The sequence below is a fragment of the Myxacorys chilensis genome, from assembly GCF_059505265.1.
The window spans coordinates 1-41019 of the sequence record NZ_JCACKG010000268.1; the positions used below are offsets into that span (position 1 = coordinate 1).

The 41019-nt window shown below is 48.9% G+C and carries 39 protein-coding genes; 22 read left to right on the forward strand and 17 right to left on the reverse strand.

Translation table 11 applies throughout. The features are described 5' to 3' along the window. Positions 1 to 86: 86 nt before the first annotated feature. Positions 87 to 878, reverse strand: coding sequence for an IS5 family transposase (locus AC5JLB_RS27380; RefSeq protein WP_495876998.1), 792 nt, complete (start codon positions 876 to 878; stop codon positions 87 to 89). Positions 879 to 1015: 137 nt separating this feature from the next. Here AC5JLB_RS27380 and AC5JLB_RS27385 point away from each other — a divergent pair, with 137 nt between their 5' ends. The 7 genes from AC5JLB_RS27385 (at position 1016) to rpsN (ending at position 7042) form a co-directional block, all read left to right on the forward strand. Then, positions 1016 to 1276 carry a DUF1830 domain-containing protein gene (locus AC5JLB_RS27385; RefSeq protein WP_495876999.1) on the forward strand — a complete coding sequence of 87 codons (261 nt, stop codon included), beginning with the start codon at positions 1016 to 1018 and terminating at the stop codon, positions 1274 to 1276. A 223-nt stretch (positions 1277 to 1499) separates the two neighbouring features. Continuing rightward, positions 1500 to 2567 carry a 3-deoxy-7-phosphoheptulonate synthase gene (locus AC5JLB_RS27390; RefSeq protein WP_495877000.1) on the forward strand — a complete coding sequence of 356 codons (1068 nt, stop codon included), beginning with the start codon at positions 1500 to 1502 and terminating at the stop codon, positions 2565 to 2567. A 234-nt stretch (positions 2568 to 2801) separates the two neighbouring features. Continuing rightward, a complete protein-coding gene (locus AC5JLB_RS27395) occupies positions 2802 to 3413 on the forward strand; it encodes a glutathione binding-like protein (protein WP_495877001.1) in 612 nt (203 codons plus the stop codon). Positions 3414 to 3459: 46 nt separating this feature from the next. Next, positions 3460 to 4782, forward strand: coding sequence for a serine--tRNA ligase (serS, locus tag AC5JLB_RS27400; RefSeq protein ID WP_495877002.1), 1323 nt, complete (start codon positions 3460 to 3462; stop codon positions 4780 to 4782). 90 nt (positions 4783 to 4872) lie between these two features. Beyond that, positions 4873 to 5991, forward strand: a complete 1119-nt coding sequence (gene rseP / locus AC5JLB_RS27405) for an RIP metalloprotease RseP (protein ID WP_495877003.1) — start codon at positions 4873 to 4875, stop codon at positions 5989 to 5991. Continuing rightward, positions 5988 to 6677 carry an endonuclease III gene (gene nth, locus AC5JLB_RS27410; RefSeq protein WP_495877004.1) on the forward strand — a complete coding sequence of 230 codons (690 nt, stop codon included), beginning with the start codon at positions 5988 to 5990 and terminating at the stop codon, positions 6675 to 6677. Before rseP ends, nth begins: the two co-directional genes overlap by 4 nt. 62 nt (positions 6678 to 6739) lie before the next feature. Next, positions 6740 to 7042 (forward strand): 30S ribosomal protein S14, encoded by a 303-nt coding sequence (rpsN, locus tag AC5JLB_RS27415; protein WP_495877005.1) that lies wholly within the window; start codon positions 6740 to 6742, stop codon positions 7040 to 7042. Positions 7043 to 7107: 65 nt separating this feature from the next. On the opposite strand, the gene AC5JLB_RS27420 is transcribed toward rpsN, so the two are convergent. Continuing rightward, positions 7108 to 7437 carry a DUF8822 family protein gene (locus tag AC5JLB_RS27420; RefSeq protein WP_495692430.1) on the reverse strand — a complete coding sequence of 110 codons (330 nt, stop codon included), beginning with the start codon at positions 7435 to 7437 and terminating at the stop codon, positions 7108 to 7110. Between AC5JLB_RS27420 and aat the strand changes: the two genes are divergently transcribed. Beyond that, on the forward strand, positions 7419 to 8102 hold the full coding sequence (gene aat, locus AC5JLB_RS27425; RefSeq protein WP_495877006.1) for a leucyl/phenylalanyl-tRNA--protein transferase: 684 nt from the start codon (positions 7419 to 7421) through the stop codon (positions 8100 to 8102). The genes AC5JLB_RS27420 and aat overlap by 19 nt on opposite strands. A gap of 13 nt (positions 8103 to 8115) precedes the next feature. Here aat and AC5JLB_RS27430 read toward each other — a convergent pair whose 3' ends face one another. Together AC5JLB_RS27430 and AC5JLB_RS27435 are read right to left on the reverse strand one after the other, a co-directional pair. Next, the gene (locus AC5JLB_RS27430; RefSeq protein ID WP_495877007.1) at positions 8116 to 8973 is read right to left on the reverse strand and encodes a DUF3598 family protein; all 858 of its coding nucleotides are present in this window, start codon (positions 8971 to 8973) and stop codon (positions 8116 to 8118) included. A gap of 6 nt (positions 8974 to 8979) precedes the next feature. Then, positions 8980 to 9882: a cell division protein FtsX gene (locus tag AC5JLB_RS27435; RefSeq protein ID WP_495877008.1), complete on the reverse strand. Its 903-nt coding sequence runs from the start codon at positions 9880 to 9882 to the stop codon at positions 8980 to 8982. Between the two features lie 165 nt (positions 9883 to 10047). On the opposite strand from AC5JLB_RS27435, the gene def reads away from it, so the two are divergent. Next, positions 10048 to 10611, forward strand: a complete 564-nt coding sequence (def, locus tag AC5JLB_RS27440; RefSeq protein WP_495877009.1) for a peptide deformylase — start codon at positions 10048 to 10050, stop codon at positions 10609 to 10611. Positions 10612 to 10613: 2 nt separating this feature from the next. Next, the gene (locus tag AC5JLB_RS27445) at positions 10614 to 10817 is read left to right on the forward strand and encodes a hypothetical protein (protein WP_495692435.1); all 204 of its coding nucleotides are present in this window, start codon (positions 10614 to 10616) and stop codon (positions 10815 to 10817) included. 171 nt (positions 10818 to 10988) lie between these two features. Here AC5JLB_RS27445 and AC5JLB_RS27450 read toward each other — a convergent pair whose 3' ends face one another. Beyond that, complete coding sequence (locus AC5JLB_RS27450; RefSeq protein WP_495877010.1) at positions 10989 to 13106, reverse strand: sensor histidine kinase; 2118 nt, start codon at positions 13104 to 13106, stop codon at positions 10989 to 10991. Between the two features lie 133 nt (positions 13107 to 13239). Here AC5JLB_RS27450 and AC5JLB_RS27455 point away from each other — a divergent pair, with 133 nt between their 5' ends. The 3 genes from AC5JLB_RS27455 (at position 13240) to AC5JLB_RS27465 (ending at position 17285) form a co-directional block, all read left to right on the forward strand. After that, on the forward strand, positions 13240 to 13836 hold the full coding sequence (locus AC5JLB_RS27455; RefSeq protein WP_495877011.1) for a Uma2 family endonuclease: 597 nt from the start codon (positions 13240 to 13242) through the stop codon (positions 13834 to 13836). Positions 13837 to 13967: 131 nt separating this feature from the next. Next, entirely contained in the window at positions 13968 to 16823 is a 2856-nt protein-coding gene (locus AC5JLB_RS27460) for a glycerol-3-phosphate acyltransferase (RefSeq protein WP_495877012.1), read from the forward strand. Between the two features lie 183 nt (positions 16824 to 17006). Beyond that, positions 17007 to 17285: a hypothetical protein gene (locus AC5JLB_RS27465; protein ID WP_495877033.1), complete on the forward strand. Its 279-nt coding sequence runs from the start codon at positions 17007 to 17009 to the stop codon at positions 17283 to 17285. Positions 17286 to 17808: 523 nt separating this feature from the next. On the opposite strand, the gene AC5JLB_RS27470 is transcribed toward AC5JLB_RS27465, so the two are convergent. Beyond that, positions 17809 to 18660: a M15 family metallopeptidase gene (locus AC5JLB_RS27470; RefSeq protein WP_495877013.1), complete on the reverse strand. Its 852-nt coding sequence runs from the start codon at positions 18658 to 18660 to the stop codon at positions 17809 to 17811. Positions 18661 to 18701: 41 nt separating this feature from the next. Here AC5JLB_RS27470 and AC5JLB_RS27475 point away from each other — a divergent pair, with 41 nt between their 5' ends. Together AC5JLB_RS27475 and AC5JLB_RS27480 are read left to right on the forward strand one after the other, a co-directional pair. Then, positions 18702 to 18905, forward strand: coding sequence for a type II toxin-antitoxin system HicB family antitoxin (locus AC5JLB_RS27475; RefSeq protein ID WP_495877014.1), 204 nt, complete (start codon positions 18702 to 18704; stop codon positions 18903 to 18905). Beyond that, a complete protein-coding gene (locus AC5JLB_RS27480; RefSeq protein WP_495877015.1) occupies positions 18902 to 19114 on the forward strand; it encodes a type II toxin-antitoxin system HicA family toxin in 213 nt (70 codons plus the stop codon). Before AC5JLB_RS27475 ends, AC5JLB_RS27480 begins: the two co-directional genes overlap by 4 nt. Positions 19115 to 19122: 8 nt before the next feature. On the opposite strand, the gene pcrA is transcribed toward AC5JLB_RS27480, so the two are convergent. Continuing rightward, positions 19123 to 21474, reverse strand: coding sequence for a DNA helicase PcrA (pcrA, locus tag AC5JLB_RS27485; protein ID WP_495877016.1), 2352 nt, complete (start codon positions 21472 to 21474; stop codon positions 19123 to 19125). 164 nt (positions 21475 to 21638) lie between these two features. Beyond that, the gene (locus AC5JLB_RS27490) at positions 21639 to 21791 is read right to left on the reverse strand and encodes a hypothetical protein (protein ID WP_495877017.1); all 153 of its coding nucleotides are present in this window, start codon (positions 21789 to 21791) and stop codon (positions 21639 to 21641) included. Positions 21792 to 22118: 327 nt separating this feature from the next. On the opposite strand from AC5JLB_RS27490, the gene AC5JLB_RS27495 reads away from it, so the two are divergent. Further along, entirely contained in the window at positions 22119 to 23591 is a 1473-nt protein-coding gene (locus AC5JLB_RS27495) for a TldD/PmbA family protein (protein WP_495877018.1), read from the forward strand. 86 nt (positions 23592 to 23677) lie between these two features. Beyond that, positions 23678 to 25021, forward strand: coding sequence for a TldD/PmbA family protein (locus AC5JLB_RS27500; RefSeq protein ID WP_495877019.1), 1344 nt, complete (start codon positions 23678 to 23680; stop codon positions 25019 to 25021). A 112-nt stretch (positions 25022 to 25133) separates the two neighbouring features. On the opposite strand, the gene rimM is transcribed toward AC5JLB_RS27500, so the two are convergent. The 4 genes from rimM to AC5JLB_RS27520 form a co-directional block, all read right to left on the reverse strand. Further along, positions 25134 to 25658 carry a ribosome maturation factor RimM gene (gene rimM, locus AC5JLB_RS27505; protein ID WP_495877020.1) on the reverse strand — a complete coding sequence of 175 codons (525 nt, stop codon included), beginning with the start codon at positions 25656 to 25658 and terminating at the stop codon, positions 25134 to 25136. A gap of 86 nt (positions 25659 to 25744) precedes the next feature. Further along, entirely contained in the window at positions 25745 to 26170 is a 426-nt protein-coding gene (locus tag AC5JLB_RS27510; protein ID WP_495877021.1) for a hypothetical protein, read from the reverse strand. Between the two features lie 301 nt (positions 26171 to 26471). Then, positions 26472 to 27071, reverse strand: coding sequence for a hypothetical protein (locus tag AC5JLB_RS27515; protein ID WP_495877022.1), 600 nt, complete (start codon positions 27069 to 27071; stop codon positions 26472 to 26474). 100 nt (positions 27072 to 27171) lie between these two features. Continuing rightward, positions 27172 to 27807 (reverse strand): hypothetical protein, encoded by a 636-nt coding sequence (locus tag AC5JLB_RS27520; RefSeq protein WP_495877023.1) that lies wholly within the window; start codon positions 27805 to 27807, stop codon positions 27172 to 27174. Positions 27808 to 27930: 123 nt separating this feature from the next. Here AC5JLB_RS27520 and AC5JLB_RS27525 point away from each other — a divergent pair, with 123 nt between their 5' ends. Continuing rightward, positions 27931 to 29172: a serine hydrolase gene (locus AC5JLB_RS27525; protein WP_495877024.1), complete on the forward strand. Its 1242-nt coding sequence runs from the start codon at positions 27931 to 27933 to the stop codon at positions 29170 to 29172. Positions 29173 to 29257: 85 nt separating this feature from the next. Continuing rightward, on the forward strand, positions 29258 to 29746 hold the full coding sequence (locus AC5JLB_RS27530) for a crossover junction endodeoxyribonuclease RuvC (protein WP_495877025.1): 489 nt from the start codon (positions 29258 to 29260) through the stop codon (positions 29744 to 29746). Between the two features lie 3 nt (positions 29747 to 29749). Here the strand turns inward: AC5JLB_RS27530 and AC5JLB_RS27535 are convergent, their stop codons facing one another. Next, a complete protein-coding gene (locus tag AC5JLB_RS27535; RefSeq protein WP_495877026.1) occupies positions 29750 to 30499 on the reverse strand; it encodes a Uma2 family endonuclease in 750 nt (249 codons plus the stop codon). A 153-nt stretch (positions 30500 to 30652) separates the two neighbouring features. Between AC5JLB_RS27535 and AC5JLB_RS27540 the strand changes: the two genes are divergently transcribed. The 3 genes from AC5JLB_RS27540 (at position 30653) to AC5JLB_RS27550 (ending at position 34632) form a co-directional block, all read left to right on the forward strand. Then, complete coding sequence (locus tag AC5JLB_RS27540; protein WP_495877027.1) at positions 30653 to 31537, forward strand: alpha/beta fold hydrolase; 885 nt, start codon at positions 30653 to 30655, stop codon at positions 31535 to 31537. Positions 31538 to 31719: 182 nt separating this feature from the next. Further along, entirely contained in the window at positions 31720 to 32874 is a 1155-nt protein-coding gene (locus AC5JLB_RS27545; protein WP_495877028.1) for a transposase, read from the forward strand. 42 nt (positions 32875 to 32916) lie between these two features. Then, on the forward strand, positions 32917 to 34632 hold the full coding sequence (locus AC5JLB_RS27550) for an asparagine synthetase B family protein (RefSeq protein WP_495877029.1): 1716 nt from the start codon (positions 32917 to 32919) through the stop codon (positions 34630 to 34632). Here the strand turns inward: AC5JLB_RS27550 and AC5JLB_RS27555 are convergent. The 4 genes from AC5JLB_RS27555 to AC5JLB_RS27570 all read right to left on the reverse strand — a co-directional run bounded on the left by AC5JLB_RS27555 (position 34629) and on the right by AC5JLB_RS27570 (position 40752). After that, positions 34629 to 35924: a toprim domain-containing protein gene (locus AC5JLB_RS27555; protein WP_495877030.1), complete on the reverse strand. Its 1296-nt coding sequence runs from the start codon at positions 35922 to 35924 to the stop codon at positions 34629 to 34631. The genes AC5JLB_RS27550 and AC5JLB_RS27555 overlap by 4 nt on opposite strands. Positions 35925 to 35933: 9 nt before the next feature. Then, the gene (locus AC5JLB_RS27560) at positions 35934 to 37265 is read right to left on the reverse strand and encodes a diaminopimelate decarboxylase family protein (protein WP_495877034.1); all 1332 of its coding nucleotides are present in this window, start codon (positions 37263 to 37265) and stop codon (positions 35934 to 35936) included. Further along, the gene (locus tag AC5JLB_RS27565) at positions 37175 to 38902 is read right to left on the reverse strand and encodes an asparagine synthetase B family protein (RefSeq protein WP_495877031.1); all 1728 of its coding nucleotides are present in this window, start codon (positions 38900 to 38902) and stop codon (positions 37175 to 37177) included. Before AC5JLB_RS27565 ends, AC5JLB_RS27560 begins: the two co-directional genes overlap by 91 nt. Positions 38903 to 39216: 314 nt before the next feature. Further along, positions 39217 to 40752 (reverse strand): hypothetical protein, encoded by a 1536-nt coding sequence (locus tag AC5JLB_RS27570; RefSeq protein WP_495877032.1) that lies wholly within the window; start codon positions 40750 to 40752, stop codon positions 39217 to 39219. Positions 40753 to 41019: the final 267 nt, after the last annotated feature.

Sequence of the window (41019 nt, forward strand, 5' to 3'; positions counted from 1 at the left end):
GCTGTTGGTTAGAGGCACTTTGCTATGCTGCCTAATGGATAAAGTCGAGCTTAGAGGCTGTTTGAAAAGATAGAAGAAGTAGCAAATTAAGCCAAGCGCCTAACCATGAGGCGAATCATGGCAATGTAGAGCATGACCTCGGAACTTGCTGGGAGATATTCATAATCTTTGCTCAACCTGCGATACCAGTTGAGCCAGCCAAACGTGCGTTCCACCACCCACCGCTTGTTGAGCAACACGAAGCCTTGAGTCTGCTCTGGTCGCAACACGACTTGCACAACCCAACGAAAGGCATCCATCACCGAGACCAAAAAGGGACGGCCACTATATCCACCATCGACCCAAATCAAGTAGAGGCGAGACACCGCTTCTCCCATCTGATGCACCGTTTGCAACACTCGTTTCCCGCCTTCTCGTTCGGGTGTACTGGCGGCAGTGACGACCACTCGCAAAACTAGTCCCAAGGGATCAACGGCAGTATGGCGTTTGCGACCCTTGATGTGTTTTGCTTTGTCAAACCCAACGCACTCATGCACCATCGTTGCCGTTGCCACACTTTGACTATCGACAATCGCTTCAGACGGGCTGCTAGGCCGACCCTGGTCAGTTCTTACCCAATCTCGTAACCGGTCGTGAATCGCCACCCATGTGCCGTCTCTACGCCAGTTGCGAAAATAGGTGTACACCGTTTGCCAGGCTGGAAAATCCCCGGGCAAGTCGCGCCACTTGCAGCCTTGAACCACAACGTAAAAGATGGCGTTGAGCACGGCCCACATCTGGACCGCTCGCGGACGACCGCCTGGTTTGGCTGCTGGAATCAGAGTCTCAATCAACTCAAACTGGGAGAGGGTTAGGTTACTGGAGTATGCTTTACTCATGGCTCTCCAGGTGCTGTATCTACAGTATTTACAGCGTATACCTCGAGAGCTTTTTTACCGACTATCTGACTTCTCAAACAGCCTCTAAGATTAATAAGGTTTATGAGATTTTTCGATTTAGTATCAAAACTTTAAAAATGGTTAATTCATTATCGGCAGAGTTTAGCTTAATTTTGTGCTGCTACGTCAATACAAGTCCGCAAGTGCAAATCATTCGGATTGCAGATGTTTCAGATTTTTATTTAGAACGAGTCATTTTTCCGGGTCAGCGTCTTCTGTTTGAAGTGCCTTTTAACGCTTCTTTAGAGGTGCATACGGGACGGTTTATCGGTGCGATCGCAGCAGATACGATCGCATGTGAAACTTTAAAGGTGAAGCAATCTGAGCCTTCTGAATGAGCTTTCTGAAGTGGTTCCTCCAGAGTTGCGCTCTGTGTAATCACTTATCTGTAAAATCACTTAGGCGCGTTAGGCGTATCAAATTTATCACGATGCAGGTAACAGCATTCTAGAGTTTCTAGAAACAAAGAAAAGACAGAATCACACACTGTTAGAATAATTCAGGCAGGTTCATCCTCCGCTCGGCTTGCGTGAGCGACTTCTGTATTGAGTAATTCTACCCATGCGTAAAACGTCCGACCTACATGTTGTGGAAACCAAGCGGCTGATGGCTCCCACAGCATTAAAAGCAGAAATTCCAATGACAGAGACTGCCGCTTCACTGGTGGCTCAGACGCGCGATCGCATTCGTCGCATTCTCCGACAAGAGGACGATCGCTTACTCGTTGTGGTTGGACCTTGCTCAATTCACGATGTTAAAGCGGCTTACGAATACGCTGAAAAATTAGCACCCGTTCGTCAGGCACTTTCTGACAAATTAGAAATCGTGATGCGCGTGTATTTTGAGAAGCCGCGCACAACTATGGGTTGGAAAGGGCTAATTAACGATCCCCATTTAGATGAAAGCTACGACATCAACACAGGGCTGCGTTTAGCTCGTAGATTACTGCTTGACTTAGCGCAATTAGGGATTCCGAGCGCCACCGAGCTACTTGATCCAATTATTCCTCAATATCTAGCAGATTTGATTTCATGGAGTGCGATCGGCGCTCGAACAACTGAGAGTCAGACTCATCGCGAAATGGCCTCCGGTCTTTCAATGCCAGTGGGCTTCAAAAACAGCACTGACGGCAATCTTCTGACTGCTGTTCACGCAGTTATGGCAGCCAGTTGTCCTCACCGTTTTCTGGGCATTAATACAGAAGGAATGGCGAGTATTGTCGCCACGACGGGCAATCCTGACTGCCATGTTATTCTACGCGGTGGCAAGAATGGGCCTAATTACAATGCCGCTGCGCTTGAGAAGGCCGTCGCTGAGTTAGTTCAGCAAAATGTTGTGTCGCGGGTGATGGTTGATTGTAGTCACGGCAACAGCAGCAAGGACTATCGGCGTCAGTCCACTGTGCTGAAGGATTTAGTAGAACAGCTAAAAGCCGGGTCGCGGCACTGCATGGGAGTCATGATCGAAAGTCATCTCGTCGCCGGTAGCCAAGCTGTCCCCGATGATTTGGATCAATTGACCTATGGACAAAGCATCACCGATGCGTGTGTTGATTTCTCGACAACGCTTGACATGCTCCATATGCTTGCTGATGCGGTTGAGTGTAGAGGGGCAGAAGTCTTGTGCTAATCGGGCTTGTATTAGCTAGTTTGAAATGATCCGCTCAGTCCTAATCTTCTTTGTAGTTTACTGAGAATGGTCCAAAGGGCGGATCATTTGGGGTACAGCTTGTGAAGCTGTTAGTTTGACTTGTGACGCTATTCTCAAAAGCAACCGCTCTGAAAGAGGATAGTCTCTGGGAATGCAGCCTCACTTGAAAAACAACGCTATGCTACTAGCAACAGTGGATTCAAGAGGGAATGCATGATTGATCTCTATACTTTCACTACTCCAAATGGTCGTAAAGCATCGATCATGCTGGAAGAAGTTGGTGTTCCTTACCAAGTCCATGTAATTGATATTACTAAAGGCGATCAGCTTAGCGCAGAGTTTGTTGCAATTAATCCTAATAGTAAGATTCCAGCGATCGTCGATCACGATACCAACATCACCGTGTTTGAATCTGGAGCAATCCTGCTGTACTTAGCAGAGAAAACCGGAGCGTTGATGCCGACCGATCAGGTAGGACGCTATCAGGTTCTGGAGTGGCTGATGCTTCAGATGGGAAGTGTAGGACCGATGTTTGGACAACTCAATCATTTCAAAAAATTTGCGCCAGAAAAGATCCCTTACGCCATCGAGCGTTACGAGAAAGAAACGCTAAGACTATATGGTGTCTTAGATGGACAACTAGCAAAGCATGAGTATCTTGCTGGAGAGTACACGATCGCAGACATCGCCACGTTTCCATGGGTTGCTACCTATGAGTTTCAAGGATTGACGCTGGACAATCATCCCAATCTGAAGCGCTGGTTTGAAGCGATTAATCAACGCCCTGCTGTCCAGAAAGGCATGAATGTTCCAGAACGAAAGTAGACCGCTAACCGACTACAACTGTAAGCTGTGCAAGGTATCCTGATTGATGAGCAATCATGCTCGATCACCTATCAGACCTTGGGATACCTCTGTGCTTGACCTGAAGCTAATTCGCGAAAATCCAGACCTTGTTCAAGAAAAGCTCAACCGTCGCGGTGGTGGCTATGACGTTAGCGCGATCGCAGCCCTTGACCAGCAACGGCGTGACTTAGAAGCCGCGCGATCGCGGCTGCAAGCTCGCAGTAACGAAATTGGAAAACTCGTTGGGCAGAAGATCAAAGCAGGATCTGATCCAAACGGCGAAGAGATTCAAGCCTTGCGCGACGAAGGAACGCAGATCAAAACAGAACTCGCTGACTTAGAGCCGACCGAAAAAGAGATCGATGCTCAAATCAAAGATTTAGTGTTGGCGCTGCCCAACCTGCCGAGTGACTCAACCCCAATCGGCAAAGATGAAACCGAGAATGTGGAAGTGCGGCGGTGGGGCGATGAACATAAGCCCACAATCAAGGTGTTACCTCACTACGAGATTGCTGAACAACTGGGAATTCTCAACAGCGAACGAGGTACAAAGGTTGCTCAGACTCGATTTGTCGTCTTGATGGGTGCAGGCGCTGCTTTAGAGCGGGCCTTGATTCAGTTCATGTTGGATCAGCAGATTGCGGCGGGGTATCTGGAAGTGTTGCCTCCTCTGTTAGTGAACTCGCGATCGCTGAGCGCAACGGGTCAACTCCCTAAATTTGCAGAGGAAAGTTTTAAGTGCGCGGATGACGATTTGTGGCTGATTCCGACTGCTGAAGTTCCAGTAACGAATCTGTATCGCGATGAAATTATTCCCGCCGATCAGTTACCTATTCATCATTGTGCTTACACGCCTTGTTTTCGACGGGAAGCGGGAAGCTACGGACGAGATACTCGCGGTTTGATTCGACTGCACCAATTTAACAAAGTGGAGTTGGTCAAACTGGTGGCCCCTGACACCTCTGAGCAGGAGCATGAAGCATTAGTTCAAAATGCGGAAGCTATTCTACAAGCTTTGAAACTTCCCTATCGCACAATTGAACTATGCACGGGAGATTTAGGGTTTGGAGCGGCGAAGTGCTATGACCTCGAAGTGTGGCTTCCGGCTTCTGAAGCCTATCGCGAGATTTCAAGCTGCTCGAACTTTATGGATTTTCAAGCGCGTCGCGGCAACATTCGGTTCAAAGAAGCTGGACAGAAAGGAACTCAGTTTGTCCACACCTTGAACGGATCGGGGTTAGCGATCGGCCGGACAATGGCGGCAGTATTGGAGAACTATCAGCAAGCAGATGGCACAGTCCGGGTTCCAGAAGTGCTGCGATCGTACTTGGGTCGCGACCTTCTGTAACCGAACTCTGTCTAGGTGAAGTTTCTTAACACTCCTGCTCACGCTCTAGAATAGAAGCATGTTGTCAATACGGCGTTCAGGTCTTTGCCTATGTCAGTTCTGGCGGTTATTCTTCTTCTAGCGGTTCTCATCTTTGTTCATGAGTTGGGCCACTTTCTGGCAGCTCGGCTTCAAGGTATCTATGCGAATCGGTTCTCCCTTGGCTTTGGCCCCGCTGTTTGGAAATACCAAGGGTCGCAAACTGAATACGCGCTTCGGGCTTTGCCGCTCGGAGGGTTTGTCGGATTTCCTGATGACGATCCAGACAGCGAAATTCCGCCGAACGATCCAAATTTATTAAAAAATCGTCCGGTATTAGATCGGGCGATCGTCATCAGCGCAGGCGTGATTGCCAATCTTCTGTTCGCCTACCTCGTCTTGGTTGCCCAAATGGGATTTGTTGGATTACCCAGCATTCAATACAATCCTGGTGCACTCATTCCGAAGGTGGTTCCTCAAGAAACGGCTGCACAAGCAGGCATTCGAGATGGCGACGTGATAGTTGCCATCAACGGACAGCCGATCCCATTCACGAAGCCCGAAACTTCAACCTTAGAAATCTCAACTGAGGCCACCTCAGCCCTGAGAGAAGCGATCGAGTCTCGTCCGGGTCAACCTCTGGATTTGACGATTCAGCGCAAGAGCGAACGGGTCAACGTCACGGTGACGCCTAAAGACGATGCGGGCAAAGGCAGAATTGGAATTCAGCTTCAGCCTAACATCAAGCCTCAACCGGACGGAAAACTCGCCTACTACAAGCGCTCTACGAATGTCCTGCAAATTTTTAGCTGGGCAGGCGAAGAATTTCAGCAAAATGTGGTGCGGACGGTACAAGGGTTCGGTCAACTGATTAGTAATTTCAGTAAAACCGCCGACCAAGTTGCAGGCCCCGTTGCGATCGTTGCGACTGGAGCCAAAATTGCCGAATCGGATGCCGCAAGTTTATTTAACTTTGCGTCGTTGATCAGCGTCAACCTGGCTATCATCAACATCCTTCCTTTGCCCGCGCTTGATGGCGGACAGCTTGCCTTCTTACTGGTAGAAGGAGTGCGCGGCAAGCCATTGCCCAACCGCATTCAGGAAAGCGTAATGCAAACGGGCTTAGTGCTCATACTGGGATTAGGTGTTTTTCTGATCATCCGAGATACTGTCAATTTAATTCCGCAGTGAGCATTACTCGAAACGTCTCTGCTAAAAAACAGCGTGCATTAGAGGTTCTGATTCGTCTGAAACGGCTCTATCCAGAGGCTCCTTGTACGCTTGACTACGAAACGCCGGTGCAGTTGATGGTTGCAACGATTCTGTCGGCTCAATGCACCGATGCACGAGTTAATATGGTCACTCCTGCCTTGTTTCGTCGATTTCCAGACGCGGCGGCCTTTGCAGGAGCCGACCTTTCCGAGTTAGAAGAATTGGTGCGATCGACAGGGTTTTACCGCAACAAGGCAAAAAATATTCAAGCGGCTTGCCGCCTGATCGTAGAACGATTTGGGGGTGAAGTGCCTCGGACGATGGACGAGTTACTTCAGCTTCCCGGCGTGGCCCGCAAAACGGCAAATGTCGTTTCGGCGCATGCGTTTGGCGTCAATCTGGGAGTCACCGTTGATACTCACGTCAAGCGTCTCGCCTATCGATTGGGCTTCACTAAAAACACCGAACCAGTGAAGATCGAGCGAGATTTGATGAAACTGATTCCGCAGCCTGACTGGGAGAATTGGTCAATTCGGCTGATTTATCATGGTCGCGCTGTGTGCGATGCGCGGAAGCCAGAGTGCGATCGCTGCGAGCTTGCCGATCTCTGTCCCTCCGCCTTCTTAGCCGCCAATTCTGCAAAAAAGGCGGCTGCCAAGTCGTAATTCCAGCGGATATTGAGTACAATCAGAAACAGTGTCTTTAGAAGAAGGTTCAAGATTGAGTCATGGCTAAGAAAAGCATGATTGAGCGCGAGAAAAAGCGCAAAAAAACTGTCGAAAAGTATGCTGAGAAGCGCAGCGAACTGAAAAGTCAGTTTGAAGCGGCAACGTCTCAGTCTGAGAAGCTAGAAATTCACCGCCAAATTCAGCAGCTTCCCCGCAACAGCGCCAGAGTGCGTGTGCGGAATCGCTGTTGGATCACGGGTCGTCCGAGAGGCGTATATCGCGATTTTGGGCTGTCGCGCCACTGCATTCGTGAAATGGCGCACCAAGGACTGCTTCCTGGCGTAGTTAAGTCGAGCTGGTAATGGGCGTTGAGGTTTAAGGAGCAATCACAAAATGCCTTAGACCTTACGCTTTCTAAATATAAAAATTATTGTCCGCAGCATCGGTCAATCCCTAAACTGTCAAGCAAGAGATCGCTCACAGCATTTGCAACTGCAAATTCGCTGTAAAAGCTTTGAGAGAAATCAAAGGCCTGCATCTCGGCGATGATCGCCATGACCAAGGCTCCCAAATCATTTTCTCCCTCCATTCTTTGTCTGACAAAGATTTGCGCGGCACGGTAGGCGATGACTTGATTAATAATTTCTGGTAAAAATTCTGTATCGAGCCACTGCTGGAGCTTTTGTTGTAGCCACTCCCCTTCACGCTTTGGGTGTTGGGCAGGCGGTAAGGTAATGGATGGAATGGGTTCAACCATACGAGGCTCCCGTTTTTGAACACGGCTATCTAGACTATAACGCTCCCCCTCTGCTCCGTTCATTAAAAATCATCTCGGTTCCGCCCATGCGAATTGATGTGCCATCCATTATTGAAGGGTATGCGCAAGGGTATTTCCTGATGGCAGATGAATCAGGAGATGATTTGGCGTGGTATACCAGTCGCGATCGCACGCTGATTCCGCTTGATGATCGGTTTCGCTACCCGCGATCGCTGCAACGCATTCTCAATCAAGATCGATTTTCGGTCGCGATCAATCGAGACTTTGAAGCCGTAGTAGAAGGATGCGCCGATCGCGAGACAACCTGGATTTCATCTGAATTAAAGAGCATTTACTGGATGCTGTACGAGGAAGGCTGGGCGTACAGTTTTGAGACTTGGCAAGGCGATGAACTAGCGGGGGGGATTTTGGGTCTTGCGATTCGAGGCGCATTCATTGGCGAGTCGATGTTTTACCGAATTCCAGATGGCTCTAAGGTGGCAATGGTAAAACTGGTGGAGCATTTGAGGGCGAGGCAGTTTGTCCTGTTTGATGCTCAGATGATGAACCCACACTTAGAGCGATTTGGAGCGTTTCCAATCGGGGGACGGGGATACAGGGATTTGTTGCGGCAGGCACTAGAGCGAGACTGCGCGATCACGTAGAGCCTTGCCCTTTCTACTGGTTCTGTTCTGTCACCTTGTGTTCTGTCACCAACGTTAAACTCGTCCATTCCCCTTTGTTGTCGTAACTGCGAACAATCCGTTGGCGCAGGTTCGATCGAAGCAACCAGCCTAGTTCTAAAACAAACGGCTGGCAAGGTTTGATTTGCAACGGACAGTTACACGACGCACCATCCGGCAAAAGCAGAATTTGAATTGGTGTTGCGCCTTGGTCGAATAACAGCGTTGAACCCTTGATGGCGGCAGTGGATGTGATTATATGCCCTGCGTCTCCCTCTCCAAACCGGAGTTCCTGCTTTAAGCGATCGCCCTCACGCTGAATGGTTAGCGCTGTTGAGTAGGAATCAGGCGATCTCCAGTCGGGATACAGTGTCACCGCTTCACCCCGCCACTCTCCAATCAAATCATCGACAGTTAGTGAAGGACGTTCAGGAGCATCAGTTCCAGCCCGTTGTTCGCGAATCAGGGTTAACGTGTGGAGGGCTTGATTCTCGAAAAGCTGAACAAATCTGAGGCGACGATTCGCTCCGCGCAGCTCCGAAGCGTCGATATCCATCAACCCAAATTCGCAACCAAATTTTCCAAATGGGCTAAGTTGCATTGACCCAAGCGAGAACGCTCCAGTCTCAAAAAACAGAGCATCGCGCCCGAACGAGCCGCGCAAGTCGAGTTCGATATCTTGATGGTTTGGCGAATCTCGGTGGAGGGTGAAGTGAACCTGTTGAGGTTGCGTTTGCTCAATGGTTACAACAGAAGGGATATCCTCTAATGCCTCACCTTGCCGTGAAAGGCTCGTGAATGAACCGTGCCATTCTCCAACATTTTGTAGAAAGCATTCCCACTGAGACTTCATAGGCAATTAGGTTTTTGCGAAACGGCGGACTGCAAACAAACTGCCCATTAATCCTACCGAAGCTCCGAAGCTCAACAAAATTATCGGAAGGAGGATTACCTCCATAGGTTTCAGTGGAGCGTTGTGTGTGAGAAATTGCAAAAAGTCGGCTTGCTCGGATAGAAAATGCGCGATCGCTCGTTGAACGCCATAGATTAGTCCCCCGGCGAGCGTGGCTCCTACAACGCCAAACGTAATGCCTTGAAGCACAAACGGTAGATAAATCCAGCCCCGCGTGGCTCCCACCAGTTGCATCACTTCAATTTCGCGACGACGGGCTAACACAATTAGTCGAATCGTCGTACTGATCACGGCGATCGCGGTTATGGTTAGCATCCCCGTGATGATCAAACTGACCGAGTTGAATCCTTGATTGAGTTGGGCAATTCGTTGTACCGCTTCATCCACATAGCGAACGTCTTCAACGCCTTGTAGCTGTTTGAGCGTTTGAGCGAGAGCCGGGACTTGCTCAGATGATTTTGCTTTGACTTTCAACTCGTCAACTAAAGGATTTCCCTCCAGTTGGTTGGTTGCATCTTTGAGGCTCGACAAACCCAGTTCTTTCACTAAATGGCTCCATGCTTCCTCTTTTGAGGTTCCTTCTACAGCCGCCACCGAAGGCAGCTTCTCGACGACTGGCTTGAGCATGTCTGTCGAAACGCCCGTTTCTAGATAAGCCGAAACTTCTAACTGGCTGCCAAACTGGTTCAGCAAGCCTTCTAGCTGCCACGATGCTTGCAAACTCACGCCAAACAGAAACAGCAGAACTGTTACCGTACTGATGGCTGCCCAATTCATCCAGCCGCCCCGCTTTAAGCCGAGCATCGTTTCCCGCAGCAAATAATCAAGCTTTGTAAAAAATCGCAGCATTAAAATTTCCTCCCCCGTTGCGCTCTCCCTTTTAACACACATTTTTCTGAACCAAACCCCAGATTTCCAACCCGAAAACTGCACTCCGACCTGTCCTAAATTGGATAAGATAGAACCAAGACGGAATCGATCCGGCCTTTGGCATTCAATGCGGGTGAACTGTCCATGCCTTCAGAAGTTTTAGTTGAGAAAAAAAAGTTAGCAAAGCCACCTCTAGAGGTGCATCATCTCGGCGATCGCGTCTTGCGTCAGCCTGCCAAGCGAGTCGCAAAGGTGGATGACGAAATTCGGCAGATTGTCCGCCAAATGCTGCAAACCATGTATTCCGAGGATGGGATCGGGTTAGCTGCACCGCAAGTGGCAATCAATAAGCAAATTGTGGTGATTGATATTGATCCTGAGAATCCTGAGCATCAGCCGCTGGTGTTGATCAATCCAACCGTTAAGTCGTTTGGTCGTGAGCTTGTTGCGACTCAGGAAGGCTGTCTCAGTATTCCGGGCGTCTATTTAGATGTGCAGCGTCCTGAAGCGATTGAAGTGTCGTTTAAAGATGAGCAGGGACGCCCCCGAACTATTAAGGCGACGGGCTTATTGTCCCGTGCGATTCAGCATGAGATCGATCACCTCAACGGGGTGCTGTTTGTCGATCGCGTGAATAATCAATTGGCGCTGACGCAAGAACTGAAGAAGCGCGGATTTTCAACTCAAGCTGTGAAGCCGGTGGCGTAACTATGATCATGACTCCCAAAAGCGGCATTTTTCTTGCCGGGTCTTGTGTCGCTGCGATCGCGGCAGTTGGCAGCATTTTTGAGCTTTCCTCTGGCACTCCAGATTTGGGTGTTCTGAATACCGGAATTATCTTGGGGCTTAGCGCTCCAGCTTGTGTGGTTTGTTTTCTCTCGGCTGTGTCGGACGCGAGAAAACATAATTCGTAATTTAGCCTGAACGCTAAAAGGTAATTAGAAGCCGGATGAGTCATCTGGCTTTTATTTTTAGCAGTTGCGGATGCTGTCGCTGCTGCGCTCCTTTGGAAAATTGTGGCTCACAAACATTAGGGATTTCGGTGGAAACAGGATCTGTCACCAAAAAAAATGCGATACAACCGCTTAAGCAGAGGAGCGCTCTTGGTGAACCGGAATTTCAATCCAAAACTCCGTCCCGTGTTGAGAGGTGCATTTGAACACCCCTCTATGTTTTTCAACCACCACTTGATAACTGATCGATAATCCTAAGCCTGTTCCTTGTCCCACTGGCTTCGTGGTGAAAAACGGGTCAAAAATGCGCGATCGTACTGCCTCCGGTATCCCCATCCCGTTATCTGCAATGCGAACCACAACCCGATTTGGCGTCATAAGCTCCGTCCGAATCCGAATGGTCGGCGTCGGGTCTTGACACCCCGCTTCCAAAGCATCGATCGCGTTCCCCAATACGTTCATGAACACTTGGTTCAGTTGTCCTGCATAGCACTCGACTAAGGGCAACTCTCCATAGTCCTTGATCACCTGAATAGTCACGCCACCCGCCCTTGCTTTGAATCGATTTTGGAGAATCAGCAGCGTACTTTCAATTCCATCATGCAAATCAACCGCTTTCATTGCTGCTTCGTCCAGGCGCGAAAAGTTGCGTAGGGAGAGCACAATATCGCGAATGCGATCGGTTCCCACTTGCATGGAAGATAGCAATTTTAGTAAGTCTGACGTGACAAAGCCTAAATCCACCTGCTGGATCGCCAATTGCAATTGGGGGGCTGGATCAGGACAGTGCTGCTGATAGCAGTCCAGTACGTGTAGAAGGTCTTGAATGTAATCCGTCGCGTGCGACAGATTGCCGTGGATGAAATTGACAGGATTATTAATCTCGTGAGCGATTCCAGCTACCAGTTGTCCTAAACTCGACATCTTCTCGCTTTGAATCAGTTGGGTTTGCGTGTGTTGCAGGTCTTTGAGCGCGGCTTCTAGCTGCAATGCCTTCTGTTGTAAGGATGCTTGGGAAGCTTGCAGCGCTGCTTCAGCCGTCTTGTGATCGCTGATGTCGCGGAAGTACCAAACTCTCCCATAATAATCACCATCGGGAGTATGAACCCCTGTGGTATAGCGATCGAGCGTCCGTCCATCACGAAGCAAGATTTCATCACGGCTGGTTAGTTCTGGATGCTGATAGAGATGTTCAACTTGGGTAATAAATTCTTCTGGGTTTTGGGTTGTTGTCACCACCAATTCTAGAATTTTCCGATCGTCGCCTTTCTGTACTAAAGATTCTGGAATCTGCCAGATTTGGTAAAAGCGCTGATTGTAAAACATGACTTGGTTCTGCTCATCCACAACCAGAATGGCATCAATCGCCGATTCTTGTTGAGCTCTCAGGAAAGCATGACTGCGATAAAGCTCGGCTTCTGCTTGTCGGCGTTGTTCTTCCGCTTGCTTGCGATCGCTCATATCAATCAGCAACCCATCCCACAGAATGGCTCCATCGGGTTTTCGTTCAGGTCGAGACACGCCCTGAACCCACTTACTTTGCCCTGATGCGCTCATCATGTGTCCTTGCCATCGCCATGTTTCTAGCGTTTGAGCAGAATGAGTGACAGCGTTATTGAATCTATCTCGATCCTCTGGGTGAATCGCCTCAATGAGTAAATCAGCATTTTGCTGAACGGCTTCTGGTTCCAATTCATAAAGTTCTAGGCAACCCGACGAGATATAAGGAAACCAGGCTTTCCCATCTGGCTCTAAGCGGAATTGATAAATCATTCCTGGAACGTTTGCGGCTAACCGTTGAAACCGTGCTTCACTTGCCGAGACTTGTGCGTTTGCTGTAGCAAGTTCCACCGTGCGTTCCAAGACTTGAGCCTCTAACGTGGCATTGAGGCTAGCTAACTTATCATTGGCTTGTGCAAGCTGCGTTTGCGCTTGGCTCAGTAACACGGGGCCGTCAATCAGGAAGGAGTAATAGCGCCTCAGTGCAACATACGTTCCAGCGATCGTAGCGGTGAGCAGATCCACGCCCAACTGGAATTTTAGCAAGGCCGGAGACGAGTAGCGGACTCCGTCTGCCATCATTAGCACGTGTCCTCCATGACTCAATGCATAGCTAAAAAACACCAAAATTGTTGCCAGCACCAGCGGCGTTTTTTGCTGACCCTGAATAAACGGTAAGAAAATTAGAATCGCGATCGTCAAGTAGCAGAGTGCAATGAACCCGTTGGCAGCAATCAGTAATTCATTCATTTCAAACCTACTTTACGTCGCTGTTCACTTTTTCAGTTTTCCCCAAGCAGTCATTAAGTGATTCAGTCAACCAGGTAATTTTACTCAAGCTACAATTAGCTCGAGTAGTGCGAGATAGCTAAGTTACACTCCTATGACTGCCTTAACCCAACTACCATTTGACGCCAAAGAACAACGGGTAGTCTTGCCTAGCGTGACTTGGCAACAGTATGAGAGCCTCTTAGCAACGCTTGAAGACTACCCTGGACTACGGCTTATCTACCTAGAGGGAACTCTAGAAATCTTTATGCCCTCACCTGAACATGAAATGCTTAAAAAGGTGATTGCAAGACTTCTAGAACGATATGCGGAAGAGGTTGATATTCCCTTACATGGCTATGGCTCAACAACGTTTCGGCGTGAAGCTAAGGCGCGAGGACTCGAACCTGATGAGTGCTACTGTGTGGGTTCTCTCAAAGAACTACCTGATTTTGCCATTGAAGTTAATTTGACGAGTGGAGGAGTGGACAAGCTAGCCGTCTATCAGGGGCTTGGTATTCCAGAAGTTTTGATGTGGCAGAACAACAAATTGACACTTTATGACTTACGGGAAGGCCATTACCGGGAAACCAATTGCAGTTATTTCTTCCCAGCTTTAAGCTTGCAATTGTTGGCGCAATATGTTCAACCCGAAGCGCAACCTCAAGCTATCCAAGAATTTCTCCGTGCAGTTCGATCACAGAAGAGTTAAGACTTGCTTGATCTGACGACTCAATCTGACTACTCAATCGGTCTGATCAATCATTTCGCCACGAACAGCAGTGCCCTTCACTCACGTCAAACGATCTAGACTTCAAGAGGAATGACGTTGAACGATCGCACATGACACTGACACAGGTTTGGGGTTCTCTGCTAATTTTTCTGCTGTGCCCAATTTTGGGCGGATTGCCGCTGATCGAGTGGATTACGGTTGCGCTGACTCGAAAGCGGTTGAGCCGAATTGGGACGAAAAATGTCAGCGTTTCAGCCGCGTTTTATCATGGCGGCAAGGTGGCAGGCATTTTAGCGGTGTTGTCTGAGGCGCTGAAGGGCATTTTGGCGGTGCTGTTGGCGCGATCGTTCTTCCCAGATCATCCTGAATGGGAGTTAATTGCGCTGATCGCTCTCGTTTTTGGGCGCTACTGGATTGGTAAAGGTGCAGGCACAACGAATGTGACGTGGGGCTACATTGTGCACGATCCGATCACGTCTTTTCTGACATTTTTGATCGGTGGCATCGGATTTACTCTCCTACGAGAACGAAAGCTAGGGCGATTTGGAGTTTTAATTCTGTTTCCGTTGCTCACTGCCGCGCGGCATCCAGACGACTCCGCCCTGATTGGGGCGTCGATTTGCCTTGCAGGTCTGATGGGATGGATTTACACTCAAATTCCAGATGACTTGGAGTTGAAGCCAGATACGGCTCAGACGGATTCACAAACCATGTTTAAATTCTTTCGCGGCGATCGCGCTGTTCTTTCTCTAGATCAGCCTCTGCAAGCCAGTAAAGTTGGCGAAAAGGCGGCGACTCTGGCTCATCTAAAAGGATTGGGCTATCCAGTTCCGATGGGATGGGTACTGCTGCCGGGAGATGATCCACAACCGTTGATCGAACTGTTGCAGCCATCAGAGCGAACCCCGTTGGTCGTGCGATCGTCGGCGATTGGCGAAGATTCGGAACTCGCGTCAGCGGCGGGACAGTATGAGACGATTTTAGGGATCACACGGCAAAGCGATTTGTTGAGCGCGATCGCACAGTGTTTGGCGTCTTACGATCAGCCGTCTGCGGTCAGGTATCGGCGCGATCGCAATTTACCAGATACCTCAATGGTTGTGCTAATTCAGCAGCAGGTTCGCGGCGCGTTTTCTGGTGTGGCATTTAGCCGAGACCCGATCGCGCGGCAAGGCGATGCGGTCTTGGTTGAAGCGTTGCCCGGCAGTGCTGAACGGGTGGTGTCGGGGCAAGTGACGCCTGAAAGTTATCAAGTGCTGGTGTCAGAACTCGGCTCGAATTGGACGTTGCCCGATGAGATGACGCTGGAAGTGCAGGGAAGCGGGGAAGTGCCGCTTCGCTTGGTGCAGCAGGTGGCATATCTGGCTCGCCATCTAGAGGCGCACTATCACGGCATTCCCCAAGATATTGAGTGGAGCTATGACGGGCAGACGTTATGGCTCTTGCAATCTCGCCCGATTACCACCTTGATTCCGATCTGGACGCGCAAGATTGCTGCCGAAGTGATTCCGGGCGCGATTCGTCCGTTAACATGGTCGATTAATCGCCCGTTGACCTGTGGCGTTTGGGGAGAGTTGTTCTCGTTGGTACTAGGTCAGCAAGCTCAAGGATTAGATTTTAATGAAACGGCAACGTTGCACTATGCTCACGCTTACTTTAATGCGTCGCTATTAGGACAAACGTTTCGCCGCATGGGATTGCCGCCAGAGAGTCTAGAGTTTTTGACCAGAGGTGCAAAGTTTAGCAAGCCACCGATAAAGTCAACGCTGCAAAACGTCCCCGGATTGCTGAAGTTAGTCCGACGGGAACTACGGTTAGAGAAAGATTTTCAACGAGATGACCAACGCTATTTCTCACCTGCGTTAACCGAATTTGCAACGCATTCAGCAACACAGCTTTCGACAGTAGAGGTGTTAGATCGCATAGACAAAATTTTGGAATTGCTCAAACGAGCGACGTACTACAGCATCCTTGCTCCCCTCAGTGCAGCGTTGCGACGGTCAATCTTGAAAGTTTCAGAGGATGAGCTTGATAACAGCCGAACGCCCGAAGTTGCCGCTTTGCGATCGCTTCAAGCCATTGCTACTAGAGCAAAACAAACTGGCAATCTCTCTCATCAATTGTCGGCTGAGCAATTGTTTGAGCACCTGAGTGAGACGAAGCAAGGGCGGGATGTGTTAGCCGAGTTCGACAGGTTTCTAGAGCAATACGGCTATTTGAGCGAGGTCGGAACTGACATTGCTATACCCACGTGGAGAGAAGATCCAAAGCCGATTCGAGAGGTGTTTACTCAGTTTTACTTTCATCCGATTGAGCGAGAGGTAGTGCCAGGTCGATCGCGCGTTCAGCAACGAGTCGATCTCAAAGGCAAGGTGACGGAAGTGTATAGCCGACTGTTGGCACACTTGCGCTGGAGCTTTGTGGCGTTAGAAGAACAATGGTTAACTTTAGGTGTGTTAGAGCAGCCGGGAGACATCTTCTTTCTGAAGTATGACGAGATTCGGCACGTTGCTGCGACTTCAACCTTTTCTCGTCTCATTGAACAACGGCGATCGCAGTTTGAACAAGATCGCCAACTCGCCCAAGTGCCGCAGTTGGTGTACGGAGACGATCCACCCGAACCTAAGCTAGAAACCTGGCAAGCCTCTCAAACGCTGCAAGGCATTGGAGCAAGTTCTGGACAAAAAGAAGGACGCATCAAAATCATGAAGTCGCTCTCGACCGGGATTAGCCTCGATCGCGATACTATTTTGGTCGTGCCCTACACCGATTCGGGCTGGGCAGCAATTTTGGCACAGGTGGGCGGACTCATTTCTGAGGTGGGCGGCAAACTCTCTCACGGCGCGATCGTCGCGCGAGAATACCGAATTCCTGCCGTGATGGATATTCCGAATGCCACAACCCGCTTACACGATGGACAGCAGGTTCGGATCGATGGACAACGCGGCAGGATTGAAATTCTGTAGCGATATTTAAGCTGACGCGGATGTAACAGATAAGAGAGTTGCTTGAAAATAGTGTCCCCTTACTATAAGGAACGTTGTTTCGCTTCACCCAGTCGCTAATGCTTCTTTGAGAGGTCTTCCATCTGCTTCCGGAGTTCTCAGATTGTCTTCGGGAGTTGTCAAATTGTCTTCGGGAGTTCTCAGATTGTCTTCGGGAGTTGTCAAATTGTCTTCGGGAGTTCTCAGATTGTCTTCGGGAGTTCTCAGATTGTCTTCCGGAGTTCTCAAATTGCCTTCGGGAGTTGTCAGATTGTCTTCGGGAGTTGTCAGATTGTCTTCGGGAGTTCTCAGATTCTCCTCCGGAGTTGTCAGATTGTCTTCGGGAGTTGTCAAATTCTGAAGCGAAAGTCGCAATGGGCAGGCTACATTTGGAGCGCAATACCGAGATCCAAAGCGGGATACTATTTCTTAGCAAGTCCCTAAGGATCATGGATTAAATAAAACCGAATTTACCCTCACCCCAACCCTCTCCCGCAGGAGCTACCGTGTACACACAAGTCGAGCGATTAGTCATGGCCGAGATCCTTCGCCCCCTAAATCTCCCAAAATTGGGGGACTTTGAACCGTTACCATTCTTCGGACGCTAGAGATCTTTCTTTGTCAAAGTCTCCCAGCATGGGGGATTTAGGGGGCAGAAGGCGACCCAAACGAAGCGACATCGACTTGCTGTGTACACGGTAGCCCGCAGGAGAGGGAGCAAGACTCTAGTTCTCCTTCTCCTGTGGGAGAAGGGGTTAGGGGATGAGGGCAACCCGGAGCTACGCAAGTGTTAGAGTTATTCAATCCACGATCCTAAGAACATATGAGGCAAAGATCTCCAGTTGTTTCGAGAAACCGGAGACCTAAATCCGCTATTTTTCGGTTCACGCACTGACGACGGAGAAATAGCGAACGAAGAATCAGGTTTATTTCTTCACCCTTTATCCCCGCGAAGCGATCGAAGACCTTATCCTTGCTCTCGGGCTGTCGCAAACAGACGCAGCGCTTGCTCTGAACCCACAAACCGCCAGTGCCAAGGTTCATAAATCACGCGTTGAGCATTGTTAGGGCGAAACGATAACTCAAATCCAAATTTCTTAGCATTTTTGGCCATCCACTGAAAGGCAGACGAGCGAGCAAACGCTTGAGAAATATCTAAATAGGGAGCGCGACCATCACCAACATCAATCGCATATCCCGTGTGATGTTCGCTGTATCCCGGAGGCGCAACGCTCCTAGCAGCTCCCTCTAGGCCACGCCTCCGCACGCGATCGCGAAATAACATCGCTTGCTCATCAATACTACGAAACCCAGAAATCGGCACAATGGATACCTTACTCGCTTTCGCTGCACTGACCATTTGTTGCCATGCGATCGCGGCTTCCGGTGCTAATTTTTCCACACGCCCCCCGTATTTACCAACGACGACCAGTGTGGTTAGCTCCGCTTGAGGGTAAGGAAAGTGCCCTAGTTTAGGCGAAGCCTTAGGGGAAGGGGTATTGAGCGACGGGCGAGGACGTAGACCAGGCAACAACGATGAAGCAGGCGTGCTGGGAGTGGGTGCAGGAGCGGGTGATTTCAACAACAATTGTGCAGAGTTGGGGCGTGTCGGCAGTGGCGAAATTGCCGTTGGTTCAACCGATGCGCCCACGCTGAGATGCAGTCCACTATAGTTGAGCGCGATGACCCAACTAAAAGACGTTAGGGCAACAATCAGTAAGGCGTGCGATCGTAACCAACTTAAAATTCTCATCAACCCAATATTGTTAAAGTAAGCGTTTGCAGGCAACGTGAATTCATCACCGTCAGTTCTGGACAAGCTATCTTATACACTTGAAATAACGGCACAGGCAAAATTCAATGAAATGGCAAGTGATTCTTGAACCGGATGCAGAAACTGGAGAGTGGGCCGTTTGGTGTCCGCAATTACCAGGATGTGTCTCTGCTGGAGAAACGGAACAAGAAGCGTTAGACAACATTCGAGCCGCGATCGTGCTGTACTTAGAACCAGATCCTATAGATCTAGCCTCTGGCGCGATCGTGCGAGAGGTCTCAGTGGGATGACGCGCACCCGTCGAATGACGGCTATTGAAGTTGAGCAAATTCTACAGCAGTATGGATTTGTCTTCGTATCGCAGAAAGGAAGCCATCGAAAATGGAGACAGCCGGATTCGAGTCTTCAGGTGATTGTGCCATTTCATAAAGGTCGAGATTTGCTCATCAGTACAATGCGTAACATTATGCTCAATGCAAGCATTCCAGACACCGAATAGAAGACAGATTAATCGATCGACTGGAGGGCGCGATCGCTAATGGGTAAGATCTTCCGCTTCATTCCTGGTAAGCCATCAAATCGGATCGCCAGCGTTGCTTTGGTTCCAGAGCCAAAGACGTTTGTGATTTCACCCACGCCAAACTGACTGTGAATCACGCGATCGCCAACGCTCCAATCAGCATCGGCATCCGCGTGGTTAACCAGAATCGGCGACTTAGTTTGAGCCGCACCTTTGGTCCACTTCGCTGGAATCGAGGTTGCCGTATTAGAATCCATCAATTCACGCGGCATTTCCGCCAAAAATAGCGAAGGACTGGCAGGTTCACGGTTTCCATACAAGCGGCGTTCGCGAGCATGAGAGATGAACAATCGCTCCTTAGCGCGGGTAATGCCAACATAACAGAGCCGCCGTTCTTCCTCGATCGCTGCCGGATCATCGAGAGAACGATAGCTCGGAAACAAGCCTTGCTCTAGCCCAACTAAGAACACAATCGGAAACTCTAACCCCTTTGATGAGTGCAATGTCATCAGCGAAACGGTTGTCGTTTCTTCTGGCGTGTTGTCTAAATCTGACGCGAGGGATGCACTCGCTAAGAAGCCAATCAAGCTCTTGTCGTCTTCATTTTCTTCCTCATATTGCAGCACCGCGTTGTAAAGTTCCTGCACGTTCTGAAAGCGATCTTCCGCCTCGTCTGTGCCTTGCGCTTTCAGGTCTTGCACGTACCCCGAATCTTCTAATACGCCTTGCACAATTTCATTTGCTGAGACAGCATCGAGCATCTCGCGGTACTTCTGAATGATATTTGCAAACGCTATAACTCCTTTAGCGGAGCGTCCAGCCAGGGTTTTAACCGAGGTTTCGTCGCTGATGATCTCCCAAAGCGGAATGCCCAACTCGATCGACGCTTTTTGCAGAGATTCAATGGTCGATTTGCCGACACCCCGACGAGGCGTATTGATCACGCGCAGCAGGCTAATCGTATCGGCAGGGTTTACGATCGCTCTTAAATACGCCAACACGTCTTTAATTTCTTTGCGATCGTAGAACCGCAAACCGCCAACAATCTTATAGGGCACACCCCAACGCACCAAAATGTCTTCAAACGCACGCGATTGAGCGTTTGTCCGGTAGAGAATCGCGAACTTACCCCAGTGCAAATCAGAATTATTTTGCTCTAGCTTTCGCATTCGCTGAACCACAAATTCAGCTTCATCAATCTCGTCTTGAGCGCGATAGCAGAACGCAGGTTCTCCCTGTCCGCGAGTGGGTTTGAGAATTTTGTCGATTCGCTCCGTGTTATTTTCGATCAGTTCGTTCGCAAGTTGAAGAATGTTCTCAGTGGAGCGATAATTCTCCTGGAGCTTCACCATCGTTCGGGTGTCGTCATCCGGCAACCCATCTCCAAAGTCGTGTTGAAATCCCATCAAGATGGTGAAATCTGCCATGCGGAACGAATAGATCGACTGGTCAGCATCGCCTACCACAAAGACGGAGCGGTAGTTCCAGTCATCGAATTTAGTTGCTGACTCTCCATTGGTGACCAACAGTTGAATCAGATCATATTGTGTGCGATTTGTGTCTTGATATTCATCTACTAGAATGTGGCGAAAGCGTTTGTGCCAATAGGCTCGAATCTGTTCATTCTGACGAAACAGAAGTACCGGAATTAGGATTAAATCGTCAAAATCTACAGCATTGTTTTCGGCTAATTTGTCTTGATACACGCTGTAGATATTGCTAATCACACGACCTCTAAAATTCGGCTGCTCTTTCTCATACTCTTGCGGAGAAAGTCCTTTGTTTTTAGCATTGCTAATCGCATACCGAACCGATCGCGGATCGAATTTCTTTTCGTCTAAATTTAGCTGATTGATAATAATATCTTTGACGAGGCTCTGAGCATCTGACTCGTCAAAAATGGAGAATGCCTTTGTCCATTTGCGCCCCCGCTCATCCTGAAATTTTTCGATATCAAAGCGCAAAATTCGGCAGCACAGCGCATGAAACGTGCCAATCCACAGATCTTTGGTAATGGTTTTGTAGATGTGCGATCGTAGCTTTGTCTGCACGTATCCCGGCAACGACTCTAGCGATTTACCATGCTCACGTATTGCCTCACGCTCGGCAAACAGCCGCTCGATCCGCTCTTTCATCTCCTTCGCGGCTTTGTTCGTAAACGTCACCGCTAAGATATTCTCCGGGTCAACCCGATGCTCTAGCACCAAATTGGCGATTCGATAGGTCAGTGCCCGCGTCTTACCTGATCCTGCTCCCGCAATCACCAGTAATGGCCCGCAAAAATGCTCCACCGCTTGTCGTTGTGAAGGGTTGAGATGGCTCAAGAAGTCAGTAGTCATGGCGAGGGCAAAAAGATGATTTTACTCCATGACCAGCCTATCGCATTCCCAGAATCGCGCGGTGAGAGAAGTGGTTGAGAAAGCCGAACGGAAGGAAAGCGTGAAGATGCGCGATTAGCTCAAGGGCAATGCTAGGAACCGTACGATCGCTTAAGAATGGCTTCTTAGGAACTCTGACTCGATTCCATTAACCGCAAAAAGCCAAATGTAGCCAGAAAGAAAAATGGAACAAAAAACCACTCTGGAGAACTGCGGTACACCCAAACCATCAAAGCCAGCCACAAGAGAAGACTAAGCAGTGCAAGTAACTCACGCATGGGAATACCTCACGAACTGTTATGGGAGTTCCTTACGTTCTTCAGTAAGCTCACCGAGAGGTCAGCTAGAAAACCTTAAAGACTTCATAAAAGGTTGATAAAAATTTCTTTTAAGATAGGTTAAGGACAAGGATGACTTGTTGAAACGCTGGTATTTCTCCCTACAACTCTTAAATTCTTCACATAACGTCATCTAGCGAGGGTATGTTTAAGCCGCAGGTGGGGAAAGCACACCCTTCTTTATCTTTCAGTCTTTATTCCCTTCGCTACAATGAGCAGTAAAGCTGAGCAATAAAGCGCCAGTCCAGTATTTAAAGAGGCATTTCGATGCAAGCACCGACCTTATTAATCTCTAAGGAATTACCGAGTCTTAAGTACACCTACGCCCCCGATCGCTTCGATGAAACATGGGAAGCTCCCCTTTCCATTCTGTTGGGGTTAGGACGGGCAGCAGGCGCAGATTTTATTGAATTCTTTTTAGAACGGGTGAACTACATTAGCTGCATGGCGGAAGATGATGCCATCACTAGCATTTCACCTCGGCTTTCCACCGGAGCAGGCGTACGTGTGTTTCGAGGCAAAGCAGACTGTTACGTCAGCACGAATGATTTATCGTTCAATGGGCTAAAAGCTGCCCTAGAGAAGGGTTTGTCAATCATGGGCTTGCATCTGCCCTTGCCCAATGCATTCATTCCTGAAATTCACCTTGAGCTGCTGCGCGACTACGCCACTAAGAAAGGAAAGGACGCTTGGCTAGGCAACTGTAGCTCCATGCGCGAAATGGGCGATGTGTTGCTCTCCGCGAATGGTGAACTAGCACAAAAGGCGGATCACGTCCAGTCGCGTCGGGCGGTCTATTTCCGAGATTGGCAAGAGGTCTTGGTCGCGTCGAGTGATGGCACGTTTGCGCGCGATATTCGCCTGACTCAATCGGTTGGCTACAGCTTACTCTGTGCAGACGGCACGAATCGGTCTTCGATCAGCAAGCGATCGGGCAGCACCAGCGATCCTGGTTTCTTGAGAACGTGGGACTACAAAGCAGACGCTGAAGATGTGTCGGAATCGGCGGCGAAGATGCTGTATGCCGATTATGTCGAGTCGGGCAGCTACCCGGTGATCATGGCCAACCAGTTTGGCGGCGTGATTTTCCACGAGGCGTGTGGTCACTTGCTGGAGACGACTCAAATCGAGCGCAAAACGACGCCGTTTGCTGACAAAAAAGGTCAGAAGATTGCTCATGAGAATTTGACGGCTTGGGATGAAGGCATTACCTCCGACGCTTTCGGAACGATCGACATGGACGATGAAGGAATGCCGGCTCAGCGCACGTTGCTGATCGAGAATGGCATTTTAAAGAATTTCATCAGCGATCGCGCTGGCTCAGCGCGCACCGGACACCCCAGAACGGGCAGCGGTCGTCGTCAAAGCTTCACCTTTGCCGCCGCTAGCCGGATGCGGAACACATACATTGCGCCAGGTGAGTACTCGATTGAGGATCTGTTTAACTCGGTCGAGAAAGGCATTTACTGCAAAAAGATGGGCGGCGGTAGCGTTGGACCTACCGGACAGTTTAACTTTGCGGTCGATGAAGCTTATCTGATCGAGAACGGCAAAATCACCAAGCCGCTCAAGGGAGCAACGCTCATCGGAGAAGCCACCGAAATCATGGACAAGATTTCCATGTGTTCTAACGATTTGGGTTTGGCAGCCGGATTTTGCGGTTCGGTGAGCGGCAGCATTTATGTCACCGTCGGTCAGCCTCACATCAAGGTTGATTCGATCACAGTGGGCGGTCGTTAATTTTCGCTCAGCTCATGACTCTAAAGGGATGCGTGCTGATGCGTCCCTAGCCATTTCTATAGCTCTACAACCTTTAAAAGATTTCTATGCCAACGATCAACGAAATTGCATCCTACGCCCAAACCGCCGCGCAGAAACTGGGCATTCAGAAATTTGACATTTACGGCTCCACGGTCGATGAAACTAGCGTGCAGGTCGATCAGGGCGAACCTCAACAAATGAAAGCCTCGAATCGATCGGGCATTACCGTTCGCGTCTGGAATGATGCTCATACGGTTGGCGTTACCTCGACCACCGACGTTGACCTAATCGGTTTGGAACTGGCGCTAAAAACGGCTCACGAGGCGAGTGAGTTCGGTGTCAAAGACAATGTGCCCGACTTTAGCCCAGAAGCAACTGCCGCGATCGCTCATGCCAATGCTGCTGATCGGTCTCCACAGGCAGAAGTATCACAACTGCTTCAAACTCTTGTTGGTGCAGAAAAGGAATTGTTAGACGCGCATCCTGCGATCGTTGGCGTTCCCTACAATGGATTGGCGCAGCGAGATATCGATCGCTTCTACCTCAACAGCGTTGGAGCCTTGCGGCATGAAGCCCATTCGTATGCATCGCTCTATCTCTACACCAAAACCGAAGAAGAAGGCAGAAAGCCGCGTAGCGCTGGGGCCTTTCGGGTCAGCACTGGATTAGCAAAGCTCGACATTAATGGCTGTCTCAAAGAAGCGGCTGAAAAAACAATTAGCCACCTCAACTATGAGAAGGTAAAAACCGGAAAGTATCGGGTTGTTTTCTCCCCAGAAGCCTTTTTGAGTTTGTTGGGGGCGTTCTCTAACTTGTACAACGCTCAAAGCATTCTCGATAACCAGAGTCTTTCGACGCCAGAATCGCTCAATACTCAAATCGCCTCTCCGTTGCTTTCGGTCTGCGATGATGCACTGCATCCCGATAATGTTGGAGCAGAAACGTTTGATGGAGAAGGTACGCCGACGCGCCGCGTACCTCTAATTACGAATGGGGTCTTGACGAGTCTTCTGCACAGCACTGGCACAGCAAAGCGAATGAAGACAGAACCGACTGGAAACGCCAATATGGGCGCGAAAGTGACGGTTAGCCCGAACTTCTTTCATGTGTTTCCGGGAGAAGCGGCTTCGGAGGAATATAGTCTGGGCACAGCAGACAATGTGATTTTGATTGACGATTTGAGCGCCCTTCATGCAGGTGTGCAGGCGTTGCAAGGCTCGTTTTCGTTGCCGTTTGATGGTTGGTTGGTTAAAGATGGCAAGCGCATCAGCATCGAGTCGGCAACGGTAGCGGGTGATATTCGCGAGGTGCTGAATTCGATTATTTACGTAGAGAAAGATCTGGAATTTACCGGATCTGGAGTTGCACCTAGAGTGTGGGTGAATGAACTATCGGTGACGGGTGAATAGAGATTGTTGGCAGCGAATGTAATGAATTAGCGGAAGGGTATTCGTTACCTCTGTTAGCCCATCCGCTGCCACATCGCCTAATCACTAAATTAATATCTGAATTAATGTCTGATCACTCAATCAATCCGCTCGGAGGCGTGATCTCGATGCGACGATCGCGCAGATTGACAACAGGAACGATCGCTTCGACAAACGGAATCAGGATCGATTTGCCCTGCGGAGATTTGACCTCTAGTAAATCGTGACCCGCAGTCAGGACATCAGTTACAGTTCCGACAAGGGCTTGATCGGCTTGGTGATATACCGGAAGCCCGATTAAATCTGACACGTGAAATTCGCCGTCTTCAAGCTGAGGGCGGTCGCGCTCTGGAACGTGGAGTGTACAGCCTCGCAACGCTTCTGCTGCACTGCGATCGCGCACTCCTTCTAACTGCAAAACATACAGTCCTTTTCCATCCAAATAGCGGCCCCCAATCAACTGAATTGGTTCTGGCTCTGGCTGATTCGGACGCAACAACCACCGCTCTCCCGGCACTTCAAAGCGCTCTGGAAAATCTGAGTTTGGGTAAACGCGCACCTCTCCCCCAATTCCGTGAGCCGCCACGATTTTGCCAATTTCTAAGAACTCAGACGCCATAATTTGAGCATAAGCAAACCCTGATCACTCTATCACAGGAGCGTGGAAGCCGGTTGAGTCACAACTGGCTCCCACTGCAAATTCTCTTACTCTTGCGGATCGAATCGATAGCGCACTTTCATTCCCGTGTTGTACTCGGCTGGCGTTTGGGGAAACACATTTGAGGGATTCGCCCTCAAATCAAGACCACCGCCGCCAATTTCTAAACTGCCGAGCGGGCCTCTGTACTGAGGAGACTGTCCAATTCCGGGTAAGCTAAAGCTGGCAGGGGATGGCAGGGAAGTATCTCTTAGCGATCGCGTCTGTAACCCAGATAATGAAGCGGCATCTCCAAACCCTTCCACTGGAGGCGTAACGGGTTGCCTTTGGATTCTGCTTTGTGAAGGTCGAATTGGTAAAGATCGAAGCGGTTCATTTGGCGTTACGCTCTGCTCAACTTGGGGAGATTGAGCAACGGCAGGACGAATGCTCGCTAACATTAGGATGGTTAATACAGCAACGGCTTTATTCATGGGGTGGCTCCAGCTAGGTTGGCTGAACGTTACTCATAATGTTAACCAGAATGCCCTGATGGAACAACAGGATCGCCATAAATAAGAAAATTTAGACATGCAGGGAACAACACTCCGGTTCGATGCGATCTACACAATAAGTTGTTAGCGTGAGCAACGCTGCGGCAATGATATTGTTTGTGGTAACGAACAAAAATGGATTGTGATCCGCGATCGCTAGAGCTTCGTGAAACGAATCGCATTTAAAGTATGTATTCTAGAGGTTGTTCAGAATGCCTTAAATTTGGCAACGGAGCGAATATCATTCGCAGCCATCAGCGCTTTGTTTGCGGCACTGCTGTTCGCTTAAGATGGAACTATTGAGATCCTTCAAAGGGATTACTTTGAAGTGATAGAACCGTTCTCCTTGACTGGGTTCCTTGAATTCTAAAGTGGTATAACCAAAACGCTTGCCTTGAAAGAATCGTAGGTCTACATGATTGAACTCAACTCGCGCCACATATTTCGATTGTTGGAAGTCGTTAGCAACGTTAGCAAGTGGTTGAGCGTAAACGCTTTGAATGAGGTTTAATCCTTCCGTATTCGTTCTCGTAAAGGCCGCATTTGCTCTATTGCTTTGAGTTCGATAAGCGATCGCTTCCTGTCCAACTATTGCGTCTGTTCGATCTGTGGGATTCATGGCAAACACAATACTGCCACCTTTTACTTTTGCTTCACTGGTGTAGAACGGCAATCCGCTCAACTCTCCAATGTCACGCTGGAACGGAGATAAGAAGGAATGCTTTCGCGCCCACTGCAATACGGTCTGAATCTTCTGCCCAGGAAGGGCTTGAGCAGATGAAGCGGTGCCTAAGAAAGCTAGAGTGAGTCCGATAACAGAAATGACACTGCGGCGAATCATAGTTAGAAATGGTAGCGATGACATCTAGTAACACATAAAAGTGATAGAAAAATAAACCGTGAAATTCCTGAACGAATTATTGATTCACTAAATTGATTCACTAACGCAATACTCGAACTTGTTCAGCAAGATTACAGCAGGTGCAATCCGCGCCACCATGTACGTTGAACGAGAGAACAAGAGAAACGGGCTGATTAACAGATGTGTTAAGAATTCTTTTTTGATCTGCTGGCGTAATGTAAACTTTGTTCTCTTGCATCATGTCTCCTACAATTCTTCCACGATCTAAACAGCCTAAATTAAAGTCATAAACTCCATTGCTAACCGAGTTAACGCTGTTTCCACTATCAACTCCTTTTTTGATCGCCGTTCTGAAGCCTTTGTCATAGAATTTATTGATGCGAAAGTAGGCAACATTGACGTTCTGCCCAAAAATCTCTTCTTGTCGTGTGATCAAATATCCACACACAACAGTGTCAAACTGATCATTGCCAAAGATGCCATAGCGATTTGTTTTCTTCAAATCGCTGGGCGGAGTGACTTTACATGTTTCCGGTTGAGCGGTTCTCGGTGCGTCTTGAGCGGTTCTTACATTGGTTCTCACATTGCGCTCTGCGCTGATGGCAGGCTGATCGGTTCCTACGGAATTGTGCGCTGCACTAATCGGAACAACCGCTAGATTCAACAACAGTGCAGCACTCAGTCCCTTTAACACTTGAGCTAACCGTGCAACCATATCCGTTTCCTCACTCTTCGCCTATCTAGAGCTACACCTTGCCATTTCGATCTTCCGCAAGGTTCCATCAGGATTTGAAATCGTTTGTGAGACACTTTAAGCAAGTGCGATCGGGGAATTGAAATGCTGCTGTTGTCTCTACCTAAACGACTACGTTTCGCCAAATACCTGATTCGTGTAAGCCTAGCCGTCATACTCGTGGTCGGGCTTACTCAGCCTTTGTTCCAAACCCCAGCCGTTGCGATGCAAAACCAGCAATCAATAACTCCGCAATCAGCATTAGAACGTCTTGCTACCGCCGATGCTATTGCTTCAGAATGGTTTGCGCCCAGTTTTCTAGCGCAAGTTTCGGTACAACAAGTTCAAAGTATTTTAATTAGTTTGACAACTGAACTCGGAAAGTATCAGCGCGTCGAGCCAAGCGGCAACGACTATCAACTGGTTTACGAGAAAGGAGTTGTTCCAGCTAAAATTGTCCTCGATCCGAAAGGACAAATTGTAGGATTACGATTTCTACCTGTTCAGGCGCAGTTTAAGAGTTTAGACGACGCGATCGCGCAATTCAAACAGCTACCCGGTAAAGTTAGTCTGTTGATTGTAGAAGACAACGTTAAAAAAGTTGGGTTAAATGAAACCACACCCTTGGCAGTAGGATCAGCATTTAAGCTAGCAGTACTGGCAGCACTAAAGACTCAAATTGAATCGGGGCAGCATCGCTGGGATGAAGTAATTGCCTTGCAAGAGCGTCAGAAGAGTTTGCCTTCAGGATTCTTACAATCTTGGGCAGATGGTTCTTTGCTCACGGTGCAATCGCTGGCCGCCTTGATGATTTCCCAAAGCGATAACACTGCGACCGATCACCTAATTCATTTGGTCAGACGAGCCGCGATCGAGCCGTTGACGCCGCGCAATCAACCATTTTTGACCACGCGCGAGTTCTTTACTCTAAAAGCTCAAGCAAATCGCGAGTTGCTGCAACGCTATCGATCCGCTAATCGATCCGCTCGTCGTGCCTTGTTAGCCGAAATTGCTCAACGACCTCTACCAGGTGTAGAAGAATTTGTTGCTGATCCGGTTGCCCTTGATATCGAATGGTTTTTCACACCCGCAGAACTGTGTTCTCTCATGAATCGGGTGAAAGATTTGCCGCTCATGAGCATCAATCCAGGCATTTCCAATTCGCAGGCATGGGCGCGAGTAGCGTTCAAAGGCGGCTCGGAGTCAGGCGTGATCAATCTCACAACAGCGCTGCAAGCTAAGAATGGAAAGCAGTATTGCGTGGTTGCAACTTGGAATCACGATCAGGCGTTAGACGAAGCCCGCTTTGTCTCGCTTTATGAAAGTACGATCGCGTTGCTGAAATGACGCAGAACCTCCCTAATCAATAGTTCGCGTGTATTATGAGAAATATACCCTTCAGGCTCGACCAGAGCGGCTTACGATATTCCTCATGCTAGATTTGCGCGGCAAAACAATTTTAGGCATTGATCCCGCGATCGCAACGATTGGTTACGGGGCAATTCACGATGAAAAAGCGCTCGACTATGGGGTGATCGTCACGCCTGCAAAAGCGCCGATTTACGATCGACTCAAACAGATTTACGATGACATTCGCGAACTCTGCCAACTCCTAAAGCCCGATGTTGTCGCTTTAGAAATGCCGTTTTTTACACGAGAAAATACAAACGCCAACAAAGTGCTGCGAGCGCTAGGCGTGATTGAGTTGGCGCTCGGAGAATGTGGACTCGATGAGCCGATTTTTTTGCATCAATCTCAAGTCAAAGCGGCAGTCGCAAAATACGGAGCCGCAAAATCTGAAATTCAACAATCGGTGATGCTGATTTTTGGATTGGCAGAGATTCCTAAACCTGATGATGCCTCTGATGCTCTAGCGATCGCATATGCGGCTCAAACAGGCGCTCGCGCTAACGTGAAATAGAAGCTACTCGCGTTGCAAACTGTGGATCTGCTGCACAAACGCCTCATGTTCGGGTGACGCTAACCCCTGCTGCAACGTTGCGATCACCGACGGCATATCTCCCGCTAACAATGCGTCTGCCGCTAACCACAGTCCTGGAAACACTCGGCTGCGAATGATTCCAGTCTCATCGGGTGTCAATGCCACGTATTCGTCGTCCTGTAAGACAAACCAATCCAGCTTGTTCTCAAACATCTGCCACACAATGTATTCCTGCACTCCATTGCGGCGATAGGCTTTCTTCTTGTCACCCAAATCATAGGCTGCGCTACTCGCTGCCACTTCTGCAATCAGTTCAGGTGCGCCCTCAATGTAGTCATCGTCTGAAATGTGTACTTGCCCACCCACAGACGAATCGAGAAATAAAGCAACATCGGGTTGCGGTTCGTTGTCAAGATCGAGACGTACAGTTGAATTATCAGCCAACTCCACATTCGGCGTTGCAACTTTGTAGTTTCCTAACCAGATGATCAAATCTCCATGGGGTTTACCATGACTTCTAAAGCGCAGTGCAGCAGCCACGTAGACAACTCCTTCAATGAGTTCTGCTTTTTGAATGTGTTTTGCGGCGGCATAGCGACGCTCAAATTCTCGACGGGAGACGCGATCGCCACTTTCTAGCGGTGCGACTCGTGTGGAGTGAGGCGAGTCGGCTTGAGCGTTGGTTTGAGCTTGAGCGTTGGTTTGAGACGCATTCGTTACCATAGAGTCCATCAACTGTGCAGGCTGCAAAGAATTCGTTGGTCTTATTGTAAACGAACCGGATTTGTCGGTATTGCTATTTGACGATCGAGAAGCCTTTGCCCACGATCGCGATTAGTCGTTGATAAAACCCCTGTTAATAAAACTCCTGTTGATAAAATCCCTATGGTCACACCATTTCTACCTGCATCTGTGAAGGCGTTAACTGAGCCTGAATCGCTTCATGCCGTTCAGTCCATTCGACGCTGCGCTGTGACTACTCCTCTATCCCCAATTCCGATTCAGACGGCATACGTTAAGCAAGGGCAAGGCGAGGCTCCGATTCTGCTGCTGCATGGCTTTGATAGCTCGCTGTTAGAGTTTCGCTATCTTCTGCCGCGATTGGCAACCCAAGCAGAAACTTGGAGTGTTGATTTACTCGGATTTGGCTTTACCGATCGTCCTTCAGGTATTACGTTTAGTCCGCGCACGATCCAATCTCATCTTTACGAATTTTGGAAAACCATGATTGGGCGTCCGGTGGTGTTAGTGGGGGCATCGATGGGAGGAGCCGCCGCGATCGCGTTTGCTCTTGCCTATCCGTTGCTCGTTGAGCGACTGGTGTTGATCGATAGTTTGGGATACACCGTTGCTCCGCCGTTTGTCAAATTCTTGTTTCCACCGCTCGATTATTGGGCAGTAGAATATCTGCGTCAGCGTAAACTGAAGGCGCTAGAGCTGAGCATGGCGCTGAGGTCAGAGGCTAAAATAATTGATTTGATTCGGTGTTCGTTGCTGCATACAGAAATGGTGGGATGGCATGAGGCGACAATCTCATTTACGAAAAGTGGTGGATACGATTTCTTAGCCGATCAGATTTGTAAGATTCGTCAGCCCACGCTGATTCTGTGGGGCGAGTCAGATGATGTGTTGGGAACCGCTGATGCTCTGAGATTTCGTCAAGATATTCCCGATAGTCAGCTAGCTTGGATTCAAGATTGCAAGCATGTTCCTCACATTGAGCAGCCCGAAGTGACGGCGCAACATATTTTGTCGTTTGAGCGGATTTAACCGATCGCTGCTAATCTTAAACTCTTTCTACGATCGCGATTAAAGAAAGTTGTGTGCTTTCCCCTTAGTGGTGCAGAAAAGGCTTGAAAGGCTTGTTCTGGGGAGAGTCTCAAATGAGACAAGGAGTACCTGAAAGGGGCATTTCATGAGACGCTTAAGTTCCCCAACTATCAGCAAACCTCATGAAAACACCCCTCTTGTATCGTCAACTGCAAGACCAACTGCGTCAATGGGTACGCCCTGTTGACCAACGACACCTGCAAGTCTTCTCTGAAATCCTGGCAGCAATTTTGCAATCGGGGAGCGGAGTATTGGGAAAATGGATACCCTATCTAGGTCATCGCAACTGCCAAGCCCGTGCTCACTTGGAACGCTTGAGTTATTTTCTCCATAATCAACAGATTAACGCCGAGCGGTTTTATGAACCCATGCTACACCATGTTTTGACAGCGTTTGCTGGAGAAACGGTGTTGCTAACCCTCGATACGAGTATGCTATGGGATCAATTTTGTTTGATTGAAGTGTGCTTGGTATGGGGCGGGCGTTCCTTTACCCTGGCTCAAACCGTGCTCGAGCATGGCAGCGCCATGGTGGGCTTTGAGCAATATCAGCCCGTGTTAGAGCGTGCCAAGCGCATCCTACCCGAGCAAGTCCAGGTGACCTTACTGGCAGACCGGGGCTTTGAGCATAGCCACTTGATTCACTGGTTAACTCAACAGCAATGGTCATGGGCGATTCGGGTGAAATCGAACTTGCAGGTGCGATTGACCAATGGCTGTACGCAATCGGTGGAGCAGCTCATCCCATCCCAACAGCAGGCGTATCTCTTCAAGAATGTACACGTGTTGGATGGCATCGCTTGTCACCTCGCTACCGCTCGGGTGCCTACGAGCAAAGACCCCTGGGTGGTGTTGTCTAACCAACCTCCTTGCTTGCAAACCTTTGCCCTCTATGACAAACGGTTTGGCGGCATTGAGCCTCACTTTAAGGATTACAAGTCCGCTGTCTTTAACGTGTTGCAATCGGGCTTACGAACACCCCAGGCACTGACCTGTCTTTTCATGGTGCTTGATTGTGCGGTTCTGATTGCCCTCATACTCGGCATGATGCTAGTGCAAGGGGGAGAGCGTTCTCGTTTGGACTGGCATGGAGAGAGGGGCTTAAGTTTTCTGCAACTGGGTTTACGCGAACTGGCGCGACTCTGTTACCAACGATTGCCTCTGCCCAACCTGGTGGCATTGCCCAAATACAACCCACCTCCAGCCTGCGCTTCTCGGTGTAAACGGGAGATGTTGGATTGCCGAATTGAGTTTTCCAAGGTGGTGACATTCTCATAATGAGACTGTCTGAGTTTTCTGCACCACTAAGGTGCTTTCCCTATGTTATTCCATGCCTTTAGACGCTCCAAAGCGGTTTCAACCCCTGTCAGTCCAACGGCTTGGAAAGTCGCTTGGGGACATTGCTCTTCCGATGAAACCGTCGTGTGGCGTGATGAGCGGTTTGCGATCGTGGCTGTGACCGATGCATCTTCTGTTGCCTCGATTCCGTTTGCGTTGAGTCCTACGGAGCGGTTTGTGGTCGTGGGTGATGTGTGGCTGACGGGAACAGATGCGCTGTGGCAAACGGTAGAATTGCCGCCGCAACAAGACGATTTGCGGCTGATTGCCTCTCTGTGGGAACGGTTTGAGACAGACACGCTGAAATTATTAATCGGCATGTTTGCGATCGTTGTTTGGGATCGAGAGCGACAAGAACTGTGGCTAGGGCGCGATCGCACGGGGAGCCGAACGCTGTACTACACCCAGACAAAGGGGACTCGATGGGTGTCGCCTCAACTGCGATCGCTAACCCCTCATCGCTCAAATGACATTGATGCGATCGCGTTACGCGATTATCTTTGCTGCGCGTTTGTGCCGGGAGAACGGACGCTATGGCAACAGGTCAAAGAAGTGAGACCGGGAACGGTACTGCGATTGCCAGATGAAAAGATATATCGCTATTGGCAACTGCAAGAACAAATCATTGACGCATCATTAGCATGGCATAGCGATCATCTCCGCGTATTGCTTGAGCAAGTCGTGCAAGACTATTTGCCAAAAGAGCCTGTAGGAGTGTTTCTGTCAGGGGGCTTAGATTCTAGTTGCATCACGGCACTGGCAGCAAAGCATACGAAATCGGTTCATACGTATTCGATTCATTTTGGCGAAGCATGTCCAAACGAATTAGCGTTTTCGAGCCTAGTTGCAGAGCATTATGGAACGCAGCATCACATTCTAGAAATTACATTCAAGGAAATATGGACGCGATTGCCAGAAGTTATGGCGTATTTGGATGATCCAATTGGCGATCCGCTCACCGTGCCAAATTTTCTGTTGGGAACTTTAGCACGCCAGTCGGTAGACGTAATTTTAAACGGTGAAGGCGGCGATCCTTGCTTTGGCGGTCCTAAAAACCAGCCGATGTTGATGAATCGGTTGTATGGCTCGGTAGCGGGTCAGGATGCCTTGCAAACGTATTTGATGGCGTATCAAAAGTGTTCATCCGATTTGCCGCAGTTGCTAAAGTCCGAGTGGGCATCTGTGCTGACAGAACCGTGGATCTTTTCGGAAGAACTGGAGTCGGATGCAAATTACTTAAATCGATTGATGGCATTGAACATCAAATTTAAGGGAGCCGACCAGATTTTGACGAAGGTGAATAATCTAACGGGAGCCGTTGGACTACAAGGGCGATCGCCGCTGTTTGATCAGCGCATTGTTGATCTGAGTATGCAGATTCCTCCCCACTATAAGCTGTCTGGAGTCGAAGAAAAAGCGGTGCTGAAACAGGCGGTTGCCGATTTACTACCGGCTGCAATTCTAAAGCGTCCGAAGAGTGGCATGATGGTTCCGGTGCAACTGGGATTTCGGAAGTATTGGAATCGGCAGGCAAGAGCGCTGTTGCTCGGTAAGAATGCCGCGATCGCGCCCTATCTCAATCAAGCGCTCATTCGTCAATGGCTTGATTATGAAGGCGATGTTTGGGGACGGTATGGCGTGAAGCTGTGGCTATTGGTAAGTCTAGAACTGTGGCTGCAAGCGCACGGGAGCCGTTAACCAAAACTATCGGTGTAGGCATAGCCGCGATCGCCAATCAACAGAAATCCGTCACTTTCACCGGAGCCTAATTCTTGTGTGCCTGCGATGCCGCGATTTAGCACCTGGATCAAACGCTGGGGGCTAAATGACTCTAGTTCGACAAAATTTCCCGCTTCTAGCCACTGTAAATCTGCTGTCGATAAGCTGTTGCGAACCTCATCTGAAAGTTGTTTGGCGGCTTGCGCTGATTCTGCCGAGGACTGAATGAACATGCCCTGCGCCGCCCTGATTTGCCTGGGAAGCAATCCGACATCGATCATCAGGACATTGCTATTTTGAAACCAACGCTCGCTGTTGCTCAACCGATGAATTAAACCAACTCCGCGTGGGCTGCAATCGTGAAAGACATAGACCTTCAGGTCGGGGTTGCGTCGCAGCATTTGCATTGTGGTGTCGAAAATGCTTTGCGGATAGCCCGTGATGCTAAGAATCGCGCAGTTGTTCTCGAAATGAAAGTTGTTGGCGATTAGGAGTTGAGCGATCGCGGCGGTGTCACACACGACCAAGCGATCAAAACTATAGGTGCTGATTTCTGGACTAATCGTTATGGGTGTCGCCTGTTCATTTGGAGGAGGCAGCAGTTGAGCAATCGAGCCATTGATGTCTTGCCAGCGCATTAACCATTCCGCTAGATCGCTTTGTCCAATCAAGAATTCCTGAGAAAACTCGCTTTGACGGTTCTGTAAGCGACCTAAATAGATCGTCATCATGCCCAACACAATGCTAAAAGCGCAAAATAGAAACGATTCGATTGTAATGCTAATGATGATTCCGGCAACCAGGATGATCACACCAACGACAATCAAACTTTCTGCACTAGCTCGACGCTGCTTCGCCGTTGCTCGAACCGCTCGACTAGATCGATACAGCAAATAAACGTATAGCGTGCTAACTACGATCGCAACCCAAGGAATTAAACTGAAATTCAAACTATCAGATAGAAAACCACCAATCAGCAACGAGAAGAAGCCCGTTACAAAGAAGTAAAGAAAAATCAAACCTGCTTTTGACATGGAAGCTTTGGATCGCAGTCGTCGATCTAGAAAGTAGAGGAGTTGCTTTGGTGTATAGAACAGACTGTTGTTTGCCGATAGATCTGCGATCGCTTTAGCAAACATTGGGTCAGTGACTTTAACGGCTGGCATCTGAGTCGGCTCAAACGCAAACCGATGCTGGCAGTTTTTACACGATCCTAGATGTTCGGTTCGATCTTTTAACGTGTTATCGGTTCCACACTGGATACATTTCATATTTCATGTCTATCTTGATGATGAAAACACTTGATGATCTACCAAAACACTATACGCTTCACGTCGACGAATTAATCGATGCGCCTCTTGCTCTAACAACACTTCAGCCGGTCGGGGGCGATGCAAAAAGTGCGATGACATCGCATATCCGTAAGCACCAACATCTAGAATGGCGATGACATCGCCCGCCCGGAGCGCAGGCAGCGCACAGCTTTTGCTGAGATAGTCGCGAGAATACGTCGTGTTGCCGCAAACCTGAGTTGGGTGAAGCACCGTATCCGATCGCCAAGCGGCAATTTCGCGATAGCCACCGTGAACCGAGGGAACCGACAGATTGGCCACCGTCGTGTCAACGCCCACGATCTGCATGTTGCCTTGCCACTTGACGGAAACAACAGTGGTGAGCAGCGTGCCGCACTGTGCGATCGCAGCGCGTCCAGGTTCAATCACTAGCTCAATCGATCGTTCACAGTGCTGGAGCCGTCGATCTAACTCTGTTCCAAACCCATGCCAATCAAACGCCACCCCTCCGCGATGTCGATACGGATAGCCAAACCCGCCGCCAAAGTCGAGATATCGCCAATCAGGTAAACCTTGGGCGGCAGCAATCACCGTATCCATCGCGCTTACAAAAGCGTCAGTCGCGTTTGTGCCTGTGCCTCGATAGAAGTGAAGCCCACTTAGGGCTAACCCTGCTGCGTCGGTAATGGCGATCGCATGAGTAAAGTCGTTAGGATGAACGCCGATGCGACTGTCTCCCGTCAGTTCGGGGAGATTTAGACGGAGACCCAGACGGGGACTAAAGCCGAGATGTAGGGATTGATGGACAGCGCAGAAGAGACGAAGCTGATCGAGGCTGTCGAGATTGTAAGTGGTGATGCCCCAATTGAGCGCTTGTTCAATTTCACATCGATCGAGGTTGCTGCCACTGTAGACAATCTGAGTCGGCTCGAAGCCTGCGTGCAGCCCTAAGTAAATGTCTCCGGGGGTGTTGGCGTGGAGTCCCCAACCGTTTTGACGAAAGATATTGAGTAGTGACAGGTTGCCATTGGTAACACTGGCAAAGCGAAACTGAGTGTGAGGATAGGGAATCGATTGGGTGATGTGCTGAATTGTTTCGTGTAAGCGATCGCGCTGGTACACATACAACGGTGAACCGTAAGTTTCGAGCAAGGTTTGAGCCAGTTCTAAACGAAATGGAGTCTTAATCGAGACTGGCCGCGACGAGAAATCGATTGCTTTTACCATGCTCATTCCTTCCATTTCTGACGATATTTCCAGACCCACGGCGGCAACCAAAACGGATGATTCCACGACAATCGATGAGCGGAGCGATCGCATGGTTGATGTAAAGCGTTCGCCATCCACATCTCCCACATGATCAACATCCACAGCACTTCACCCATACGACGACCCGCGATCGCCGCGCCCAATTTGCCCTCCACAACATGAGCGGCGAGATCAGGTTGCCATAGCTGCTCTGCGCGGAGACGATTTGGGTTTAGCCAATCGCCCAGATCATGCCACCATTCATTGAAACACCAAGCGGTTAAAGGCACACCCATGCCTCGCTTTTGTCGCCATACTACTTCTGGCGGTAGCCAGCCTTCTACAGCGCGTTTGAGAATGTACTTCTCACAGGAGCCGTGTAAGCAAAGCGCTCCAGACAGCCCAAATGTCCATTGCGCGAGCGGCATATCGCAAAAGAGCGATCGCACCTTCAAGCCGTGCGCCCACCCTAGAGCTGTCGCACGAGGATGAATGTTCTGTGCCCCTTTCAACATCAGCGAAGCGCGGCGCAATCGAGATAGGAGCGAAGTGGTAAATGCCGGATCGATCGCGTCTTGCAGCCAATCTTGCGCCTGTAAGTCTTTGACCCGAGCATACGCCATTGGATCGTACACCAGAGCTTCGTATCCCCACAGCCGATGGAAGGTATGGAGATACTGATGGGTAAACGATTCTTCCTCAGTTGGATGATGGGTTTGATAAACGCTTGCGGCAATGACCGGTTTGTTTGTCCAGCCTGCAAATAGCTGATCGCCGCCCTCGCCATTGAAGATCACGCGCGTATCTCGACTTGCCGCTTCTGACAAAAGAAAAAGCGGAACCGTCACTCCATCTCCAAAGGGTAAATCTAGAGCCTGTACGGTTGAAATTAGAGCGTTGCGAATCCGTTGTGGGCTTGCATCCACTTTCACCAAAGGAATGTTGAGCGACCGCGCGACTTGCTCGGCGTAAAGATACTCTGAAGCGCCTGCCCCGCCAAAGTCCAAACTGTAAGCCCGTACCTTGACTCCCGCTTGCACAAGCAATGCCGCCACAATCGATGAATCTAATCCTCCCGATAGCAACACACCAACAGGTTCATCTCCTAGATCGCTTGTCTCGCGATCGATCGCGTCTTTCAGCAACGTTTGCAGTTGCGCGATCGCATCGGATTCATCCACCAATAGCGTGTCTGCTTCTCGCCACTCAAACGATCGGCTGGACTGAGGCGATGAAATGCACATCGTTTGCTCATCTCTCGTCCAACTCATCTCTGTACCCGCCGCAATTGCTCCTATTCCCTGAACGGGAGTGAGTGGTGTTGGCACATACGAAAAGCAGCTATAGCCATACAGCGCCTCAATGCTGATCGATCGCTCTTGCAGCAGTGGCAACAGCACCTGCGATCGTGAGGCAAACCAAATGACTTGTTCCACTTGCGTCCAATACAATGGCACTCGCCCAAACGCATCTCGCCCTAAGATCAACCGCTCTTCTGCAACGGTTGCCCAAGCATCCGCCTGTTCACGATCGGTAAAAAACCGAGACGCAGACAGCCTAACGTCCAGTAGTGCAACGTCTAATATAGGTGGACACGTTGCATCTAGGAGAGCCGACAAAACCTCCAGCGTTGAATCATCTCCATATCCCCAACAGCCAACAATTTGCGGCGGCTCGGCACTACGAAGAAGTTGGGCAACCTTATCCATGAAGACTGACGAAGTTTGATTACCTATTTAACTACATAGAGGTAATGGAAATACGGAAGTACTTGAGTCGTCGCCTAGCGAAGGTTTTCAGCAGATCAGATTCTAAGTGGTCGATTAGTTCGTTCTTGCATAAGTAGCTAAAACCCTCATCCTCTGGGCACTTATGCTCCTTGAACTAACGATGAATAATCCTTGCGATCGCTGAATGCGTTTTCAATGCAGCACAAATAGCATGAAAATCATTTGACTGTTTTCGATTCAGAAGGATGGCATCCCTACTCACTCGATAGCTACCTAGAATGAGTAGATCTCAGCTACTTTAGACGATATAAAACGGCTTCTCGATCGGGGTTTTGTCCCAAGACCTGAATAAAGGGAGCGCCAGGTTTCTTCAACCATTCAGTTTCCTCTGCTTGCATCGTTTTCAGTTTAGGACCAACTGAAAGAATGTCGATTTTTTTCTGCTTGAGAATGGTCAACCACTGGTCATAGCTGATTTCTTCGGGCGTAACAGACACAGCTTGTTTATCCCAGTGTTTTCCATAGAAAATGTAGCCAGCATAAGTCGAGGTGTAGCCGATCATTTCGTCTGGCTTTATTGTTTCAATATAATTAGCAGCTTCTCCATACGTTTTGACTCGGTTTATTTCTCTAAGTTCATGGGTCGATAAACTAAAGCTAACTAAAAAAACTAGAACTGCGATCGCGGTAAAGATGCGAGATTTTAGAAAATTGTTTGCAAAGCGATAAAATTTACTGACTTTAAAGAATTTTATTAACAGTAGATTTGCAATGAGTAAAACTACAATTTGGAGGTTAAACAGGCTAACAGTTGAGGCGATAACGCTAATTGCTAAGATTTGCTCGTATTTAAAGCCTTTTGGCTTTAAATGAGGAGATATGCTACTTGCACTAACGGCAGCTAGGATTCCTAAAGTACTCAAACAAGGAAATGCATATCGAAGCCCTTGACCTATCCAAACTGTAATTTGTCCGTTTGCTCCTCCATTATCAGCACTGTAAGGGGTTGTCCAGTATAGAAATCCTGTGACAAGCAGTAAAAGGAACAGCCCAGCAAAGACTCTAATCTTTGCTTTTTCTTGTATTCTAGAACGCAGAAACAGCCATAAAAATAGAATGATTTGGAGAGCTAAAAATAGGAATGAAAGACCCAATTTCGCTCTGATTTGTCCTCCTAGAGTCTTCCAATTTGCAAGATTGGTAACATTGAAAAGATTTGCTAAAGTTGTTTCGCGCACCTTATCAATTTTCACATTTCCAGGAGATAGAGTGGCGCTGCCAACCTTTACTTCGATGTATCCTAGAGGATTTCCAAGCTCTAAGTAGTTTCTCAGATACCAGAAGCCGCCCAAACACAGTAAGCATATCGCGCTGAGCGAAACTAATACAATCGAACTTTTAGGCAATCGATTAGCTAGATTTAAGCGCCTTTCTTTAATAAAGGATTGCGCGAGTAGAAATGCCAGAATCGAAAGAAGAACGCTACTATAGATGAGTCCTGATGTTTTGATTCCAGTTAACATTCCCACAGCGATCGCTAACAGTGCTAAATAAGAAATCTGCCGTTTCTTAATATATAAAATTGCAAAGTAAAAACCGGCAATAAAGAATGAAGCAAGCGGAAGATCAATGTGAATTGTATTCACGTTTTCGATCAGAATTGGTAGTGTCAGAACCAATGACGTTGATGTTAAACTGCTAACTCTTGTTGCACCAAACTTAGTACTGATTAGATAAATAGAAAGTCCTAAAATTAGCCATGCAACAAGATTTGGGAAAGTTATTAAGAAATCTTCTTTGAATGGTATAAAAAATATCGCACAAAGCACTTCCTATGTGTAGGGATATCGACCAACTTGATTAAACTTGAATTCTTCTAAATAAGCAAACGAGTGATTTTGATACCACTGCACCATTGTGGGTAAATGATAGGCTAGAGAATCGTAACTATCAATAGGTTGAACTGCTGATTCAAATCCTAAAAAAAACAACGACTGAAGCAATAGCAGCGAGAATTATGATTTCAAATTTATTTAGTTCTTTACAGCCTTTTCCAGCCTAATGAGGTACAAGCTAGAGTAATGTAAAGTGCCATC

Bases quoted from the DNA above. Each gene is read 5' to 3' on its own strand.
- AC5JLB_RS27380 (WP_495876998.1), bottom strand. From the start codon at position 878: ATGAGTAAAGCATACTCCAGTAACCTAACCCTCTCCCAGTTTGAGTTG.
- AC5JLB_RS27385 (WP_495876999.1), top strand. From the start codon at position 1,016: ATGGTTAATTCATTATCGGCAGAGTTTAGCTTAATTTTGTGCTGCTAC.
- AC5JLB_RS27390 (WP_495877000.1), top strand. From the start codon at position 1,500: ATGCGTAAAACGTCCGACCTACATGTTGTGGAAACCAAGCGGCTGATG.
- AC5JLB_RS27395 (WP_495877001.1), top strand. From the start codon at position 2,802: ATGATTGATCTCTATACTTTCACTACTCCAAATGGTCGTAAAGCATCG.
- serS (WP_495877002.1), top strand. From the start codon at position 3,460: ATGAGCAATCATGCTCGATCACCTATCAGACCTTGGGATACCTCTGTG.
- rseP (WP_495877003.1), top strand. From the start codon at position 4,873: ATGTCAGTTCTGGCGGTTATTCTTCTTCTAGCGGTTCTCATCTTTGTT.
- rpsN (WP_495877005.1), top strand. From the start codon at position 6,740: ATGGCTAAGAAAAGCATGATTGAGCGCGAGAAAAAGCGCAAAAAAACT.
- aat (WP_495877006.1), top strand. From the start codon at position 7,419: ATGGAATGGGTTCAACCATACGAGGCTCCCGTTTTTGAACACGGCTAT.
- AC5JLB_RS27420 (WP_495692430.1), bottom strand. From the start codon at position 7,437: ATGGTTGAACCCATTCCATCCATTACCTTACCGCCTGCCCAACACCCA.
- AC5JLB_RS27430 (WP_495877007.1), bottom strand. From the start codon at position 8,973: ATGAAGTCTCAGTGGGAATGCTTTCTACAAAATGTTGGAGAATGGCAC.
- AC5JLB_RS27435 (WP_495877008.1), bottom strand. From the start codon at position 9,882: ATGCTGCGATTTTTTACAAAGCTTGATTATTTGCTGCGGGAAACGATG.
- def (WP_495877009.1), top strand. From the start codon at position 10,048: ATGCCTTCAGAAGTTTTAGTTGAGAAAAAAAAGTTAGCAAAGCCACCT.
- AC5JLB_RS27445 (WP_495692435.1), top strand. From the start codon at position 10,614: ATGATCATGACTCCCAAAAGCGGCATTTTTCTTGCCGGGTCTTGTGTC.
- AC5JLB_RS27450 (WP_495877010.1), bottom strand. From the start codon at position 13,106: ATGAATGAATTACTGATTGCTGCCAACGGGTTCATTGCACTCTGCTAC.
- AC5JLB_RS27455 (WP_495877011.1), top strand. From the start codon at position 13,240: ATGACTGCCTTAACCCAACTACCATTTGACGCCAAAGAACAACGGGTA.
- AC5JLB_RS27460 (WP_495877012.1), top strand. From the start codon at position 13,968: ATGACACTGACACAGGTTTGGGGTTCTCTGCTAATTTTTCTGCTGTGC.
- AC5JLB_RS27475 (WP_495877014.1), top strand. From the start codon at position 18,702: ATGAAATGGCAAGTGATTCTTGAACCGGATGCAGAAACTGGAGAGTGG.
- AC5JLB_RS27480 (WP_495877015.1), top strand. From the start codon at position 18,902: ATGACGCGCACCCGTCGAATGACGGCTATTGAAGTTGAGCAAATTCTA.
- pcrA (WP_495877016.1), bottom strand. From the start codon at position 21,474: ATGACTACTGACTTCTTGAGCCATCTCAACCCTTCACAACGACAAGCG.
- AC5JLB_RS27490 (WP_495877017.1), bottom strand. From the start codon at position 21,791: ATGCGTGAGTTACTTGCACTGCTTAGTCTTCTCTTGTGGCTGGCTTTG.
- AC5JLB_RS27495 (WP_495877018.1), top strand. From the start codon at position 22,119: ATGCAAGCACCGACCTTATTAATCTCTAAGGAATTACCGAGTCTTAAG.
- AC5JLB_RS27500 (WP_495877019.1), top strand. From the start codon at position 23,678: ATGCCAACGATCAACGAAATTGCATCCTACGCCCAAACCGCCGCGCAG.
- rimM (WP_495877020.1), bottom strand. From the start codon at position 25,658: ATGGCGTCTGAGTTCTTAGAAATTGGCAAAATCGTGGCGGCTCACGGA.
- AC5JLB_RS27510 (WP_495877021.1), bottom strand. From the start codon at position 26,170: ATGAATAAAGCCGTTGCTGTATTAACCATCCTAATGTTAGCGAGCATT.
- AC5JLB_RS27515 (WP_495877022.1), bottom strand. From the start codon at position 27,071: ATGATTCGCCGCAGTGTCATTTCTGTTATCGGACTCACTCTAGCTTTC.
- AC5JLB_RS27520 (WP_495877023.1), bottom strand. From the start codon at position 27,807: ATGGTTGCACGGTTAGCTCAAGTGTTAAAGGGACTGAGTGCTGCACTG.
- AC5JLB_RS27525 (WP_495877024.1), top strand. From the start codon at position 27,931: ATGCTGCTGTTGTCTCTACCTAAACGACTACGTTTCGCCAAATACCTG.
- AC5JLB_RS27530 (WP_495877025.1), top strand. From the start codon at position 29,258: ATGCTAGATTTGCGCGGCAAAACAATTTTAGGCATTGATCCCGCGATC.
- AC5JLB_RS27535 (WP_495877026.1), bottom strand. From the start codon at position 30,499: ATGGACTCTATGGTAACGAATGCGTCTCAAACCAACGCTCAAGCTCAA.
- AC5JLB_RS27540 (WP_495877027.1), top strand. From the start codon at position 30,653: ATGGTCACACCATTTCTACCTGCATCTGTGAAGGCGTTAACTGAGCCT.
- AC5JLB_RS27545 (WP_495877028.1), top strand. From the start codon at position 31,720: ATGAAAACACCCCTCTTGTATCGTCAACTGCAAGACCAACTGCGTCAA.
- AC5JLB_RS27550 (WP_495877029.1), top strand. From the start codon at position 32,917: ATGTTATTCCATGCCTTTAGACGCTCCAAAGCGGTTTCAACCCCTGTC.
- AC5JLB_RS27555 (WP_495877030.1), bottom strand. From the start codon at position 35,924: ATGAAATGTATCCAGTGTGGAACCGATAACACGTTAAAAGATCGAACC.
- AC5JLB_RS27560 (WP_495877034.1), bottom strand. From the start codon at position 37,265: ATGCGATCGCTCCGCTCATCGATTGTCGTGGAATCATCCGTTTTGGTT.
- AC5JLB_RS27565 (WP_495877031.1), bottom strand. From the start codon at position 38,902: ATGGATAAGGTTGCCCAACTTCTTCGTAGTGCCGAGCCGCCGCAAATT.